41 protein-coding genes and 1 tRNA gene (2 of these 42 only partly in view) are annotated in these 57,671 nt (G+C 37.9%); 28 read left to right on the forward strand and 14 right to left on the reverse strand.

Annotated elements, in window-relative coordinates; genetic code table 11:
- The 3 genes from HCX49_RS12285 to HCX49_RS12295 all read right to left on the reverse strand — a co-directional run.
- Window positions 1–352, reverse strand: the 5' portion of a protein-coding gene (locus HCX49_RS12285; protein ID WP_168127215.1) for an AraC family transcriptional regulator. It extends 575 nt beyond the left edge of the window; only the first 352 of its 927 coding nucleotides appear in the window; the start codon lies at window positions 350–352; its stop codon lies beyond the left edge, outside the window.
- A 315-nt stretch (window positions 353–667) separates the two neighbouring features.
- Window positions 668–749, reverse strand: a tRNA-Leu gene (locus HCX49_RS12290).
- A gap of 772 nt (window positions 750–1,521) precedes the next feature.
- Window positions 1,522–2,088, reverse strand: a complete 567-nt coding sequence (locus HCX49_RS12295; RefSeq protein ID WP_168127216.1) for a hypothetical protein — start codon at window positions 2,086–2,088, stop codon at window positions 1,522–1,524.
- Window positions 2,089–2,359: 271 nt separating this feature from the next.
- Here HCX49_RS12295 and HCX49_RS12300 point away from each other — a divergent pair, with 271 nt between their 5' ends.
- From HCX49_RS12300 to HCX49_RS12340, 9 genes are all read left to right on the forward strand, one after another.
- On the forward strand, window positions 2,360–2,959 hold the full coding sequence (locus HCX49_RS12300) for an RNA polymerase sigma factor (protein ID WP_168127217.1): 600 nt from the start codon (window positions 2,360–2,362) through the stop codon (window positions 2,957–2,959).
- 111 nt (window positions 2,960–3,070) lie between these two features.
- Entirely contained in the window at window positions 3,071–4,096 is a 1,026-nt protein-coding gene (locus HCX49_RS12305; protein WP_168127218.1) for a FecR family protein, read from the forward strand.
- A 96-nt stretch (window positions 4,097–4,192) separates the two neighbouring features.
- Window positions 4,193–7,468 carry a SusC/RagA family TonB-linked outer membrane protein gene (locus HCX49_RS12310; protein WP_237682788.1) on the forward strand — a complete coding sequence of 1,092 codons (3,276 nt, stop codon included), beginning with the start codon at window positions 4,193–4,195 and terminating at the stop codon, window positions 7,466–7,468.
- Window positions 7,469–7,477: 9 nt separating this feature from the next.
- The gene (locus tag HCX49_RS12315; protein ID WP_168127219.1) at window positions 7,478–9,277 is read left to right on the forward strand and encodes a RagB/SusD family nutrient uptake outer membrane protein; all 1,800 of its coding nucleotides are present in this window, start codon (window positions 7,478–7,480) and stop codon (window positions 9,275–9,277) included.
- Window positions 9,271–10,110 carry a metallophosphoesterase family protein gene (locus HCX49_RS12320; protein ID WP_168127220.1) on the forward strand — a complete coding sequence of 280 codons (840 nt, stop codon included), beginning with the start codon at window positions 9,271–9,273 and terminating at the stop codon, window positions 10,108–10,110. The genes HCX49_RS12315 and HCX49_RS12320 overlap by 7 nt, the downstream gene beginning before the upstream one ends.
- Before the next feature lie 610 nt (window positions 10,111–10,720).
- Window positions 10,721–12,388: a peptidase domain-containing ABC transporter gene (locus HCX49_RS12325; protein WP_206368440.1), complete on the forward strand. Its 1,668-nt coding sequence runs from the start codon at window positions 10,721–10,723 to the stop codon at window positions 12,386–12,388.
- Between the two features lie 15 nt (window positions 12,389–12,403).
- Window positions 12,404–13,720 carry an HlyD family secretion protein gene (locus HCX49_RS12330; RefSeq protein WP_168127221.1) on the forward strand — a complete coding sequence of 439 codons (1,317 nt, stop codon included), beginning with the start codon at window positions 12,404–12,406 and terminating at the stop codon, window positions 13,718–13,720.
- A complete protein-coding gene (locus tag HCX49_RS12335; RefSeq protein ID WP_168127222.1) occupies window positions 13,683–15,125 on the forward strand; it encodes a TolC family protein in 1,443 nt (480 codons plus the stop codon). Before HCX49_RS12330 ends, HCX49_RS12335 begins: the two co-directional genes overlap by 38 nt.
- A 116-nt stretch (window positions 15,126–15,241) precedes the next feature.
- Window positions 15,242–15,982 carry an SDR family NAD(P)-dependent oxidoreductase gene (locus HCX49_RS12340; protein ID WP_132770696.1) on the forward strand — a complete coding sequence of 247 codons (741 nt, stop codon included), beginning with the start codon at window positions 15,242–15,244 and terminating at the stop codon, window positions 15,980–15,982.
- Between the two features lie 126 nt (window positions 15,983–16,108).
- On the opposite strand, the gene HCX49_RS12345 is transcribed toward HCX49_RS12340, so the two are convergent.
- A complete protein-coding gene (locus HCX49_RS12345; protein ID WP_132770695.1) occupies window positions 16,109–16,303 on the reverse strand; it encodes a hypothetical protein in 195 nt (64 codons plus the stop codon).
- 429 nt (window positions 16,304–16,732) lie between these two features.
- Between HCX49_RS12345 and HCX49_RS12350 the strand changes: the two genes are divergently transcribed.
- On the forward strand, window positions 16,733–18,976 hold the full coding sequence (locus HCX49_RS12350) for a GH92 family glycosyl hydrolase (protein WP_168127223.1): 2,244 nt from the start codon (window positions 16,733–16,735) through the stop codon (window positions 18,974–18,976).
- Between the two features lie 130 nt (window positions 18,977–19,106).
- On the opposite strand, the gene HCX49_RS12355 is transcribed toward HCX49_RS12350, so the two are convergent.
- Window positions 19,107–20,855, reverse strand: coding sequence for a fimbrillin family protein (locus tag HCX49_RS12355; protein ID WP_168127224.1), 1,749 nt, complete (start codon window positions 20,853–20,855; stop codon window positions 19,107–19,109).
- A 28-nt stretch (window positions 20,856–20,883) separates the two neighbouring features.
- Entirely contained in the window at window positions 20,884–21,078 is a 195-nt protein-coding gene (locus HCX49_RS12360; RefSeq protein ID WP_132770689.1) for a hypothetical protein, read from the reverse strand.
- 586 nt (window positions 21,079–21,664) lie between these two features.
- Here HCX49_RS12360 and HCX49_RS12365 point away from each other — a divergent pair.
- From HCX49_RS12365 to HCX49_RS25825, 6 genes are all read left to right on the forward strand, one after another.
- On the forward strand, window positions 21,665–23,224 hold the full coding sequence (locus HCX49_RS12365) for a fimbrillin family protein (protein ID WP_168127225.1): 1,560 nt from the start codon (window positions 21,665–21,667) through the stop codon (window positions 23,222–23,224).
- Between the two features lie 39 nt (window positions 23,225–23,263).
- On the forward strand, window positions 23,264–23,419 hold the full coding sequence (locus HCX49_RS12370; RefSeq protein ID WP_168127226.1) for a hypothetical protein: 156 nt from the start codon (window positions 23,264–23,266) through the stop codon (window positions 23,417–23,419).
- Window positions 23,420–24,008: 589 nt separating this feature from the next.
- The gene (locus HCX49_RS12375) at window positions 24,009–24,359 is read left to right on the forward strand and encodes a helix-turn-helix transcriptional regulator (RefSeq protein WP_168127227.1); all 351 of its coding nucleotides are present in this window, start codon (window positions 24,009–24,011) and stop codon (window positions 24,357–24,359) included.
- Between the two features lie 422 nt (window positions 24,360–24,781).
- On the forward strand, window positions 24,782–24,937 hold the full coding sequence (locus tag HCX49_RS12380; RefSeq protein ID WP_168127228.1) for a hypothetical protein: 156 nt from the start codon (window positions 24,782–24,784) through the stop codon (window positions 24,935–24,937).
- Window positions 24,938–25,089: 152 nt separating this feature from the next.
- Window positions 25,090–26,562, forward strand: a complete 1,473-nt coding sequence (locus HCX49_RS12385) for a tetratricopeptide repeat protein (protein WP_168127229.1) — start codon at window positions 25,090–25,092, stop codon at window positions 26,560–26,562.
- Window positions 26,563–26,609: 47 nt separating this feature from the next.
- Window positions 26,610–26,738, forward strand: coding sequence for a glycoside hydrolase domain-containing protein (locus tag HCX49_RS25825; RefSeq protein WP_410528504.1), 129 nt, complete (start codon window positions 26,610–26,612; stop codon window positions 26,736–26,738).
- An 84-nt stretch (window positions 26,739–26,822) separates the two neighbouring features.
- On the opposite strand, the gene HCX49_RS12395 is transcribed toward HCX49_RS25825, so the two are convergent.
- The 6 genes from HCX49_RS12395 to HCX49_RS12420 form a co-directional block, all read right to left on the reverse strand.
- Complete coding sequence (locus HCX49_RS12395; protein ID WP_168127230.1) at window positions 26,823–27,191, reverse strand: nuclear transport factor 2 family protein; 369 nt, start codon at window positions 27,189–27,191, stop codon at window positions 26,823–26,825.
- Between the two features lie 128 nt (window positions 27,192–27,319).
- Window positions 27,320–27,799 (reverse strand): hypothetical protein, encoded by a 480-nt coding sequence (locus tag HCX49_RS12400; protein WP_168127231.1) that lies wholly within the window; start codon window positions 27,797–27,799, stop codon window positions 27,320–27,322.
- 705 nt (window positions 27,800–28,504) lie between these two features.
- Window positions 28,505–29,206, reverse strand: coding sequence for a hypothetical protein (locus HCX49_RS12405; RefSeq protein ID WP_168127232.1), 702 nt, complete (start codon window positions 29,204–29,206; stop codon window positions 28,505–28,507).
- Window positions 29,207–29,216: 10 nt separating this feature from the next.
- On the reverse strand, window positions 29,217–31,016 hold the full coding sequence (locus HCX49_RS12410) for a hypothetical protein (protein ID WP_168127233.1): 1,800 nt from the start codon (window positions 31,014–31,016) through the stop codon (window positions 29,217–29,219).
- A gap of 367 nt (window positions 31,017–31,383) precedes the next feature.
- A complete protein-coding gene (locus tag HCX49_RS12415; protein WP_168127234.1) occupies window positions 31,384–31,857 on the reverse strand; it encodes a cupin domain-containing protein in 474 nt (157 codons plus the stop codon).
- Window positions 31,850–32,842 carry a zinc-binding alcohol dehydrogenase family protein gene (locus tag HCX49_RS12420; RefSeq protein WP_168127235.1) on the reverse strand — a complete coding sequence of 331 codons (993 nt, stop codon included), beginning with the start codon at window positions 32,840–32,842 and terminating at the stop codon, window positions 31,850–31,852. Before HCX49_RS12420 ends, HCX49_RS12415 begins: the two co-directional genes overlap by 8 nt.
- 91 nt (window positions 32,843–32,933) lie before the next feature.
- Here HCX49_RS12420 and HCX49_RS12425 point away from each other — a divergent pair, with 91 nt between their 5' ends.
- A complete protein-coding gene (locus tag HCX49_RS12425; protein WP_168127236.1) occupies window positions 32,934–33,308 on the forward strand; it encodes a winged helix-turn-helix transcriptional regulator in 375 nt (124 codons plus the stop codon).
- Between the two features lie 76 nt (window positions 33,309–33,384).
- Here the strand turns inward: HCX49_RS12425 and HCX49_RS12430 are convergent, their stop codons facing one another.
- Window positions 33,385–35,586 carry an alpha-galactosidase gene (locus tag HCX49_RS12430; RefSeq protein WP_206368442.1) on the reverse strand — a complete coding sequence of 734 codons (2,202 nt, stop codon included), beginning with the start codon at window positions 35,584–35,586 and terminating at the stop codon, window positions 33,385–33,387.
- Between the two features lie 369 nt (window positions 35,587–35,955).
- Between HCX49_RS12430 and HCX49_RS12435 the strand changes: the two genes are divergently transcribed.
- The 3 genes from HCX49_RS12435 to HCX49_RS12445 are packed head-to-tail and all read left to right on the forward strand — an operon-like array spanning window position 35,956 to window position 37,427.
- Window positions 35,956–36,174, forward strand: coding sequence for a type II toxin-antitoxin system Y4mF family antitoxin (locus tag HCX49_RS12435; RefSeq protein WP_132770669.1), 219 nt, complete (start codon window positions 35,956–35,958; stop codon window positions 36,172–36,174).
- Window positions 36,155–36,490, forward strand: coding sequence for a HipA N-terminal domain-containing protein (locus HCX49_RS12440; RefSeq protein WP_132770668.1), 336 nt, complete (start codon window positions 36,155–36,157; stop codon window positions 36,488–36,490). The genes HCX49_RS12435 and HCX49_RS12440 overlap by 20 nt, the downstream gene beginning before the upstream one ends.
- Window positions 36,483–37,427, forward strand: coding sequence for a HipA domain-containing protein (locus HCX49_RS12445; protein ID WP_165905912.1), 945 nt, complete (start codon window positions 36,483–36,485; stop codon window positions 37,425–37,427). Before HCX49_RS12440 ends, HCX49_RS12445 begins: the two co-directional genes overlap by 8 nt.
- Window positions 37,428–37,775: 348 nt before the next feature.
- On the opposite strand, the gene HCX49_RS12450 is transcribed toward HCX49_RS12445, so the two are convergent.
- Window positions 37,776–39,095: a serine hydrolase domain-containing protein gene (locus tag HCX49_RS12450; protein WP_168127237.1), complete on the reverse strand. Its 1,320-nt coding sequence runs from the start codon at window positions 39,093–39,095 to the stop codon at window positions 37,776–37,778.
- A gap of 308 nt (window positions 39,096–39,403) precedes the next feature.
- On the opposite strand from HCX49_RS12450, the gene HCX49_RS12455 reads away from it, so the two are divergent.
- The 8 genes from HCX49_RS12455 to HCX49_RS12490 all read left to right on the forward strand — a co-directional run.
- Window positions 39,404–40,264 carry an HD domain-containing protein gene (locus HCX49_RS12455; protein WP_168127238.1) on the forward strand — a complete coding sequence of 287 codons (861 nt, stop codon included), beginning with the start codon at window positions 39,404–39,406 and terminating at the stop codon, window positions 40,262–40,264.
- A gap of 287 nt (window positions 40,265–40,551) precedes the next feature.
- Complete coding sequence (locus HCX49_RS12460) at window positions 40,552–43,644, forward strand: SusC/RagA family TonB-linked outer membrane protein (protein ID WP_168127239.1); 3,093 nt, start codon at window positions 40,552–40,554, stop codon at window positions 43,642–43,644.
- 9 nt (window positions 43,645–43,653) lie between these two features.
- On the forward strand, window positions 43,654–45,027 hold the full coding sequence (locus HCX49_RS12465; protein WP_168127240.1) for a RagB/SusD family nutrient uptake outer membrane protein: 1,374 nt from the start codon (window positions 43,654–43,656) through the stop codon (window positions 45,025–45,027).
- 4 nt (window positions 45,028–45,031) lie between these two features.
- Window positions 45,032–45,610 (forward strand): fasciclin domain-containing protein, encoded by a 579-nt coding sequence (locus HCX49_RS12470; protein ID WP_237682789.1) that lies wholly within the window; start codon window positions 45,032–45,034, stop codon window positions 45,608–45,610.
- A 284-nt stretch (window positions 45,611–45,894) separates the two neighbouring features.
- Window positions 45,895–49,896, forward strand: coding sequence for a two-component regulator propeller domain-containing protein (locus tag HCX49_RS12475; RefSeq protein ID WP_168127241.1), 4,002 nt, complete (start codon window positions 45,895–45,897; stop codon window positions 49,894–49,896).
- 173 nt (window positions 49,897–50,069) lie between these two features.
- The gene (locus tag HCX49_RS12480; RefSeq protein ID WP_237682790.1) at window positions 50,070–52,934 is read left to right on the forward strand and encodes a TIM-barrel domain-containing protein; all 2,865 of its coding nucleotides are present in this window, start codon (window positions 50,070–50,072) and stop codon (window positions 52,932–52,934) included.
- A gap of 28 nt (window positions 52,935–52,962) precedes the next feature.
- On the forward strand, window positions 52,963–56,100 hold the full coding sequence (locus tag HCX49_RS12485; protein ID WP_168127242.1) for a SusC/RagA family TonB-linked outer membrane protein: 3,138 nt from the start codon (window positions 52,963–52,965) through the stop codon (window positions 56,098–56,100).
- Window positions 56,101–56,112: 12 nt separating this feature from the next.
- A protein-coding gene (locus HCX49_RS12490) for a RagB/SusD family nutrient uptake outer membrane protein (protein ID WP_168127243.1) crosses the window boundary here: on the forward strand, window positions 56,113–57,671 show its 5' portion. The gene runs 70 nt beyond the window's last position; 1,559 of the gene's 1,629 nt are visible here — the first part of the coding sequence; it begins with the start codon at window positions 56,113–56,115; its stop codon lies off the right edge, out of view.

Below are 57,671 nucleotides of genomic sequence, written 5' to 3' on the forward strand. Positions count from 1 at the left end.
CCTTTAAGATCGGCTGTTCATCCAGATAACGTTTTTTAAACAAGACGTAATATCCGTCAGAATCATCAGAAAGATTCTTCCAGGAGATAATTCCATTCGGATGCAGAAAGATAATTGTCGGCTTATCGATGTAATATGTGTGTGTACCGATAGTAAGAATACCTGTTCCTTTAGAAATATATAATATTTTATAAAAGTCCCTGCGATGTGGAGACAGATAATTTTTACAAGGATCCTCTTTTCGGCTCACCACACGGATATTCCAATTCTCAAAATAAGCATGGCTTACCGGTAAGAAATCCGCTGAGTTTCGTAGCAAATCTACCTTTTCGATATCCGAAGTTTTCAACATAATGAGCTATTAAATATTTTATAGAATACAAATGTACCGCTTGTCTTTTTCAAAATATTATGATTTACTTTCTGTTTTTTATGAAAATCAAAGGTCACATCAAAACAAGATCCTGATAAGTGAAAATCAATATAGATGCGCCATAGCTAATTTAAATAATATTTAAGATAGTTGCTCTATTTCATTATCGGGAAGATCAGTATGTACTCCCATTTCTTCAAAATGTTGGGGTCAATAAAAGCTGGAGGATTTGATGTTTTAGATTGGAGTATAAAAAAAATCCTTCTGAACTATTCAGTTCAGAAGGATATCAAGTGCGGAAGAAGGGACTCGAACCCCCACGCCTTGCGGCGCCAGATCCTAAGTCTGGTGCGGCTACCAATTACGCCACTTCCGCATTAGGATTTCTTTGATGTCGCAAATATAAAAACGAAACCTATACTTTGCAAGTATTCTGCTCTTATTCGTTATGGCCGATACAGATGATGCTGTTTATGAGCAGAATATTTTTTTTAGCAAATTAATTTTTTTGTTGTTTACAATTCTATTTTAGCTTGATGATAATAAACATCAAGCTTTGAAAATATGATTTTATTTTGAAGCTTTTGCTCCCCAAAGCACCCAAATTAATCGAAAACTAGATTCATTTAATGTTCTGTATCCATATTGTTTTTTTTATAAAGCTGTTTGATATATAAAACAGCTACTATTAGCGGGTTAAGAATCTTGGTAAATGGGTTTAAATATCCTAATTTTTATTTTAATATATTCATTTATAGGTTTTTGTAAAAGTGTGATAGCGATGTGAAATATCTTTTTTCTTTGATTATTTATTTAATGTTAATCTTTACCACAGAAATAATTGAGATATGTTTATGCTTTGCTGATGGTGACAATAGGACCATCGATTGGTAGTGCATATTACTTTTTTGATTATTAAATGAAATTTCAATTGTATGTTCATAATGGTACAGTTGAATTCACCTCAACAGGGATTAACGTGATCCTTGTTGAGTTCATTTTCTTTAAATATTATTGAACATCGATATTTGTGGTCACAAAATATCCTTCTAGCATGTAATTAATAAAAGGCGTCGATCAAATATTATTACTGTATCTTTTGCATGAATTGCATAAAATCAAAAGAGTTTTAAAGTAAGGATGATGCTTTACTTAGCATTATCCCAAGGTTTAAAATCTGATGAGATCGGTTTTGTCAGATCAAATTCGACTGAAAAAACCCGTTCCGAACCTATTCGCCTGAGGTTGTAAGAAAACTTAGTTTCATTAATTGTTACCCACCAGACATTAAAAGCAGCGTAGTCGATTAGTTCTTCGGTTGCTGCATCAGCAGGAAATAGCTGCATCTCAGCTGTTCCTTCGTTGGTTGCGGTCCCACCATAAAAAGTGATATTGTCTGGATTTCCATCTGGCTTTCTATGATCATGTTTTAGCTCTACAAGATTATTATTCAAGGAGAAGATCCAGGTACGTGATTTGTCGTCCCCTACAAAGAAGGGAACCTTGACTTCACTGTCACTATAGCGCATTACCTGCATCAACAAACGTTTGCCGGTAAACCCGTCACCTTCCTTTCCGCCAGCAATAATAGTTCCTTCATAATAATTACCTAAATGTGTTTTAAAAGCTTGTATAAAAGCTTTTGAATTTGATTCCTGAGCATTCGATACGCTGATAACGAAATACGCAATGACGAAGAATAGGGATTTTTTCATATATATTAATGACGGTAATTACAATCTTATTATAAGGCTTTACTGCTGATTGCTGTATGAGAGATTCACAGTTTCATTCATAACAGTAATTTATTTTGAATCCTATAAAAGTACAAAAAATAGCTTGATATTGGCAGTATATTTAACACTTAGAAAATATCGATGAGCGATTTTGAGGTTCATAAATTTTTCACCTATCCTTAATACTCAATTTATATTAAAGCGAGATATTTGCTACAGATGAAACACCTTTGATCTAAAGAGTATACCTGTGAAAACAATAGACGAAATTCTATTAAAACGCCTTGTTGATGCTGATTACAGTGCTTTTAACGAGATTTATGACCATTATTGGAACCTGCTTCTTCGTATTGCCATTAAGAAAATAGGAGATGTTGATTTGAGCATGGATATCGTGCAAGATCTTTTTGTGGACCTTTGGCAAAGACGGCACACCATTACCATTCATACCGGATTACGGGCATACCTCATTTCGGCCTTATATCATAAACTCTTTCAGCATTTTAGAAAGCAAGGGATCCATGAAAAACATATTGACCAATATAAGTTATTAATACACGACGGTTTGCAAGAAATATTCACTGTGAATGGCTACGAAGAAAACTATACCCATGTTTTAGTTGCCATCGAACAGTCTATAGAAGATATGCCAGATCGCATGCGCGTCGTCTTTAATTTGAAATATCAGCGTAGTCTCAGTAATCTTGAAATCGCAGAACAATTAGGGATATCACTTCAGACAGTTAAAAATCAATTAAGCAAAGCATTGACACTTGTGCGCACACACATGCAACAGCAACAGTTAAATCCGATGGTCTATTTGTCGGTTTCATTATTATTGTTCTTCTAATCGGGTTTGTTGTACCGTTGTAGATCTGTCTTTTTATTTAAAATAAACTTAACATAAACTTCATGCATTTTGCATGGTACGATCTCTTGGTTATCGCAACTATTAGGATGTATGCAAGATAGAAAAAGAGAACTGGAAGAGTTGATCAATAAATATTCGGAGGGACGGCTTACTGATCTAGAGCGTGGACACTTAATGAAGTGGATGCGCGAATTGGATCTTTCGAACAAAGAGCAGATTGATATGAATCAGTCCTATCGTAAAATGAAAGAACAGATAGATTCCCGTTTACTCCTGCCGGAGGTAGACGTCCAAAAGGCTGGTCATTCCTGGCAACTTTTGGGACAGGTGGCAGCAGTCTTGCTTTGTTGTCTTTCTTTGGGATGGTATCTAGTAGACCGAGATCGTATTCATGAACCGCAGAAAGTTGCATACAGCACAATCATGCCATCTTTGATAAAGCCAATCAAGAAGGTCTTTACGGTGTCTAAGGACAGTTTAGTGGTATTGGAAGATGGTACTCGCGTTCATCTTTTGGCCAATTCGACGATGACTTGGACGCAACCCTTTCCGGATGACTGCCGTGCAATTCAATTGCAGGGAAAAGCATTTTTTGAAGTGGCTCACGATCATGAACGTCCATTTACTGTTCTAGCAAGCAATATTCTAACAACAGCGCTAGGAACCTCTTTCTGGGTTGTGCAGGACAATAAAAGTGCAAAACCCAAAATACGCCTGGTGACTGGACGGGTTTCCATCAAAGAGAAAACAGCAGATGGCGCAGTACGCTTACTTGCATTTTTGACTCCTGGGCAGTCGTGGAAAGAAACGGTAGCACCGGCTAGACAGCGCGATCGTCATCCGGAAGTAGAGGAGCAAATAGTGGAAGCAGCAGTCATCGACACGCTGACTTTTCATCATAAACCTTTAGAAGAAGTCTTGCCTGCCTTAGCATCATTATACCATACAACGATTCGCTTTTCTTCAAAAGAAGTTTCAGGGCTTTCATTTTATGGTACTTATACAAAAGATGATGATATCGCACAGATCTTACAGACAATCTGCTTTGCCAATGATTTAGAGATGACGTTTAATGCTGCAACCAATACCTATGCGATTACAAAAGTAAGCCAGTAAAAAAATAAAAAATAACCAGCAGCACCCTACGAAAAAGAGGGAGCCTGGACATATTATGCACAATTATTAATGAAAAATATGCGAATATCTTTAACTATGAAAATGCCTTCCAGCAGGGCTTTATTACTGCTATTAGCGATTGCTTTTGGCGAAAGGGGCTTTGCCCAGGAGCGTGGAGAACTTGTTGTTATCGTGCAGGACGCGAAGGCAAAAGGTCTGGCCAATGCTACCGTAACTGTAAAGAATAAAGTGAATAATTTGAAGCGATCCGGCCAAGCTGATCAGCAAGGAAAAGCGGTGTTCAATAATCTGCCCGTAGACAGCAATTATTGTATTTTAGTAACTTATACCGGATTACAACCGAAAGAAGATTGCCAATACATCGTCACTTCGGGCAAGCGCTCAAGTGTTGTTTTTCAATTGACAGATACTGCTTCAAATAACATGGATGAAGTTGTCGTCATCGGTTATGGTACCCAGAAAAAAACCAATCTTTCCGGTGCTGTAGATCATATCAGTGGAGAAGTACTGGAAAGCCGTCCGATTTCAAATGCCGCACAGGGACTTCAGGGTATAGCACCAAATTTAAACATACAGTTTAATTCAGGAGCACCTGGTGCTGTGCCCAATATTAACATTCGCGGTATCACGTCCATCAATGGTGGAGATCCACTTATTTTAGTAGACAACGTACCTGTTTCGGCGGCTGAACTGATTCGTATTGCCCCACAGGACATCGAATCATTTACCGTGATTAAGGATGCTTCTGCTGCGGCAATATATGGCGCGCGGGCATCTTTTGGTGTTCTAATCATCACCACTAAAACGGGTAAGGGTGATGTTAAAGTAAGTTATTCAAATAATTTTACTTGGAATACGCCAACTGTTATGCCTGATAAAATAACGGATCCATATGTATTTTCCAGATTATTGGAAACCTCTACTGATAATACCCCTTGGGATAATGTGAATTACTCCGATCAATTTTACCAATATGCAAGAGAGCGCTCTGACAATCCTTCTATTCCCGGAGTGCGGATCAATCCATCAGATGCCAAAGCTTGGGAATATATGGGCAATCGGGACTGGACACGTTACTTCCTTTCAGATTGGAATTCAACCCATTCACACGACCTGTCCATCTCAGGATCCAATGAAAAAGTACAGTATTACATCAGCGGAAGTTACAATCGCCAAAATTCACCCGTTAAACTTACAGAAGATTATTTTGACCGGTACAATCTGCGATCAAAAGTAAACTATCGACTTTCAGATTTTATATCATTCGGCAATAATACCGTGATTGGTAGTACGCGACGACTTGAACCTTCACAAATGAATTTGGCCGATATCTATAATATTTTTCCAACAAGCTACGATAAGAACCCTGATGGCACATGGGCTAATGCTGCAGCCGGAAATATCGCCGCACGGATGGTCGATGGCGGTAAAAGTGATCAAAAACGTTTGGATGTTCAGTCTACTTTTAATACAGAACTTCGTTTTTTTGGCAACAAGTTTAAACTGAATGCAGATTACACTTTTCAGCGCAATTCACTGAATAGAAATTGGTATACGACACAATATCAGATCGGATATGGACCTGACGATGTCCGCAAAGAAGGAACTACTGGTGCTTTCCGCGAAGCTGGATTCTCCTACTATAACGTCTATAATATATATGGTACCTATATGCAGTCATTTAATAAGCATCAGGTAAATGCTGTGGTCGGATTTAATCAGGAAGACTATCGGTACGAGCTTATTAATGCCGAACGTTCGGGATTGATTTCAGAATCATTCCCTACGATCCAATTTGCTACAGGAACCATGAGAATGGGGGAGGCTATTGATACCTATGCATTGCGCGGTGCATTCTATCGGTTAAACTACACCTACGACGATAAGTACATCGTAGAATTCAACGGCCGATATGATGGATCTTCTCGTTTTCCAAAAAGTAAGCGTTTTGGTTTCTTCCCTTCCGGTTCTGTTGCCTGGCGATTAGACCGTGAAAATTTCATGTCATCACTATCAGGTATTGATTTATTAAAGGTGAGAGCGTCATACGGACAACTTGGTAATCAGTCTGTATCCAACTATGGTTATCTTCCTTCGATGGAGAAAAAGGATTCAGATTACTTACTTGGCAGCGAGCGAGGTATCTATATTCAAGTTCCATCTTTGGTTTCGCCCAATTATACCTGGGAGAAAGTCAATACGGTCAATGTCGGTGTAGATGTTGCTGTTCTTAAAAATAAATTTTCTGCCAGTTTTGATTATTATTCAAGAAGTACGCTAGGTATGTTGACCTTAGGTAAGGATCTTCCCAATATATTGGGTGCTGCCGAGCCGCGTGAAAATGCCGCCGATCTCAGGACTAATGGATGGGAGTTGACGCTTAATTTTCAGGAACGTTTCGAAGTGGCTAATGCTCCATTGCACTTTAACGCCAAATTATTGTTGTCAGATTCACAGTCCAAGATCACCCGCTTTGACAATCCCAATAAAAGTATTTTGCAATATTATGATGGGATGCAGTTAGGTGAAATCTGGGGATTGGAAAATAACGGTCTTTTCAAAGATCAGGCAGAGATCGCTAAATTGGATCAAACCTCCATTATTCCTTGGGGTGCATTATCCATCGTACCGGGCTGGCCGACCTATGTTGATCAGGATAATAATGGTAAGATTGAGAAGGGATATACACTTGGCGACACAAAAGATCTTAAAATCATCGGAAACTCCACGCCCCGTTATCAATTTGGGGTAGACCTATCAGCAGATTGGAAAGGTCTTGACCTACGCGCATTTTTCCAAGGAATTGGCAAACGCGATTATTATCCATTGGATTATCTGTATTGGGGTACTTATCAGCAGCCTTACGGAAATTTTTATGGACACTTGCTTGATTTTTACCGCCCTGAAAGTGATTCGGAGATCGATCGCGCAAAACATTCTCAAGCATACCTAAATTTGGGGCTTGCAGATCAAAACCTCGATGCCGCTTATCCGATATTGCAGTCATGGCTGGCCGACCGTAATTTAGGGACACGTATCGATCAGGCACAGGGACTAGCGATTCCACAAACAAATTATTTACTGAATGCCGCTTATTTGCGACTCAAGAATTTAACGATCGGTTATACTTTACCTAAATCGCTTACTTCAAGAGCCAAGATCCGTCAGCTTCGGGTATATGTGAGTGGTGAAAACATCATCGAATGGTCTGCTGTAAAACGCTATTTTGATCCTGAAACCCTTAATGAAAATACCTATACCAATCCTACTGCGGGTTCAGATCGTGTCGGCAATGGACTTACTTATCCTTTTCAACGCAGTTTTTCTGCAGGTGTCCAATTAACTTTTTAATCGAATATCATGATAAATAAATATATAAAATTAGCTTTTGTGTTTTCGGGGCTTTCACTTTTAGGAGGCTGTAATGATCAATATCTGGATCGTGTTCCAGAAACGGCAATCAATAATGAAAACTTTTTTAATACCGCCACCGATCTGGAACTGTACATTACAGGCTTGTATAATTTTTCTGGATTAGGCATTTATCAGGCAGACGCTACCAGTGACAATGCAAGTACGACCGGGAACGTGGAAATTAAAACCCTTATGGCTGGAAATGCATCTGCAGCAACTATTTCAGGAGGCTGGAACTGGGACCAACTTCGTAAGGTGAACTTCTTTCTGCAGCATATGCAGAAAGCACAAATCAGTGCGAGTGAGAAGGCACATTATGAAGGTCTGGGCAGATATTTCCGTGCCAGATTTTATGTCGAAAAAGTACAACGGTTTTCTGATGTACCTTGGGTGGATAAAGCATTGGAAGTGGGCGATACAGAGTATCTGTTTGCTAAACGCGATCCTCGCGCTACTGTTGTCGAAAAAATTATGGAAGACTTTGAGTTTGCCGCAAAAAATGTTGAACCCAGAATTAAATTGGGGACAGTCAATAAGTGGGTTGTACTGCAGGAGTATAGTCGTTTTGCGCTCTATGAAGGCACTTACCGTAAGTATCACCAGGAGTTGGATTTAAAAGTTTCTGCAAATGATTTTTTGACCAAAGCACAGCAATTAAGTGAGCAAATTATGCGGGAAGGAGGTTTTAGTATTCATCAAACAGGCAAACCCAATCAGGATTATGGATCCTTATTTTTTAGTGAAAATCTAGAAAACAATAAAGAGGTTGTATTTGGTCGTTTTTATGCCAACAATGTGCTCAACGCCGATTCATGGCCGGGTATGTTCGGTAATTATGAATATTATCCCTTGCGGGATCTGGTACAGTCCTATCTGATGAAAGATGGTTCCTTCTATTCGGCTCAAGTAGGATATGATAAGAATTCATTTGTGAAGGAGTTTGAAAACAGAGATCCCCGTTTGTCACAAACCTATGCCTATCCGGGATGGGAGTTGATCTATTCCCACACCTACGCACAGGGAGCGGGATTGTATGTCCAACAACTGGCGAAAAACTTTTCTGGCTATCATCAAATTAAAGGTTTTCAAAATACGCTGAGTCTAGAGGCTCGTAATAACTTAGATATTCCCTTGTACCGATATGCGGAGGTTCTCTTGAATTTTGCCGAAGCAAAGGCTGAACTGGGTTTGCTGACACAAGCCGATTTAGATCGAAGTGTCAATCTATTGCGTACAAGAGCGGGTATGCCCGCTATGACACTTGGCGAACGTATAGATCCAGTCTTGGCATCACGCTATGCCAATGTTGAAAGTAATCAACGGAATCTTGTATTGGAGATCAGAAGAGAGCGCCGTGTCGAACTTGCATTTGAAGGATTCCGATTTACAGATCTCATGCGTTGGAATGTGGGTGAATTATTAAAAAATAAGCGTGAAGGTGTCTATTTCTCTGGATTAGGAAAGCATGATATGACCGGTGATGGTATTCCCGATGTCGTACTGCTTGCATCTTCATCTTCAATTCCCGAAGTCAAAGAAAAAAATAGCCTGGGACGAGAATTACAATACTACCGTGTTGGACGTTTTGGTCAGGATGTGGGGGTGTTTTTATCCGATGGCAATAGTGGTACTGTAGAGACGGTTGAAAATACAGGAACTTTTGAAACCCCAAAATTTTATTATCGTCCTATACCACAGGGAGAGATACTTTTAAATGATAACCTTAAACAAATATTCGGATGGTAAAGCATAATCCAATAATACGATTAACAGTAAGTTGTCTATTCTTGATGCTCTTTGGCATAAAGACCGTACAGGCACAAGATTTTAAATTTGCATTTCTGACCGATATGCACACGCATAGTGACTCTACATTGGGACAGGTAGCACAACGGCTTAAATTATTGTCGCCACAGGTGGAATTTATTATGAGTGGTGGAGATAATGTCGATATCGACAATTTAAAAAACACTGATCTACCGCTGGGAGAAAAACGATTCAAGTTGCTTAAAGATGTGTTTGAACATACAAAAAAGCCTTATCATATGGCTATCGGAAACCACGATAGATTACCGCGTGATCTAAGAAACGGTAAAAATGATTTTGAACTTTTCGAAAGAACTTTTGGTCAGACGTATTACACCTTTGATCATAAAGGATGGAAGTTCATTGTGCTCAATAGTGTAGAAGTACAGGATAATCAATACATCATTGGAGAGCAACAGTTTGCTTGGTTACAGGGTATTATTAACAGTACAGCGAAAGAACAGCCCATAGTTATTGTGTCCCATGTTCCTTTTTTATCCGTTTATTATCCTGTCCTGGAAGGACGTTATACCGCTGCCGATACGTTTACAAATCAAAAGCAGGTATTTGATCTTTTCAAAGAGCATAATCTGAAATTAGTACTTCAAGGGCATATGCATTTATATGAAGAGATTAAAGTGAAAGGTGTACAATTTATAACAGCAGGTGCAGTTTCTGGTAATTGGTGGCAAGGTAGTTTTGAAGGTACATTCCCAGGTCATCTTGAAGTTGACGTAAAGGGACAAAATTTTAGTTGGAAATACATCAAATAGACCAAATATTTCAGTAAAGTACTGTCGTAACTATCCCCCGGGAAATATTAAATTTTCTGGGGGATTTTTATTTTACTTCTCGCAAGGGTGGACTAGGTACGTTGCTTTTTATGCGTGATTTCTATCCATAATTTCTATTTTTTTTAACAGAAAAATAGTCTTTTCAGATGTCGATCACTGTTTTTAATACATCAAATCCAATTTGTATGATTTGATTTTATTTTTGAAGTATCAGCTATATTCATCTTTTAATGGTTCTTTTATCAGAAACATTTTTTTCCTTTATGCTGATTGCATTTGAAACTTAAAAAGTAAAGATATGAACCTTAAAAGTGTATGTTAGCTCTCTGTTAAAGGCTTAGGTATTCAGTTTGTTAAGGTGTTGTAGTGGCTTTTGGGTAGATTTTGCACAAAATGGTAGATCGTATATCTAAAAGGTATTGCCTTGTATAAAAATGCAGTATGCCTGTGCATTTTATTTGTATTTTTTACTAAGTTTGAGATAAGGAAACTGTTGATTACAGGATTATTTATACCACATTTTATTGGAGAATAAGCAAAATATCGGCCCTCTAAATATATTAAATATACTGTCCAAAAATAAATTATAATGGCAAATCAAGAAGATTATACTGCAAGTACTAGAATGTGGTTTAAGCAGATAACCAAGGAAAAGAAAGATGTTGCGTCCATTTATATATATGCCATTCTAAGTGGTCTTGTGCAATTGAGTATTCCACTGGGTATTCAGGCAATCGTTAGTTTTGTTTTGGGTGCCACTATGGTGACATCGCTCTATCTGCTCATCGGTTTTGTGGTGCTGGGTACATTCTTATACGGGGTTTTCCGAGTTAAGGTCATGCAGATTATTGAGAAGATTCAGCAAAAGATTTTCGTCGAATATTCCATCGCTTTTGCCAAGAAACTTCCAAAAATAGACCTCGCCGCCACTAAAAAATATTATCTTCCCGAACTTGTTAACCGTTTTTTTGATATTCTAAACTTACAGAAAAGTATTTCTAAAATTCTGCTCGAAATTCCAACCGCCTTGATTCAGATATTTTTTGGTATCATCCTGCTGTCTTTTTATCATGTCTGGTTTTTAGTATTCGGAGCAGTTGTGATCATTATTGTGGGATGTATTTTTTATTTTACAATGGATTCGGGTATCCAGTCCAGTGTTGAAGAAAGTAATAAAAAATATGAGGTGGCTTCATGGCTCGAAGACATTGCCAGCGCTATAAAAACATTCAAGATTAATTCAAAATCAGATATGCATTTAACGGGTACAGATGAACGGGTCGTTCAATACCTTGATCACCGCACTTCGCATTTCAAGGTTTTGTTGTTTCAGTACAAATCCATTATTGGTTTTAATGTGACCATTACGCTGGTTATGCTGGGAATTGGAACTTATTTGCTGATCAATCAAAAACTCAATATCGGTGCATTTGTTGCAACAGAAATTGTGGTTATCATGATTATGTCGGCGGTTGAAAAGCTGATTAAAAGTCTCGAAAGTTATTACGATATGATTGCTTCAGTACTTAAACTCCATAAGGTGACGGGTCTTCGTGAAGAATCCAATGGCGAGATTGTATTGGAGAGTACAGCAAGAGGAATGGAAGTTGTTTTTAAAGATGTCAGCTTAAATTTTGCCGACAGCCGTCCGGTTTTTATCCATTTGAATTTTACTATTCCGGCCAATAGCCTTACCATGATTTCGGGACAGGTCGGTGCCGGGAAATCCATGCTCTTAAATATGATAGCCGGTTTTTATGAACCCTCTGGAGGAACAGTCCTTTTTGATAAAATACCGATCAAAAATATTGATAAAATTGCCTTACGCAATCGCATCGGCCTGTACATGGAAGATATGACGATTATCAAAGGCACACTGCACGAAAACCTCGTGCTTGGCCGTGAAAACATCAGTACAGAAGATATACTCCGACTTGCTGAATCCATTGGTATTGAACAGCTTTCCGATCAATTTAGCAACGGGTTTTATACCTTGTTGAGTGAGACAGATACCGAGATTTCTTTTAGTTCAAGAAAGATGATCTTAATTCTGAGAGCACTTCTTGGAAATAATCGTCTACTACTATTGGAGGATCCTCTTGACGGGATGGATGAGGTATTTCGTAAAAAACTGACACAATATCTGGATGAAATCAAGCAACATACAACTGTGATCTTAGTGTCTAAAGAAAAAGAAGTAATGGAGATTGCAGATCAGCATCTCTACCTGCAAAACCGTACTATTGAAATTAAGTAAAGATACCCCGAACAGATGAAACTCAAATCATTCGATAAAATATACCATATCCATAAGCAGTCTACAGTTAAAAACTGGTTCATCTTCATTGGGATCCTGTGCTTTGTGACACTTTTTTTACCGTGGACGCAGAATATCAAGGTGAAAGGTACTGTGACCACGTTGTATCAGGATCAGCGCCCGCAGCAGCTTAATTCGCCTATCCCAGGTAAAATCTTGAAATGGTATGTCAAGAACGGCGATTTTGTAAAAAAGGGCGATACCATACTGCAGCTGGCTGAAGTGAAAGATGATTATATGGATCCGCAGCTACTGGAGCGTACCGAGCAGCAGGTCAGCGCCAAGAAAGGGGTACGTGATTATTACGAAGCCAAAGTGGGGACCACTGCAGATCAAATCAAAGCTCTTGGTGCTGGGCGAGAACTCAAGCTGGCACAATTGAAAGTGAAAATCAGTCAGTTAAATAATAAGTTACAGGCGGAGCAGGCAGAACTTTTGGCTATTACCAACGAGTTAAAGTTGAGCGAAGATCAATTTAACCGACAGAAAAAAATGTACGATGACGGACTGGTATCGCTTACCCAATTGCAGCAAAGAAATGTTTCCTTCCAAAATGTCTTGGCGAAAAAAACAGCTATAGACAATAAGTTGGCACAGACGAATCAGGAGATTTTAACGGTACAGATCGAAGAGCGCGCAACGATCCAGGATTATACTGAAAAGCTAAGCAAGACAGAAGGTGACAGATTCTCGAGTTTGGGGCAGATTGAGGGAAGTACCGGCGAAATAGCAAAACTTGAAAATCAGGTTGCCAATTATAGAGCGAGACGGGGATTATACTTTGTTCAGGCTTCTCAGGACGGGCAGATTGTACAGCTTAATAAGGGGGGGATCGGAGAAATCCTGAAAGAAACAGAAAGCATCGGTACGATCGTGCCCAGCAAGGTTGATTACGCTGTCGAAATTTTTGTGAGACCTGTAGATTTACCCTTACTCAAAGTTGGACAGCGGGTGATGTGTGTGTTTGATGGTTTTCCTGCCATTGTATTTTCAGGCTGGCCAACCACGAGCTACGGAACCTTTGCCGGTAAAGTAATCGCGGTAGAAAATAACATCAATACCAGCGGACTTTTTAGGGCTTTGGTCATTGAAGATAAAGGACAAAAACCGTGGCCTCCACAGATTAAAGTTGGGGCTGGCGTACAAGGTATTGCGATTTTGAACGATGTGCCGATCTGGTATGAGCTGTGGCGTAATATAAATGGCTTCCCTCCAGATTATTATATAGTCAAAAATGAAAATAAAGCAACGAACGATGCAGCGGCAAAATAGTTATATCATCCTTATTCTGATCTGTTGCTTCTGCCAATCTTCTTTTGGACAGGATACATTAAGGTTATCACGTAACGAGTTCTTGGCAATCGTCAAAAATTATCATCCGATGGCTTTTAAATACCGCCTAGAAAACCGCATTGCCTCTGCCGGTATACAGCAGGCTAAAGGTAATTTTGACCCTGTTCTTGATGCTAAAACGGGAGAAAAAACCATTGATGGCACACAGTATTATCAGCAACGTAATATCGGTCTCGGTATCCCAACTTGGTATGGTATTGAATTAAATGGTAGTTACAGCTATTTAGATGGAGAAAAACTCAACAATAGCGATACAAAGGGAGGTTTATATCAAGTTGGCGTAACAGTCCCTCTAGCTAAAAATCTGCTGTATGATAAAAGACGTGCTTTATTGGAGCAGGCACAGATTGCGCAACGTATGACGGAAGCAGAACAAACCGTGTTGACCAACGAGCTGATGCTGGAAGCGGAAAACAGCTATTGGGAATGGGTAAAACAATATGAGCTCTATCGGCTGCAACGGGAAATAGTTAACATCAATAAAGAGCGGTTGGCATTTGTGATCAAAACATTTCATTATGGTGAACAAGCCGCAATTGATACGACCGAAGCACTTTCCCAGCTGCAGAATTATGAGCTGGAGCAACAAGATGCTTATCTTCAATTTGTCAGTGCAACACAAAAGCTTTCGATCTATTTATGGGAGGAAGATCTTAAGCCCTATCCCGTAACAGAAGGTCTTGTTCCTTCAGAAAGACTGCAGAACAATACTGACGATACGCAATACACCGATCTATTGGCGCAGGTGGATGCGCATACGCTAAATGGCCATGCTTCTGTACGTTATTATGATGAAAAAGGCAAAATATTAGAAAGCGAACGTCGCCTCAAATTGCAGAGCTTATTGCCTAAGATTGATTTTAGCTATAATTTTTATAATAAAGAAGGGTATACACACCAGTTTTTTCCACTTTTTGATAATAACTTCCAATATGGTTTAAAACTTGAAATACCGATTTTTTTAAGACAGGCAAGAGCTGATTATAAAATGGCAAAATTGAAGATCGATCAGAACAGTTTGGATCTAGCTTATAAAAGTCAGGAATTGGTAACCAAGATAACCGGCTACAAAAATGAAATCTACAACTATTGGAGTCAGATCGGTATCGCCACCAAAAACATGGATAATTATAAACGATTATTGATGGCCGAGCAATCCAAATATGCTAATGGCGAAAGTTCGTTATTTCTAATCAACAGCCGAGAAAATAAGCTTATTGATGCCCAAGAAAAGATCTTAGAATTAAAACTCAAATTTCTCAAAAGTTATAATAAACTGAAATGGACAAATGCTAATTTTGATTCGTCGGTAGCACTGCGCTAGTCAACATCATAGGTGTTTTGTGAAATGAATGGAGACCATTCTTTAATACCGCACGTTTTGGATTTTATCATTCCTTTCGTCACACTAGCTTTGTGTTAACCAAAAAATAAAACACGATGCAAATTTTTAAAGATAAGGTGATCCTAATTACAGGAGCCAATAGGGGAATAGGCCAATCACTTGTAAAGGTTCTACTTAATAATGGGGTAGGGAAAATATATACAACCTGCAGGGATTTAAAGAAAATGCCATCATTTAATGACGATCGGATAGTACCGTTAGAACTAGACATTACAGATGACCAACAAGTTGCATGGGTAGCAACCGTAGCTCAGGATACTGAAATTCTTATCAACAATGCCGGAACAGTAAACTCTGGAAATATCTTAGAAGGAGATCTCCTGGGAATGGATAATGATTTACAGGTTAATTATTTTGGAACAATAAAAATGATGCGGGCATTTGCACCAATTCTGATTCGAAATAAACCCTCCATTATGATCAATATTGTTTCTATTGCCGCTTACTCCCCTTTGCCATCTATTGCAGGATATGCGGCTTCAAAAGCAGCTCTTTTTTCTGCTACACAATCTGTACGAATTGAATTGGCTAAAAAAGATGTATCCGTCTATGCGGTCAATCCCGGAGCAATTGACACGGATATGAACAAAGGTAGTGATTGGGATATGCCCGATCCAGACAGTACTGGTATCCAAATACTGCAAGGTGTAGCTGACGGTAAACTCGATAGTATACCTGACGAAATGGGGCAGGGCATGTATAATGCCTGGAGAGAAGATCCTGCTAAACTGTCGAAGCTATTTGCCGACCTTTATTATGCGGAGAATGCGAAATAAACTTATCTTTTATCAAATCTTATTTTAATGTAAGCACAAGCTATACGGATATTCTTTACAATTGAATAATCGTATAGCTTGCAGTGACTTGATGGGATTTATTTCGTTAATGAAGTATTACGAATACTAATATCGATCGTGACCGAATAAAATAGTTTCGGCTGATAATGACGCTCTGTGCTTGAGCCAGCCATCCAGGTATCTTGTATCATGGACATTGTTACTTCTGTCCTTTGTCCATTTCATACCCCCCTGCACGCCTTTCATCTGTTCTTTGGAAAGCATGGTCGATTTTTCTTTTAACAATTCTAAATTTTTCATACTGATAAAGTTTTATTTACGAAATTAAGATAAGGACAATTTACTGCTGTAATCGCTATAAATGTATATTCGGGGATTTTGGATTAATATTCGTTTGATCTTGGAACAAGATCAAACGAGCACTATGTGATTTTGCTAAAACGTTTTAAATATATAACAAGAAATTAAATTTAATTTTATTGATCGCTCCATTTATCTTATATTGGGCTCTTGTTTTTCTTGATTAAAACAGTTGTTTGGTTAATTAAACAGTAGTGAGATCATAGAATGTAGCGATCGGTTGTTAGAAATTGGTGTAGAAAAGATAACAAAAGAGGAAGTCGAGGAAGTTTAAACTAACTGATCAAACTCCCGTAAAATAGCCATGATGATCTCCTTTTAGGGGTGATAAATAGTTGTAAATAAAATTTAAAAAAAGCGATATATACAATGAAATATGTGAATTATATGGTTTGTGCAAGTCTATTCGTTGTTTTAGGCTGTGCTTCCAAAAAAGATACCCAGCGTGATTCTTATGCAAAATCTGTTAATCCTTTTATAGGGACAGATTTTACAGGGAATACCTACCCCGGAGCGCAGGCTCCATTTGGTATGATCCAATTAAGTCCTGACAATGGTTTACCAGGCTGGGACCGCATATCGGGATATTTTTATCCGGATAGCACCATCGCAGGTTTTAGTCATACACACCTAAGTGGAACAGGAGCAGGAGATCTGTATGATATCTCTTTTATGCCAGTTACCCTTCCGTATAAAGAAGCTGAAGCCCCATTGGGCATTCACTCCAAGTTTACGCACCAAGACGAACAGGCACATGCCGGTTATTACCAAGTAAAATTAACTGACTATGATATCAACGTTGAATTGACAGCAACCCCTCGTTGCGGTATTCAGCGTTATACTTTCCCGGAAGCAGATGCTGCTGTATTATTAGACCTGAAGAAAGCAATGAACTGGGATGCGACAGTTGATTCCCATATTGAAGTCGTCGATTCGGTTACGATACGCGGTTATCGATTTTCTGAAGGCTGGGCAAGAGGGCAACGCGTCTATTTCGAAACTCGATTTTCAAAACCCTTTACTGCCGTACACTTAGATAGTACTGCCATCTTATCCGTTACAGATACCCTTACAAAAGCTACTAAACGAACTGGAACAGCATTTAAAGCCCGTTTTGATTTTAAAACAGCTAAAGGAGATCAAGTCACATTGAGTACAGCACTTTCCGGAGTGAGTATGGAAGGAGCATCAAACAATTTAAAAGCAGAAGCGCCAAAAGATGATTTTGACTATTATCTCGCGCAGGCTGAAAAAAATTGGAATGATGAACTTGGCAAGATCGCTATCCAGACAGCAGATAAAGATACCAAGGTGAAATTCTATACCGCATTATACCATAGTATGTTAGCTCCTACCATATTTGGAGATGTAGACGGATCTTACTTTGGTGCTGATCGGAAAATACATAAGGCCGAAAATTGGACCAATTATAGTACTTTTTCATTGTGGGATACCTATAGAGCATCACATCCATTATTTACCATCACTGATCCAGATCGTGTAAATGATATGATTAAGTCCTTTATTGCCTTTTACGAGCAACATGGTCGTTTACCGGTATGGAATATATATGGAAGCGAAACCGATATGATGATCGGGCACCATGCTATACCTGTTATCGCCGATGCCTATTTAAAAGGGATTGGTGACTTTGACGTCAATAAAGCGCTTGAAGCTTGTGTCGCTTCAGCAAACACCGATGCATACAGAGGAGTTGGACTGTATAAAAAACTTGGCTATGTTCCTTATGACGTTGCTGATAAATACAATGCAGAGAACTGGTCCTTATCGCGCACATTGGAGTATGCTTTCGATGATCATTGTATAGCCGTAATGGCAAGCAAGATGGGGAAAAAGGATATTGCTGCTACATTTTTGGCGAGATCAAAAAACTATAAGAATGTCTATAATCCAGCAACTTCGTTTATGCAGCCACGTCATAGTAATGGTCAATTTATAAGCCCATTTGATCCTGAAGATTATAGTGAACATATCTGTGAAAGTAATGCATGGCAATATTTTTGGTCGGTACAGCATGATATTCCCGGGTTGATCAATTTAGTTGGTGGGGAAGAACGCTTTGGACAAAAGCTCGATAGTATGTTTACTTTACATCCTTCAGATACGACCAAACTGCCTATTTTTAGCACCGGTATGATTGGGCAGTATGCACATGGCAATGAACCGAGCCATCATGCTTTATATCTATTCAATGCTGCCGGACAGCCTTGGAAAACTCAGCAATATGCTGCTGAGGTAATGGAAAAACTGTATCTAAATACTCCTTCTGGTTTGAGTGGCAATGAAGATTGTGGACAGATGTCTGCATGGTATGTCTTCAGTGCATTAGGTTTTTATCCGGTAGATCCTGTCAGTGGCCATTATGAGATCGGTACACCGCTTTTTGACCATAGTGAAATTATGCTTGCTAACGGTAAGAAATTTACAGTCAAAGCCAATCACGTCAGTAAAGAGAATATCTATATCCAATCTGTTTCAATAGATGGAAAACCACTTGAAACCAGTTATATCACGCATCAGCAATTGATGTCGGGTGCGACGTTGGTATTCGAAATGGGGAACAAACCAGGGCCAGTATGGTATAAGAAATAACTTATAGGAATTGAAGAGCCCGGCATGGATCAACCATGCCGGGCTTTTTAATTCCTATTGATTTCAATAGGTTGTTTTTGAATAGGTAGGAATAATGCGAAAACTATGAAATAAATTTATAATTTGTCTATTATTTGTCCTGGATACAGCGTACGGGATAGCCCGCACGTTTAAAATAATTCTGAGTATCCCAAGCACCACCTTCGAATCCTCGGCCATGTATTGCTCTATCATTACCGCCAACTTCAGTATTTAACCAATAAATAGCGGTTGCTTGTCTAACACGCTGTGATCCGTTAGTTGTTTCTCTATGACCAGCCGCTGGAAAGCTTAATTTAATATCACTGCTCTTTTTACTGGTCATAATATGTGCTGCAGTAAAGTCCGATAATCCAGCAGAAGTTCCTGTATTAGGAATCCAGTTTCCAATGGAAGTATGGCGAGTATAATTTCCTAAACGGGTATATTCGACAGGACTAGGCACTCGATCACCCGTACCACATGGGTCTAATGCCGCTTTGACTGGAACAGTTGCTGTACCATTATTCCAGGAACCATCAGGAGCAGATGTTGTATTCCATCCAACAATAGCGCCATCACCACTATAAGCGTTTGCCACTGGCAGTTGACGGCCCCATTGATAATAATTACCATATAGTGCCTGTACTGACGGATTGGCATCTGGATTATTTGTTGCTGGATTTACATTTGCTACACCCAGGTTATAGCGATCCCAACGGTATCCACCGATCACGGCATAACGCGCATCAGCAGCAGTTACGCTTCTTGTTTCATTAAGCGCATTCACATAACGGTCACTGTTAAAACGCAATTTCATGGTGTACGAATAACCTGGTTTTAAACCAAGGCCTGCATTTGAAAAATTAAAGTTTACAGCTTGAGCATTGACATCATGACCTATTTTGACTTGACCGCTTGGTATCATTAATGCAATTGAAAAAGTGTTTGACTGATTCTGGTTTACGATAAAAGTCCGGGCCGTTGCATTAAGATTTGCAATAGGAGGTATATTCGTCATATCTGTTGCGGCTACTGTTGCGCCAGTACTTAGGTCAACAGTGGCATCAGTGAAAGGCGAAACCCATTCCGCTTGAACCGGAACTTCTGAAAGATAACCTCCTTTTAGATAGTTTGCCGTACCAAATGTGCCAGTAGCATCGCTATTATCGACCAGAAGAGTGACACGGGTAAACAAATGCTTCAATGGTGTCGTCAATGGCGTTGGCGTATTGTTTCCGAGGATGGTGACATCTTTTTCGATGGCATACATCAAGTCCGCTCCATTCTCCTCGTAGTTTGTAAAACTGAAATAAACCTGACCTGCAGTATAGAGGTTTGTTGTTGGAGCAGCAACAGGAGGGGTGGTCGTAGAGCCCAATGAATAGATCACAAAGGTATATTTATTGCCTGCGATCAATTTATCTCCAAAAAATACCAGGCTTGCATCTGATGCATCGCCAACTGCTTGGTCAATATAGGTACCGTCTGTTTCATAGACTACTACCCGATACGTTACCGCACCTCTCAATGACAACAAAGAAGTGGCGGCCTTTTTATTGGTAGATGCTTTAAGTCCGTTGTTCGTTGCCGTATTTTCTGTAAGCTCTGCTGTAATCGTAAAAGGCCCCGACTGCACTTCTTGCGTGATCACTAACGGTTCAGTCGCGCTAGCCTTTGCCGTTGCTTTGGCCACAGCTAAATTATCTCCACCGAATTGGGCTTCCGTTAAAGCCAGTTTTATACCACCTTTATTCGCTTCAAGCGTATTTTCACCTTTCTCCTTACTACAGGAAACGGCAACTGCTAGAAGAACGATCAAGGCTAGTTTTATCTTTATAATCTGATACATTGTTTTCATAATTGTTATAAATAATTTTTGATTGGTATTAGTTCCACCATTCACCGCCATTCGGATCCTGGGTTTCCGTTCCGCCATTGTTCCAGTCAGTTTCGTTAACTCCAGTTCCACCTCCAGGTTGACCTGATCCAGCCGACCCTGCAGCTACACCATGTTCCATTTCTACCTGTAACTGTTCGATTACGGGTTTCACGTAAATGTTTTTTTCAGTTCTCTTTTTCATGTTTAATATTTTATTTGGTTTATATTTTAAGATCTGCCACATCAGATACGGCGCCCAGCATGGCATCAAAGCAGTTATATCACCTTGATAAATATCCTGTATTAGCTCAGGTTTCAATTGCGTGTATTTTTATGGCGATCTAAAAGTTAATTTCTCTTCATTTAAATAATTAATGATATCGGTAATTTTCCGCTATCTGCTTATATGGTCTTAATACATCAAAACTCGTTGTATTCTGTACTTCAAAGGTAATACGGATAAAGAAAAATATAGCATAATGCACATATCACATTAATATCACATCCCTATCTCAGTTATTTAACTAATTGAAATACAGGTTATTGTGTTGATTTGATAAAACTATTAAGAAAAATACTGTCCCTAATTTCCATAGTTTATCTTGTACTTTATCTTTTACATCTTTTTATGATAATACTTTTCTTTAATATGGTTTGTATTTTGTTAATAGTCATATTAATGTGTGATATCTTTGTGATATAAGCTTGTTGTTTCCTTTTGAGAAATTATTACAACATTTGCAACGAATTAATTAAAATGTTTATTAATCATCAAAAAAATTAGAAAAATGATTTTAAAATCACAGACAAAAATAAGCTGGAAGGCATTGGTTCTATCAGCTTTGGTGTGTGGATCGTTGTATTCCTGTAAGGAAAGCAAAGACAGTGTAGCGGCCAGTGGTAAAGCTAGCGTCAGCATTCATTTACTTGGCGTAGAAAACCCGGTTGTTACAAGTAAGAAAGCAAGCAATGGGGGAAGCATTGGGAATACAGCCCAAACTCAGGTAATTCCGTTGACAAGCTCAAGTTCTTTTGAAGCAACGTTGACAAGCAAGTCCTCCGAGGCTAGTAACCTGTTGCGGTCCTCGTCGGGAAACCGTGCCGCAGTTTCCGAAGAGAGAACACCCTTAGCAGCTAATGTCAAGTACAAGATCGTGGTGTATAATGCAGATGGGGATTATGTAACAGAAAAGATCTACACAAATTCTGTTGACAATAATAGTGAAATCACATTGGATGCTGAAAAGACCTATACTTTTGTAGCCTATTCAATCAATAGTACGGCAACAGTTCCAGGGGTGACTGCACAGAACGAACTCGCTAATGCCAGCCTGGATAACATCAGTGCAGATCTGATGTACTTTAAGAAAGATTTAACAGTTCATTCAGGTGAGAATAATCTTGATGTAGTACTGAAACATCAGTATAGTGAGGTAACAACCAATTTAAGTATGGCAACTGAAATGACTGGAGCAATAACAAGCTTGGTTACGCCAACGATAGACCCTACGCATCCGAGTGCAAGTTTAAAATTAGCAGATGGAACGATATCCTATAATGGCAGTACTACAACCACTGCTGTACAATTTCCAGCTTTGGGAGCGGGCTTACGGACTGTATCGAGTATCCCTACACTGTTAATTCACCCTGGCGCTAACAATGGAGTATTTAGTTTTGGATCAATAACTATTGATGGAGAGACAAGATCTAATGTAGGCGTTGCTGGGTTACAGATTATACCAGGTCAACGTTATAACTTAAACCTAAACTTCAAAACTTGTACAGAGTCAGTGACAGGAGGTGCGGATCTAAACTGGGATTATCCTGCTTCTGGATCAGGTGCCAATGTCAATGGTACATTTGTTCCTAACGGAAACTTAGTTACACAGACATTGACAGCACCAGGTGCTGATTATGGATTTGTGTTTGATATTCTTCAGTTAGACAATTCCTTTAATATGGAGGTTAATGGTATCAAGCTGTCCACACAAGAAATTCAATTTGAATCTGGTATTGCCATTGCGCAAAAAAATGTGAGATATGTAGATGGAAGTGTTTATGGCGGAAACAATGTGGAAGGCGGTACAATCCAACAAATTTATGATATGGTAGGTACAGTAGCGCAGCCGCTTATTAGAGTTGTTATTAGTCGTACCGGTGAGGTTACTATGTATGGTAGCAAGACCTCAGGAGGTGCACTATATCCACTTGAACTGACACAAGGTTCATTTAATACGGTGCCATGGAGTACCACTTCCAACACTGTAAAAATCACACAGGTAGTACAGGGTAAGACGATGATGGTTGGGTCAGGTAGTGGCAGAAAGAAAACTGCTTGTACCCTGTAGGTAGAATCACAAAATGTTAACTTTTTTTAAAATCATATTATGAATACTAATGAGCCCAAGAGAATCTATTTAAGTCCACGAATCGAATTGATGACAGTGGAAATGGAACAAGGTATTGCAGCTGCATCTGTTAGCTCCGACGTGCAACAATCATGGGATAATGCTGATGATGATAATCGTACCATCGACTGGTAATTTATCCGAACTAATTATTGTTTAATTCATCTTAATTGCTCGACAGGTTTTAATAATTCCTGTCGAGCTTTTTTATGAGATAGACTAAAGATTTTAAACTGGGTACAGGAACAAATTCAGTTCAAATAGACTTCGAAAAGTCCTTAATCAGGGAAAATAAAGTTCTTCTTTCATAAGAAGGACTTTCTTTTTTAGGGGGGGGGGCGGACGTTTCCTGAATTCTTATATATAAGTTATTCGTGTTTTTGTGATGTTAAATAGCTTTTTATCAGCTTTTTATAAAGTGTGATATGAATGTGAAAGGCGGTTTTTTTTGATTCATTCTTTTAATGTAAATATTTGTCAAACAGAATAAGGTAAGACATTCAGTCCAGGAATTGCGGGCTATAATGAATTATCGCTCGAACCTAATTTGTGTGAAGGTCCGTGCTAATATAGTTGGATTTAGTCTATGGGTATCAATTTCGAGCTGTCGATTTTAATTGCTATTTCCTCTAAAAAATAAGCAAAATTGGCAACTACTGGTTGAAGGAATTTATCTCCAAGGACGGTAATATGGAAATGAAAATTTACTAAATAATGATATATAATGGAAAGGAATAACTTCAATAATTTAATTGCTTTAGCGAAAAATAATAGCGCTGAATTTTTGACGCTGTTCAGCGAAATCTATCCCGATTTTGTTGTCTCGTTAAAGACAATAAATCCGAAAATCCGTAGTAGTGAATTAGAATTTTGTGCCCTGACCTTTTTGAATTTCTCGACCAAAAATATCGCTCAATATACTTTTGTTACGATACGTGCCGTACAGGTACGTAAAAATAGATTGCGCAAAAAGTTAAATATCGCTTCCGATATTGATTTTAATTGTTGGATGCGCGAGCAGATCCAGCGAACTCCAATGACTGAACAAGAGCAAATAGCTATTGAGACTGTTTAGCAATGTGGTAAGTATTAGACTTTCCTACTTCAACTTTGAATTGTTCAGTAATATTTAAAGAAAATTTTAAGAGAAGATTATTTGTTTGCTAGAACAGTATTTCAACCTCTACATTGAAATTTAGTGGTAGACATAAAAGGAGAAAGTGTTAATATAATTTGAAAACAAAAAGTTTTTCACTATTTCTATTTTATTTTGATCCATTTCAAGTTAATAAATGATGCTTAGTTTTTATGTGATATCTATGTGATAGGTCATTTTTCATCAATTGTATTTCAAAATCCTAATCTTTGTTCCAAATAATTAATTTGATTTTGCTATTGCTTAAGGCTGTGCAAATCGAAGGTTTAATAAATGATCAATCTAAAACAATAAGCTGTCAGAAAGATTTACGCCTAATAAAAGCTAACAAATAAATAGTCATGGAAACAAAAGATCAAAAGAAAAAGGAAAGTTATATTCCTCCGATTTTGAGTATTACAATCGTAGAAATGGAGCTGGGAGTTGCTGCTGGTTCTGCACAGGTTTCCCAGGGAGGATCGCCATTGGAGGATGATTATCTGAAGTTAGAGGAGTAGACAATTCGGGATGAAAAATGTATTATGGAGATATTTTTATATCTGTTTAGTGATTTAAAATTCTTAGATTAGCAAACTCAATTTTTTAAGGCTGACGGGAGCTTTAAACTGTTGTGATTCATAACTATCTATAACAATTGATGACCTACCTAATGAGAAAAAAACTTCTTTTTTTTATTTTATTATTATTTACGGTTAAAGCAATCGCTGGCGATGACAAGAAGCAAGAGGTTGATTCGATTTTGAGTAAAGCAAAAGAACTGAATGCCGCGGCTAAAACGTCGTTGCAGTGGGAATCTGCTATGAAAGCCCTGGATTTGGCTAATGAGAATAAATACGATGAAGGAATAGCGAAAGCACATTTTTGGGTTGCAGATGCACTTTTGAATATCGGGCTATATAAAGAAGCATTTAAGCATCTTGAGGGGGTGCAGACAACAAACTATTTTAAGGACGAGATTGAAATGCAAGCTGAAATCCATCGGCTGAAGGGTAAGGGATATTTAAAGCTTAAGTTATTCCAGCAAGGTATCCAAGAGTTTCATTTACAGTTAGCAGATGCTAAGGCGCTAAAGGGCGATTCTCAGAAAAAATCTTATCTCAAGGCTTTTGGAAATTTAACTACGGTTTTTGACGTATTGGCCAAACCTGATTCCGTGTTTAGATATATTCAACTTCGATTGGACTGTTTGCAGGGGCTTGATGAAAAGGAAAATGTATTACTTTATATAGGGGTATACGATGATTTAGGAGATTTTTATACAAAAAAAGGGGATTTTGCGAAAGCAGAGCTTAATCTCAAAAAGTCGCTTGCATTAATTGAGAAATATAATGCACCGGTATTTTATAATACCTATACATTCTTAGGCAATTTAGAACAAGGGAAAGGTAATTATAAGAAGGCGTTAACCCTTTTTGAAGTGGGCCTGGCAAATATGGAAAAAGTCGGACTCTGGGATGCGGTTGCTCGAAAATGTAAATTTTTAGCCTATTACTGTCGATATTACAAGTTGAGTGGAAAGTGGACAGCGGATGAATATGACATGGCTTATACGTGGGGTAAAGATTCACTCGACAATAAAAATAAAGAGGTAATGGATGCTGTAATGAGTCAGCTCGTGAAAGCGAAAGAAAAGGAATCTGCCGCAAAGGTGTCAAAATCAGTTACCATTTCAATAATTGCTTTGGTAGTGCTCATTATCGCGGTGACTTTTTTTGTACGGCGCTCTAGGCATAATCGTAAGATTTTGGGACAGAAAGAAGACGCTTTACAAGAGACAGAAACAATCAACAAGGAACTGACAGAGCAGATCGGAGAAAATAAATTCAATAATCTGAATGAACTAGCCAAAAGTAATAATCCGGAGTTTCTGACTTTATTTACTGAATTGTATCCGGAGTTTATACAGGCGTTGAAATCACTTGATTCAAATCTTAGAAGCACCGAGCTAGAGTTTTGCGCGATGGCCTTTCTTAACTTTTCAACAAAAAATATTGCAGAATATACGTTTGTGACAGTTAGAGCAGTACAGGTTCGGAAGAACAGATTGCGTAAAAAATTTGAAATCCCTTCGGATGCGGATTTTAATAGCTGGATGCGCGGACTTGCGGAAAAGGTATATTAAGAACGCAGGTCAGTCGATCAGGCATCTTATCAACCATTTATATTTCTATCCAATCTGTTTCAATAGATGGAAAACCACTTGAAACCAGTTATATCACGCATCGGCAATTGATGTCGGGTGCGACGTTGGTATTCGAAATGGGGAACAAACCAGGAGCAGTATGGTATAAGAAATAAGCTGTTGCAGAAGCACTGTTTTAATTTAAAAGCCTTGCAAAAAGTTAATAGCTTTTTGCAAGGCTTTTAAATGGTACAGCTCCTTTAAACATGAACAATCCTTCCACTTCCTCCAACTACTTTTATTCCAGTAGGGAATGTTTTCCAGAAACGGATGTAATGAAACTTGCTTTCAAAGTCTTCACCACTGTAATTTCCTTTTAATTCCATGGTCAACGAAATAACTGCTGTATCATCTATGATGTTTAGATGTTCAACGTGAGGAATAAGCTTATGAATCTTTAAATTACCATCACGGTAACTCTGTAAATCCATTTCCTTTGTGATGACGTCTCCACTTGGAAGCACAAAAAGCAGATCATCGTGCAACAGTTCTTCAAGTACGTTTATATTACTTTCCTTGATCGCTTCATAAAGCCTATTTTCCTGATCTAAAATTTCTGTTTCTGTCATTGGTTATATTTTTAGCTTCCAACTTAAATGATTTATTTTTAGTCCACTACTAATTTAATAAACTTTTAAAGAATAATTATCCTCCTCCTGCTACATATATGGATAATTGCTGTGTGCCGAAATTACTATTAAATGGTAGATTCATAATTTGAAAGTGGCAACTGCGAAAAAGATATTAGTCCAGGCCCTTCTAAAGCATTGTATAACCTTTGAATATCGCCTTCTTTTGCGATTTGGTGAATTAATAGTGTGTTGTTTTCCATGGAAACACAGCGTACATTATAGCGATGTAAAATTTCCCAGATGTTTTCATTTGTGTCGAATGATATTTTAAATAATGCAGCATTTAAAACAGAACCAAAAGTGATGGTAGCATCCAGTACATCGGCTATTTTTTTAAGATTGATTATGGTATTATCGATTAACACTCCTGGCATAGCTACCTCAATCGTTATCAATACTATTTCCGGAATATCTGTACGGGATTGTGAAATGGTCTCAATTTCTAATCCTAATTGATACATTGTTGAAATGATTTCTGGTAGTAAATCACGTTGATTTTTGCAATTCAAGGTGAACAATTTAGAGGTCATATTTTTCTTTTTCATAACATGGAATCAAAAAAAAAGCTTCCCAAATTTTTTGGGAAGCTTTTTATAATATTATTTATTTTTAAATATCTTACAAAGTATTAACCTCCCATTTTGAACAAAAAATGACGATGACCACGACTGTAGCGTTAATCAAGATGTTAATATTAATCTGTCCTAGATTGTTCATTATGAAAGTGTTTTCTTTTGTGTTTTTACAAAGAAAAGAAAATATTTTTATTATCCAATTTTTATTAATGCATAATTGTTTTTTTTGATGAGGCAAGTCCATAGCACATATGAACCAATGGATTAAGTTTTTTTGTTTGTGGGTGTAATCTAATAGTTGCAGTTTCTTAGAAATTATAACTAACGGTTTTGCTTTAGTAAATCATTATTATAATGATGAAAGTCATGTTTAATATATCAAACGATATGTTTTGCATATTGTTTATCTTGACTTGATACTTTTGTGAGTAAAAGCATATAAAATGAAGATTCTAGCAGGATGTTATGTATTTAATGATATAAATAAATTAGTAAGTTTTCTTAATGGTAAACGATAATTCTGAAGATTGAATAAATAAAAAAAGCCGATCTACTTACGCAAAACGGCTTTTTTTATTTATTTAAACTCTTGGCGCATTTAAAAAAGATATCATTTACTGTAAGCAAGTAATGTAATATTTAATAGCATACATTGAGATGATAAAACGCAATATATTAATTTATGAATTTATAACTCAAGCCTAATCCAACACGAAGCCCAGTCCAATCAATTTTACTATCTCTCATCTCACTGCTTTTACCAGGGATTTCAGCATTATAACCAACACCAAGGTTAGCACCCAAAGATTTTATGAAATTCCACTGCACACCAACATAAGGTGTAATGGAAAAACCCGTTGATTTGGATTCAATAATATGTTTTTTATCAATTTCCTTTCGACCTGATTGCGTTTCATAATATCCATCTGAAGTAATATTATTGAATGTTACTGCAGGAGAAATCTCCGCAAAAAGGGATAGATTATTCTCATGTCCTTGATTGGTTTGGAAGAAATAATTTCGATATAAAGCTCCGATACGATAAGCATTTGCATTCAAATTATAAGCAATCGCGCCGGAATAATCCGAATAAGCCAATCGACCTCCTGTTGATAAATAAGTGACATTGATCCCGTAGTCACTATTTTTGACGGAATATGTCACTTCTCCATAATTGGTATAATGATTTGGAAAATTGTCGGTAACTGAAATAGGCACGGGATAATCTAATTTAATTCCGCTTTGAATGACATTCAAGAATGAACTCATTTCGGACATTTTATAATTACCAATGCCAAATCTATAGCCAAACCCAATTTGTGCCATTGAGGTTATAGTCATCAGTAACAATGCAATACTTAATATTAGTTTTTTCATGATTTTTAGGCTATTGGCCGATATTGACATAATTGTTGTTAAGAATAATGTTGTTGTTTAAAAGTCTCGCTTCGTAAGGCTGGAAGTAAAGGCCTGTTGTCAGGCTAAAAACAATACTGCTATATTTACTATCCATAACATTGATAAGCGAATTAGAAGAGAAATTCTCATCTTTAAATAATATTTTTCCAGAGAATTTATCAAAACATATAAATTCTCCAGCCACCTTTTTAATTACTTTTAAACTTGGTAATTCACAAATTGAGAAATAATTATCAATGGATTGGATAACAATCTGGTTTTGAATTGTTGGGTGAAATGCTATAACATTTAGCGTACGACTACGTGTTTTCTCGGCTATTAAAGTATATTGATCATTTTCATATTTATATATTTTGTACCATCCATCAGGACCACTTACAGAACTTGCAGTATATTTACCGTCATCAGATATACTAGGAAAGAACTGTCTACCATCAGTTTCTGTTTTTTCACTCAACAACTTACCAGTGTTTAAATCATATATTTTGAACTGAGACAAATTATCGTTACCAACAAGGAATTTATCATCATTGGTCAAATAATAAACTGGTAAATTATCAATTGCATCAGTTCTGATTTTTTTGCTGAGAGTAAAATCTGAATATACCTCGACTTTTGATTTAATATTATAAACATCACTACTTAAGTGAACTGCAACTTTGCCAGTCGCTGGGGAAACTTTAAAAGAACTGATATAATAAGGATATTGGACAATATCTGGATTTTTACTTTTCAAGACAAGATCATCAATTCCATAATTTCGAATTCCAAAACCATTTTTGTAGGCTCGCATAGAAAGGATTAAGTTGTTTTTAACGTCTCCTTCAACCAAGATAAAATGAGAATTATCTACTTCAGGGTCACCATATTTTTGCTCTTTAAAATAGTTGATAATCTTAGGATATTTAGCATAATCCCATGTGTCAGCTTTTTCTGGTAAGATATACAATTCATAATACTGTTCTTCTTGAAAAGGGAATGCTGGTCTATATACTTCAGCATTATTTTTACCTAATGGTATGGTTAGTACATTTCCCTTCCATACGAGAACGTATTTGTTTTCAATGCCATCAGGATGGGTCCATTGTATATCCAAACTTAGGTTTTTTAAGGTCTTTGTCTTGAAATAGTTGCTTGTGAAAACTTTATATTGTACAGAATAAAAATCTTCTTTTGGTGGAACTTTGTTACCCTTATATTTTGTAATTATTTTATATGTTTTAGCTCCGTAGGAATAATCATCATCGATAAAACTAGTTTTGCTAGGATCTGTAATTTGATCAATGAGGATCTGATCTAAATTATTGAAATTATATACTTCATAACTTTCAATTTCAGCTCCTTCAAGATTTGGCTTGTTCCAATAGATTTCTAATTTCTTAGAAGAATTAATCCGTTGGTTAATGTTCAAATTTATCTGGGGATTTACATATTTTATTGGATATATAAATTCAAAACTTGATTTCTCTTCACCTAAAACTTCAGCTAAACTTCCATTTCCTGAAGAAAGATTTACTTTTACTTTCAGTACATCAGAATCGTTTCCTGTAAGATCTGAGGGATCTAAATGCAATACTTCCTTTTCGCCAACAATCAGTTTATTATTAAGATAAAATTCTTGTTTAGTAACAGCTCCAGGAGCGGCATTGATCGTATACATAAGATCGGTTGCACCATAGATGTAAATAGTTTCACCATTAGGCACGTCCGCGACATTCATGGTGACCTTTACATTCTTGTCAGGTTGTTTAATTTCATGAAAATTCAAGTCTTCACTTTCATATTTACAGGAAATAAGACATAATAAATTAAAACATATGTATAATTTAAAAATACATAGTAAGTTCTTGCGACGCATATAGATTAATTGATGGTTTTTATTTGTCGCCAAAAATAACTAAAATTATTTAATACCTTAAGTCTCTTTTTAATAAAATTTCATTTAGTGATTATAAAAACACTTTAGCTTTAGAATTTTTCTGATCGATCGATTTCTGATTGGATTCAAGAATAGGTTATAAATTGTCAGGTTTCTGACTTTTATTACATATTATGAATGCCTTCAAATTTGGAACCTGAAATTTCCGCAAGAAATAATGTATTGAAAGTCTCATCATTAAGAAGAACAGAACTAATTATTCTTGTACTGCGTCAATTAAAATAGCGAGTTGTATACATGGATGATCAGAGCGGTTGCTCCAAGCGTGGTTCGTTCCTTTCTGAATGACAATGTCTCCTGCTTTTAAAAGCGTTTCACCTTCTTCCATGATCAGGTAAAGTTCTCCCGAAAGGATGATGATGTAATCCAATGTGGAGGTCTGATGCATCATCGGATGGGGCTGTCCAATTTTTACATCTAGACCAAGCTCTTTGTCAGGAGGGATAGAGACATAACGAAAATACGTTCCGTTTTTTGGCGTTTCAGGGAAACCCTTATTGGGGATCTGCATTTCATAATCCAGGCTGGCAGGCATCTGTTGCGTATTCCAAACATCTGATATCACCAAATTAGGAAAATGTTCTACAGCATTTGCTACAATTTTATCTTCAAGGATCACAGACTTTCCGTTTTGGATTCCGGTGACGATTCTTCTTGGTATTTTATTCATGGATCATTATTAATTTATTTCCGTTCGTTTGATTGTATTTAAGCATACGATGAGCTTCCAGCACTGTTTCAGTGGAAAGCTTGCCTACAATTTTATAACTTGGCGGACTTATGGTTCCGTCTTGGATCATTTCCGCAATACGCTGGAGATTATCTTTGTAGTATGCGTAATTTTTGGTCATGCTGTGTGCATAATTGGAGATATTCAATATGCTACTTCCTTTATTAAAGAGCATTTCACGAGATTTCGCGGTGGTCATAAAGGTAACATCAACATAAGTTCCATTAATTTTTAGCAATTCCGCTGTAATTTCGGCAATCTCGTTTCCAACCAGATCGATTCCGATATCAAAGGTTAGATTGTTGTTTGCTTTAAGCAGATTATCTCTTAGATTAGGCAGTTTATAATTGACGATCTGATTTTCCTTTAGTCCCATATTCAAGAGCAGTTTAGTATTTTCCTCACTACCTACCGTAGCCATGATATTCTTAATTTTATGCGCCACTAATATCTTGACAAGAAAAGATCCGACTCCACCCGAGGCTCCCGTGATCAGGATTGTATCTTTCGGGCTGATTTGGAGCCGATTAAAAATTTGTAGTGCTGTCAGCGCTGCCGATGGTATTGCTGCCGTTTCTTCAAAAGAGATTTTTCGGGGTTTTACAGCAACAATAGCTTCAGGAACGGCAATAAATGCTGCATAAGTACCATTGCTACCCATTGCTCCACTAGCACAGAATACCTCATCACCGATTTGTAGATCAAGTACTTGAGCACCCTTATCCACTACGATTCCTGCCAGTTCTCGTCCCAATATCGGTGAACTGATCAGTTTTCTTTCATGTTCATTTTGCAGCATCTGGTAATCGATAGGATTAAAACCGCTCGCTTTTATTTGGATCAAAACTTCATGGTCTTTCGGTATTGGTTTAGGAATAGATCCATCTTCCAGCTGACCCTGTTTATTGAGCATAACTACTTTCATGACGTGTTTATTTTATACAAAGGTATAGGCAGAATAGTTTATATTTGCCACTAGTTAACTGTTGGTAACTAGTAACATGAAGGTAACTATTATGGCAAATATTATAGAGAATGGTGTAGAAAGACCGGCGACATGTACAGAAGAGCTTTTTGCCATGCGCGACAGTCTCGATGTATTGGGAGGTAAGTGGAAACTGATGATTTTACGTTATCTGACCAACAGAACGGATCAACAAATTCATTTTAAGAAATTGCAAAGAGGGATAGAGGGAATTTCAGCTAAAATGCTGAGTAAAGAACTCCGAGAGCTTGAAATCAATTTACTGATTACAAGAACCATTCAAGATACCAAACCCATTACGGTCATTTATGCTGTAACAGAATACGGGAAATCAGTATTTCCGGTGACCGAGACGCTGGTAAACTGGGGTTTGATCCATAGAGATAAAATTAAAAATTCGTTGTAATAAAATATCCTATTCCCTTTCCCCGTCGAATGGAAAAGGAAATAGGATATTTAAAGTTGTTAAGTGATCGATCTACTTATGGAGTAGCTGTCAACAGGATGACAACGCTTGTTCTGTTATTTTCTAAAACAGGATTTAATCCAATATTCATTAAGAAGTCTCCTGATAGGATCAGGTTTTCAGCGATCGTGTTATCGTCTTTATTCAGGTTTATTTCTTGGACTTTGTACGATTTATTCGGATCTAAACCTTGCCATTTGATCGGTTTAGTGATTTTAAAAACATGGTTATAAAAGGTGAGGTAATTGAACATCACTGCTTTACTTTTATCGCTGTTTATGTAGGCAAGACTAGCATAATTATTTTCTCTAGGATTAGAAAAGCGATAAAGATTACCATGCCACACGATATCTTTGATATTATCGTATGTTTTGACGGCTTTTTGTGCGAAGCTTAGTTCTTCCGGACGCAATTCTTCTAAATTTAGATCAAAACCCATTTTTCCCATCATGGCTACATCAATTTTAAATTTAAGATCTTGTTTGCCAAAAGTGGTGACATGGTTTGCACTTCCTATTGCGGGAAAGAACAGGGAGTTTTCATACTGCATAAAGATCCGATCGTAAGGATCGGTGTTGTCACTTGGCCAATATTCACTAAAGTAATTTAATGCACCATAATCGATACGCCCACCACCACCAGAACAAAGCATCATGGGAAGTTTCGGGTATTTGGCTCGGAATCGTTCCAGTACCTTGTATAAGCCCAACGTGTAGTCAACATAGAAATTATTTTGGTCACTTTGGAAACTCGAGTATGCATTGTATATCACAGCATTACAGTCCCATTTGATATAAGCTAAAGAAGGATTTTTCTGTAATAATTGATCAAGAGTGTTGAAGACAAAATCTTGTACTTCGGGATTGGATAAGTCCAGCACGAGCTGATTTCTAAAATAATATTCAGGTCTGTTTGTCTGCTTCACCACCCAGTTTGGTTTCTTTTCATAAAGTTCACTTTTGGGACTTATCATCTCAGGTTCTACCCAGATACCAAATTTCACACCCACTTTATCGGCTTCTTTTGTGATTGAGGCAATTCCATTGGGTAGTTTTTTCTTATTCTCAGTCCAGTCTCCTAATGCAGATGTGTCCGCATTTCGGGGATATTTATTTCCAAACCAACCATCATCTAACAGGAAAAGATCAACACCTAATTTTTTGGTGTTTTCAAGCAGATGAAAGATCTTCTTTTCATCAAAATCAAAATAGGTACTTTCCCAGTTGTTGAGCAAGGTGAGGCGTTCTCCGTTTCCATCAACCAGGCGGTTATTTTTTGCCCATCTATGAAAATTACGAGATCCTTCACCTACACCTTTCGTCGACAGCGTATAGGTGAATTTTGGGGTAGTGAAAGCTGTTTTAGGTTTTAAAGCATAATGCGATGCATAATTATTAATGCCTGCAATAATTCTTAAATTATCCTGCGGATCTTTTTCAAAATCAATTCTGAAGTTGCCGCTCCAATCCAACCCACCTAGTAATACTGTTCCCTGTGTTTCATTCCATGTCTTATCCATACCAATGGCAAAGTAAGAACTCATCAACAAGTTGGTCCGGGTACCCAGTTTACTGTCCAGTGTTTTGATACCATGGGTAAGTCTTTCTGTTTCTGGTTGCATCTCGGCTATCCAGTCACCGTGATAGCTACGTAAGTAAAAATCGTCTGATTTCAGGTTAAGATTAGCCGAAGCAAATTTGGTTAGTTTTACATTTTTTTTCTCTTCATGCCGAATAACCGTCCATTGTTCAAAAATGTTGTCCTGATAATTTGCCTGATAATGTAATTCGACATAGAAAGGGTACAGTTCATCTTTCATAAAAATGGTGACATGCTGTTTGCCAGCAATACTGATATCATTTTTATGGTCGATATATTTAAGATCTAAAGATTGATTACCGTCGGCATGCTCGACGCTTATAGCAGGTTCAAGTAAGTTTCGGGTGCCCGAGGCCGCATAAGCAGATTGATACATGCTGGTATAATCATGAGCTTGTTTATATTGCCTGGTTACTTGTGTATATTCATCGGCTTTTGACAGCTTATTTCCAAGGTAGACCATATTGACATCTTTGTTTTCTTCTACATTCAGAACCAGTGCGATGCCAGCAGTTTCGAGGATGATATTTTTTGTTGTCTTGAGTTGCAATTGCGTTTGTTGTGCACTACTATCAATAAAAATAGGGAGCAACAAAAATAGTAGCATAAATTTTGTCATATTGTTGGTTTAGGGTTCTGAAGTAATTAGCACTATTTAATTAAAGCCTAATGTATTCCATATCGTATTGATCGGATGCATCGGTGTGGACTATAATAAATAGTAACGTTTCAACTAAGATAGTGATTGCTAGATTGTTCTCAAAATGATCAATAATTATAATCAGAACTGCAGATTGTTTATTTTATTTTTTTATGGTTTGTAGGGTTGAGGCTTATGAATTTACCCAAGATATCAATGCCTGGGCAAAAGCGACATAATAAGTGGGTTATATGCTTTTACATATAATATATCATTATTTCATATTTTTATATGCTTATGCATATAATTTGATATTTTTTCTTATTTTTATATGTAAAAGCATATAAAATGAATATAATAGCAGAATTTGTAAAATCCAAAAGAAAGCAACTCGGACTCACACAAGAGGATCTTGCTGAAAGTGCTGGAGTAGCTTTAACAGTTGTCCGTAAGATTGAGCAAGGTAAAGATAATTTAAGTCTAACAAAAGTAAATCAGGTGTTAATGCTTTTTGGACATTTTTTAGGACCAGTTAATGCTAAAGATTATGAGACAGGGAATCATTAAATATAATAATATAATTGCAGGAACACTTACGGAAACAGAAGAAGGGACATATGTTTTTCAATATAATGAAGGATATATTAAAGAATTTCCTGATCAATTTATAACATTTCAAATGCCTGTAAGGAAATACCCGTATAATAGCGTGTCCATGTTTCCATTTTTTGACGGCTTGATACCTGAGGGCTGGTTATTAGATATTGCAAGTGCAAGTTGGAAATTAAATCAAAATGATAGAATGGGATTATTATTGGCTTGTTGTCAAAATAGTATTGGCGCAGTATCCGTACACCCTATAGAATTAAACGAAGATGAATAAATGTCTGTATTGCTATAAGGAATTAGGTGAAAGGGAAATTGACTATCATCCTAAATGCTCTAAATTGTTTTATGGAGCAGAGGAACCTCCCGTTCTACCATATCGTTTGGATGAAATGGAACTTTTGGCAAGAGAATCTGTACAACATTCAATCACAGTACCAGGTGTACAACCCAAACTTTCTCTGGGCTGGATAAAAAATTTGTTAACTGATGGTCAACGAGGACGATTAACGATTTTAGACGCCTTGGAAGGTAATTATATTTTAAAGCCACAAAATGCTTTGTATAGCCAAATGCCAGAAAATGAACATTTATCCATGAAATTAGCAGAGTTATTTAATATAAAAACAGTTCCATATGCTATGATCAGACTAATCACTGGAGAGCTCTGTTATATTACCAAGCGTATCGATCGCAATGTAGATGGTTCAAAAAATCATATGATAGACTTTTTACAGATATTGGAGTTGGAAAACAAGTATAAAGGTAGTATGGAATTGTTGGGTAATATGATAGGAAAATTGTCAAACCATACTTTGTTAGATAAACGTCGATTTTTTGAACTAACTGTTTTCAACTTTATCATTGGAAATAACGATATGCATCTAAAGAACTTTTCTATGCTAAACGATTCTTCTTTGGGCTGGGTGTTTTCTCCAGCTTACGATTTGCTTAATGTCAAGATCATTTTTCCTAAAGATAAGGAAGATACAGCTTTATTATTAGGCGGGAAAAAGATGAATTTTAGTAAAGGATATTTTAATCGATTGGCTGAAGTTTTGGGTTTAAATGATAAGCAAGTTAAAACGGTTTACAAAAGAATACTAGAATGGAATCCAAAAGCATTACAGCTCATTGATATTTCTTTTTTAAACGATGATAATAAATCTGCATTCAAAACGTTAGTCGAGGAAAGAGCAAGTTTATTTTTATAGTTTTTTTCTTTTCTACATTTCATATTCAAATAGGACTTGGAAATCATGGATTAGAAGTGTTATAGGGATTTTCTGATTCCGTTTCCTGAGATAGGGACATCACATAAGACGCTAAAAGTTGCGTTCGCAAAAAAAAGTATGAGTATAATTGTGTAAGTTATAGAGGTGCTAAAACTGATTTTATAATTAAAATTAAAGAAGGGGCTAAAATTTTTATTTAAATAATAAAAATTACAAAAGTATTGGAGGACAAGTCATTGGTTAATATAAAATGCTTGCAAATCGTATATTTACAAGCATTTTATATTGTAATCGGCTTAGAATGTCTTACCTTGACCTACTGATTTATTATTCCAGATTGAACAGAAATTCTCCACCACCTTGTTTCAATTTCATTGTTTTTTCTTCCGGTCTAAATTCTAAAACAATCCCTGCCTGTTCAAATTTGAATTTATCTTTTTCTGTTGCTTCAAGAGGAAATGCCGACTGTCCTGTTGCTTGAGCCATCAGCGTTTTTTTGTCTTTTGTAATCGTAATTTTCAAGGGGATTTGTTTGGACGCATAAATACCTAAATACTTATCCAGATCTTCTGAAGATACTTCATGGCTGGAAAAATTTGGAATATCATATGGTTTATTATAAACTGCACTTAATAACGCAATAGCAATATTGTTATTATTGAAATTAGTTCCGTTTGAAGTTAAAGCAAAATCAATATTTTCGTCATCAAAATGAGAAAAGACAGAACTAAAACCATCAATTCCTCCGGTGTGTCCATATCCAATTTTATCATAAAAAGGAATTTGAAATAAGCCTACCCCATATTGATCTTTGATGCTTTTCATGATTTCAAGATTTTCAGGATTCAACAATTTGCCATTAAACAGTGCATTGCTGAAATCGACCAAATCGCTTGGTGTAGAAACAACTCCTCCAGCTCCCAGAGGTATAGAAATATCTGTTTCAGGTTGAAGAATCCATTTCTCATTAAAGGTATATGATTTGCATTCTTCTTTCGCTGGATTAATTTTTCCTCCCATATAGGTGTTCTTCAAATCAAGAGGTTTTGTTATAAATTCTTTTAACAGATCTGTGTAACTTTTTTTGAAACTTTTTTCAAGCATGTAAGTTAGCAGTACAAAATTTGAATTGCTGTATTGCGCTTTGCTGTCAGGTTCAAAATCACTGCCCGCTTTTGCAATAATTGCTACCATTTCTTTTTCGGTCTTAGGCTGTGTATTCCAGGTCAGGTAATCCTTGTCATCCGTAAAATTATGTATTCCACTTCTGTGGCTTAATAAATGTTCTACGGTTATTTTTTTAGCATTTTTAATCGTCGGAAAAAAGCTTTCGATGGTTTGATCTAGTTTTAGTTTTTTCATTTCTACAGCTTTCAAAACCAAAACAGAAGTAAATGTTTTTGAAATGGAGCCAATTCTATACTTAGAATTTGTAGTTGCTTTCTTATTTTTTTCAAGATCAGAAAAGCCGACCGATTTGGAATATATAAGTGTACCATTTTTTGATATAGCCACACTTCCCATAAACTTGTTATTTTGCTCCAGTGATGCAAAATACGAGTCTAGTTTTTGTGAATCGAAATTTTGCGCATAGCTACCAGTCGAGATCAAAAGAAGTACGAAGTAACTTGAAATTTTTTTAAGCATAATAATTTGTCTTATGGTTTTTAATTTGATGGATAAAGAGCCTGTCGTAATTTACAGCTTCTTAGACTTTAAAGATAATTGTTTTAGTTTATATTTTAATACTTTACGAGTTTGATTTTCTTTGAATAATATCCATGCGATCATTAGAATTGTGCTTAAAAAAATGGAGCCCAACAGTGTAAATAAGTTTTTATAGTAAATCATACTGGTTCAATTGCACTGTAAATGATTTTTTTAATAGAATTCCTGTACAAAGAAGGGCGTTTTCATTTTTACCTCTATCATTACCTTAAATACTTTATATTTGAATGATGATAGTAAGTGATATTTTTTACGGCAATTTCGAACTTGAAGATATTCTTAGCGAGCTAATAAACTCGGAGCCTGTTCAACGGTTAAAAAATATTCATCAGGGAGGTGCCATTTTTTTGGTTTCTCCATATGTTGATCACAGCAGATATGAACATTCTATCGGCGTTATGCTTCTCGTGAGGAAACTTGGAGGGAGTTTGGAAGAACAGGTTGCTGCTCTTTTGCACGATGTCTCCCATACGGCATTTTCACATGTTATCGATTATGTTCTGCAGCATAAAGGCGAAGATTATCATGAGCAAATTTTTGAAGAGGTAATAGCAACGTCCACTATCCCCTCTATTCTCAATAAATATGGATTCAGTACTTCTTTACTGGAAGATCCAAAGCATACTTTGCTTGAGATGCCGCTACCTGCGCTTTGTGCAGATCGAATAGATTATACCATTAGGGATTTATATCATTTCGGCCTAATCGATATTGTGGAGGCACATGATTTTATAAGCGAACTTGGTGTTCAGGATGGTAAGATTGGTGTTCAGAGTGAAAAAGTAGCTTCATGGATTACCAGTAAATATCTTCAGCTCAATAATGCATATTTCAGAAAACCGGAACATATATTCGCCAATACCAAGCTTGCAGAATTGATTGCTTTAGGACTGGAAAAAGGTATTCTTGTTTTATCCGATCTCTGGAAAGATGATCCTGCAGTTTTATCCATAATAAAGACCGATCCTGATCTCAATGCAGAACTTGAAAAAATAATAAATCTGCAAGGTTTCGAAAGTTTTTCAGAATCTCGATCTGGAGAGGTTTTCAAAGAGAGAATACTAAAGCCTATGGTCATAGGTACTTAATAAAGGAAATCTTTTTTACCATCACTAAATTTCTCATTAATCTTATATAATAATTTATATCTGCCAATTCCCCTCATAAATCGGTCAGAATAAGTGTGTGCTTCAGGAGCAGGAAACCTATATTTATAACAATAATGTTACAAAATGTATTACTTCATATACTATAGGTTTTTTTTCGTCGTTAATTATTTGATAATGCTTAAGTTTTAATGTAAATGTTTTCATTAAAATACTTTTTATTAATCGTTATCGACAATTTTTAGATGATCTAAACTTAAAACCTTTGTATGAAATTTAGTGCTACCCAATGTAAACTATGGTTGTCGTATTATGCACCATCCTTGTTTTTTTTGCATGTCCTATTCATTATTCCTTGCGCTTCGGCAGCGCAGCAAAAAACGATCCTTGGTAAAGTGATCGATGCGGTGACAAAGACACCTTTACTCGGGGTTACGATAAAGCTTGACGATAAAAATGGTACGACCGTAACGACAGATAAACAGGGTGGTTTTGTATTAGACAATGGGGCAATAGGACAATCGCTTACTTTTTCATTTTTGGGATATTCCAGTCAGACGATAAAAATAGATACGCGTACAAGCTATACAATAGCTTTAGCACCTGTTTCCAATGTGATCGAAGAAACGGTTGTGGTGGGATACGGCCGTCAGAAAAAACGAAATCTAACAGGAGCTATTGTTTCTGTGGGTGCTGCTGAAATTGAGAAAACAACGTTGCAGGATCCGATTTCCATTTTACAGGGACGGGCAGCCGGCGTGCAGGTATCGTCCAATTCGGGAGCACCTGGGGGAGAGATGAGTATCCGTGTCCGGGGAAGTTCTTCGCTGAACTCGGGTAATAATCCGCTTTTTGTTGTGGATGGTATTCCGCTGGAATCCAATTCTATTTCTTCTTTAAATGGTACAGAAAATTCAGGTCTAAATCCAATGGCGGATATCAATCCAAGCGATATCGCCTCTATTGAAATCCTAAAAGATGCAGCCTCAACAGCAATTTATGGTTCCCGCGCTGCCAATGGAGTTGTGATGATTACGACCAAACGTGGTGCAGCTGGTAAGCCGGAAGTGATATTGAATGCAAATGCAGGAGTGAGTTCCTTGACGCGAAAACTAAGTGTTCTTAATGCCAGACAATACCGAGAAGCAGTGTTGGACTCTTATCGTGGGATGACAATCCCAGAAGACCCTTTCTATACGATTATCGATTCCCTCAACCCCATGAACAATGGTGATGTAGACTGGCAGGATGAATTGATGCGTACAGCAAAACAATATAAGTTGGATCTTTCTGTAAGAGGAGGTAATGAAGGAACAAAATACGCCTGGAGTTCGTCCTATTTGGATCAAGATGGAGTTATATTGAATTCGAATTATAAACGGTTCACCTCCCGACTGAATGTTGACTTTACAATTTCAGATCGTGTGCGGATAGGGCAGAGCATTTCCTACACAAACGCGGTCAACAACCGAACGAATGCTGCTGGATCAGGGAATTTGAGTATTATCAGGAGTTTATTGATAAGGCCGCCAAATATGTCGATGTACTTGCCTGATGGATCACTGAACGGCTATATGATTGGACAGCGCAACCCTGTCGGTATGGCTTTGTTTTCAACCAATCTCAATAAGAGCAATCGCATTATTGGAAGCCAATATCTAGAAATTGATATCTATAAAGATCTTAAATTCCGGAGCAATGTCAATCTGGATTATATTGCAATGAAGGAAGATGAATTTATGCCATCGATACTGGACTATCGCGAAGGATACAATAGCGGTGCTGTGCGATCTTCCGGAAATCTTACTTGGGGAAATGAGAGCTACTTTACTTACACCAAAAATGTAGCGGATAAGCACAATATTGGGGCTGTGTTTGGAGTGAGCTTTCAGAAATGGCGTTATGACAGAACAGGTCTCAATGGAGAATATTTTCCAAGCGATGACATACGTACCCTAAATGGTGCATCTGTCATTTCAAACCAGGGTGTAAATGTCGCTTCCGAACATGCTATGCTTTCTTATTTCGGCCGGGTTACATACGATTATGAGAGCAAATATTTATTAGAATTCAATCTTCGTTCTGACGGTTCTTCTCGCTTTGGCCGTGATCGGCGGTTTGGGTTCTTTCCCTCTGCATCCGCAGGATGGCGTTTCGTGGAAGAAGAAGGTATCAAAAATTTGGGCTGGCTCAGCGACGGTAAGCTCCGTTTTAGCCTCGGAAGTACTGGAAATGAAGCCATCGGTGATTACACATCAAGAGGAGAGTTTACCTTAGGAACAAACTATTTGGATTTTTCGGGTGCTGCGCCGACAGTGATGCCCAATCCGAGCCTCACTTGGGAGACTACCCACCAATATAATCTGGGTTTAGAGCTTGGATTTTTTAAAAATAGAATCCTATTTTCAACAGATGCGTACTTGAAGAAAACAAAGGATCTGCTGTATAATGTGCCTACCCCCGGAACTTCTGGCTTTGAATATATTACGCAAAACATAGGTTCGATTGAGAATCGGGGCTTGGAATTTAGCCTACAGACCCGCAATCTAGAAGGAGCCTTTCGTTGGAGCACGAATGTAAACATTAGCTTGAATAGGAATAAAGTGACCTCTTTACCTAAGAATTTATTGACCAATGGGCATATCCAAAACGGTAATTTCCATATACTAAAAGAGGGTTTACCTATTGGCGTATTTTATGGTTGGAGTTTTCTTGGCGTCTATGCGCGTGATGAAGACAATACAAACAAGCTAACAAACGGAGCCAACGGAGCTGTCTTTGTAGGTGGAGACCCCATTTGGAAGGATGTCAACAATGACAAAATTATCGATCAGAATGACCGGGAGATAATCGGATATGCAGAGCCTAAGTATTTCGGCGGAATCTCCAACGATTTTAGCTATAAGAACTTTCATCTGAATGTGTTTTTTCAATACGCTGTCGGTAATCAGATTTACAACGAATTGAATCATCAACGAAACTCAATTGTCCGTTACAACAATTTATCTACCGATGCCCTTGATCGGTGGCGGGAGCAGGGGGATCAAACAGATTTTCCCCGATTGATTCGGGACGATCCAAAACAGTCCGATAGCAGAGTCCAAAGTAGATGGGTTGAAGATGGTTCGTATCTCAAATTAAAGAACGTCAATTTAAGATATTCTTTTGATTCAGCTTTGAGCAAACGGATCGGCCTGCGCAAGCTGGATGCATTTGTTACTGCTACGAATCTGGTCACTTGGACCAAATATACTGGCTTTGACCCCGATGTCAATTCCTATTCCGGCCTTCGTGTAGGGTTGGATGAAGGTTCTTACCCACAGAGCCGCACATTTACGTTTGGTTTAATCTTTGGACTTTAATAAATAACGATGAAAAAATTGTATAAATACATATTTTGGTCTATTCTTTTTCTATCTGTTACCAGCTGTTCTAATTCATTGCTGGATAAGGAACCTATTAGCAATTTTTCTGGAGAAGGGTATTATAAAAAGCCCAGTGATGCCCAAGCTGGAGTCAATGGAATCTATAATGGTCTACAAACTCTTTTCCGTCAAAATTATGCCCACTGGGGCGAGGGCCGGGCTGATAATGTGGTGACCCGTCATGCCGGTGATCCTGGAGCGCTGCAACAAAATACGCTAACGCCAATTATCAATTCAGCACGGTGGGATAATTTTTATACCGTTATATCCCGCGCGAATTACGCAATCAAATATATTCCCCAAGCATTTGGAGATGAGGATAGCGAACTAAAAAAACAATTACTCGGGCAGGCACATGCGTTGAGGGCACTCGCTTATTTTTACTTAGTTCGGATCTGGGGGGAGGTACCTTTAGTCATCGAACCGTATGAGGGTTTGGGTCAAGATCTGTTTGTCAAAAAGAACACGGAGGCTGAAGTATTGGCTAAGGTAGAGGAAGATTTGATGCTCGCGACGGAGAATTGTGCTACAAATTATTCAGGTGCCGGGAACCGCGTGCTGATCACCAAAGGAGCTGCTTATGCATTTCTGACGCAACTGTATATGTGGCAAAAGAAATATGCGCAGGCCATAGAAATGTCCGAAAAGGTGCTCGCAGATCCGCAATATACCTTGGTGTCGATCGAGGATTGGAATAACATTTTTGTAAAAGGGAGCAGTGCTGAAAGTATTTTTGAAGTCGGCTACAATGAAGTACAGACCAATAACCTCCGTATATGGTACGCCATGGGATCAGATAGTGACTATGTACCCAGTACATCTTTTATTGCGTCTATCGAACCGGGGGATCTCCGCAAACCACGGATTTACGATGTGTCCCAAGTACAGCCACGTAAGATCTGGAAATTTTTTGGACAGGGATTTAATGACGAGAGTCCAGAACCTTCGGCAGGAAATATGGTACTTACCAGAGTGGCTGATATCCTCTTACTGAAGGCCGAAGCACATGCAAATTTAAACCAGCCCGTTGAAGCATTGGACTTACTGAACCGTATCCGCATTCGTGCAGGACTCGTTGCTTTGGATCAAAATAAAGCTAACATCCAATTTGGAAACTTACTAACCGGTATTTTGCACGAAAGATCTATAGAGCTTTCTTTTGAAGGACATCGGTGGTTTGATCTTGTACGGACTGGTACTGCAATTTCAACCATGAAACCGATCAACGGTCTCTCGGACAATCGAAATCTCCTGTGGCCAATACACGAAGGCGAACTATTAAAAAATCCAAATTTGAAACAAAATGAATTTTATAGATAATCATATGAAGAAGATCAAATATATCGTTACTTTTTTTCTGTTTAGTTTTGCAGTGGTGGTTACTTTTTTTAGTTGCGAAGTACAGGACAGCTTTGAATACGATTATGCAGAAGACAATAGCAAATTAAATATGTCTGCATGGGCCTATATCCAAAAAAATGATTCTTTGTCTTCCCTAAAAGAAGCAATTACGCTAGCTAAGGATGAAGCATTATACGAACGTACAGAGAAATCGACCTTTATTCTGCCCACGAATCGTGCGTTTAAGGCATATTTAGAAGAAAATAATTACGACGCTATAGGTACAGTACCGGTATCCATACTGAAAGATATGTTGCGTTATCATATTGTAAAAGCAGTAGTGAATTTTAATGATCCTGCATTGTCTCCAAAGAACAAGCCCATTGCATATCAGACTGAAAAAGGTGAGATCATGTATTTATCCCATACCGGTACGTATGTGGGGCTCATCAATGAAGGAACCAATAAGCAATGGCAAATCCGTACGTCAAATCTTGTTCCGGACAATGGTGTCATCCATATTGTTGATCAGGTTGTTTTCTATTCCGAGAAGGTAAAATAGGTATATTGTTCCTGCATTTCCACAACAGTTAAAATGCAGGAACGTAATTTTCTTTGAGAAAGTACCGGATGTTCAAGACCTGATCCAATTACTTCTTATTTTTAAAGCCTGATTAAATAGTTTTTTTGTTCTTTCCCGTTCTGCTGGCTCAGTATCAGTTCCCCTCATCGCTTGTTAAAGATCCATATAATTTGTCTACACAAATGTCGAAACTTCAATCGGTTATTCTTATTTGAATAATATTTTTGTTAATATTGGTATTACAGTACTAATTATAAATTTTGATGCTCCGTAGTACCTTACTTTCGATCAGTATACTTCTTTTTTCATGGATTACTAGTTTTTGTTTCGGTCAAGAGCAAGGGACAGTCTATTCTTTCAAGAACATCACTTCCGATCAAGGATTGGTACATAACCATATCAATTGCAGCCTGCGAGATCAATATAATTACATGTGGTTTGGAACGGAATCTGGACTTAGTCGATTTGATGGACTTCAATTTACAAATTTCCGTTATTCATCAAACAAAGGCTTGGGATTGAGCAGTAATCGTATATCGGCATTATTTGAAGGACCAGGGGAGCAAATTTGGATCCGTACCCATTCGAAAATGAATGTGTACGATCAAAAAAAAGGAGTAATCATTCAAAATATAGATTCCATTCTTCAGACATGGAATTTACCGATCGGAGATCCTCAAATTATCCGCCATTTTGAAGATGATGAATATGCTGTTTTGTACAGCGATAATTCATTCATGCTAACACATACGATTTCAAAAAAAACGAGAAAATTTTCACCACTTAAGAATCAAAAAATAGTCGATGTTGTAAATTATTCGAAGGAATCTTTTTGGATAATCTATGAAAACGGTTTGACACAGCTCGTACAAAAAAAGACATGGAAGATTCTTAAACAATTTTCTTTACCTGCCAGCAAACAGCGCGTTACGTATGGTCTATTTATAGATCGCGAAGGCGATCTGTGGATTTATTCAAAAGATGTTCCAATCGGCGTATTTTGGGTCAGAGCTGGATCGGATGAGATCAGTCACATCAAAGAACAACTTTCGAATGTATTTGTAGGCAGTATCGTTCAAGATGAACAAGGTCTCATTTGGTTAGCTACTGATCATGGTGGAATCAATGTCTTTAATAAAAAGACGCAATCAATTATTGTGATCAATCACGAGGCGTATAATTTAAGAAGTTTACCCTATAATAGTATTACATCCCTGTATAAAGATCCGAAAGGTATTATCTGGGTTGGGACATATAAGGGCGGTACCAGTTATTATCATCCAAACTTACTGCTTTTTCCGGTATACCAAAATTATGCAGGTTACGCCAAAACATTGCCATTTGATGATGTCAACAGGTTTATTCAAGATCAAAATCATAACTTATGGATCGGTACAAATGGTGGCGGTCTCTTGCATTATAACTTTCAAGATAAAGTATATAAACAATATCTACACAATCCAAATGATGCAACTTCTTTACCCAGTAACGTTGTCGTAAGTCTGTATCTGGATCAAAAAAATATACTTTGGGTAGGTACGTACCACGGGGGATTGAGTCGGTTCGATGGTAAAAGTTTCAAAACATACAACAAAGGCGCTGATCGATTACCAGACGATAGCGTCTGGGAAATATTTGAAGACTCAAGAGGGCGTTTCTGGGTTGGAACACTATCTGCTGGTTTATATTTGTTTAATAAGGATACGGAAACGTTTTCCACCTATCGCTCGCGTGAGGGAAAGACAATTTCCAGTACCTATGTATCTGTTTTATTTGAAGATTCAAAAAATAATATCTGGGTTGGAACTGCTACAGGCATCGAATTGATTTGGTCAAATGGAGAAATCCATCAATTTAATGAAAAAGAAGGAAAGTTGCGTCTTTCCAATGATTTGATATATGATATTAAGGAAGATGAACTAGGTCGCATTTGGGTGGCCACTCAAGAGGGAATAAATATCATTGAGGATGAAACGATCCAATACCTCAATACGAGCGACGGTTTGATTGACAATGCGGTATTGACATTAATTAAAGATAATAAGGGCAATATGTGGGCTTCTACAGCAAAGGGACTGTCTGAAATTGTTCCCAATCAAAATGCTAAACAATTTGTCATTCGTAACTTCACCAAAGAACAGGGACTACAAAGCAATGTCTTTAATGAAAATTCAGCTTTAAAGATGGATAACGGACAGCTTATATTTGGAGGCCCCAATGGTTATAATATTATTGATCCAAATCAAATTTTGGGATCAAAAGAAAATATAACACCTGTTCTATCCAATATCTATCTCTTTAATCGTAAAATCAATGTTGGTGAACGTGTAAACGGCAAGGTTATTTATGATGAGGCACTGACCAATGTGAAGAAATTAGAACTGCCATATGATCAAAATGCGATCTCCTTGGAACTATCCTCATTTAATTATTTGCAGCAGGATAATCGGATTTACCAGTATCAGTTGGATGGACTCAGCGAGGAATGGTTTGATTTTGAAACCGGAACAATGAAGGCCAATTTTACGAATCTTGATTCCAAAACATACCGATTTTACATCCGACATTCAGTCGATAATGAAAGCTGGTCTGAAAAAACATTATTATTAACCCTCGTGATTGAGCCTCCTTTTTGGAGGAGCAATTGGGCATTATTGCTCTATATCCTGATTTCTATTTCCTGTATTTACCTGTGGCAAGCGTGGGTAAAACTGCGGACAAAGACACGAAATCAATTGATAATGGTCAAAGAACAGGCGCTGCAAGCAAAAGAACTCGAAGAGTTGAAGACACGCTTTTTTACTAACGTAAGCCACGAGTTCAGAACGCCGATCAGTTTAATTTTAACCCCATCAGAGCAGCTTCTAAAAGAAGAAACAGATCAACATAAAAAAGAGAATTTAAGACTGATCAATAAAAATGCATCTCGTCTATTGATTTTGGTCAATCAATTGCTGGATTTTCGAAAACTGGAAAAAAACCAGCTTAGCCGTATGGACGAATATGGCGATTTAATTCTTTTTACTAAAGAACAGATTGAGCCCTTTTTCCAATTGGCCGAAGTCAATTCGCTCTGCATCGAGGTAATATATAACCGCGATCATTATCTCGGTAATTTTGACAAAGGAAAATTGGAAAGTATCCTATTCAACCTATTGTCCAATGCCATTAAGTTCAGTAGATCGGGAGGTACAATACATATCACGAGCACAATTAAGGAACAAAACGATGACCTCGATATATGGCGATTAGAGATTAAAGACCAAAGTCCCGGGATACCGGAAGAATATCAAAATCGGATATTTGACCGTTATTTTCAATATGATATCAACAATGGCCGTTTAAATCAAGGTACAGGTATTGGATTAGCCATTGTGAAAGAATATGTCGAGTTTCTCAATGGAAATATTTCCGTTCAGAGCAAAGTCGGAGAAGGATCATGTTTTGTGGTTGAAATACCGATTGAAGCGATTTCGGAAACATCAGTACGCCAAGTGAAACAAATCAACAAGAGAAATCAGATTTTGCTGATTGAAGATCATGTCGAGTTTTTAGAATATTTGAAAAGAAATTTAAACGATGAATACTTAGTTGATGGTGTCTGTACCGTAAAGGAAGCAAAAGACCATCTGACCAAAAAGGAGTATGATTTAGTGATTGCCGATATTCAGCTTGCTGGTGAAAGCGGTATCGATTTTTGTATGTATCTAAAATCATCAGAACGTTACCGACATATTCCTGTCATTATGGTAACCGCTGTGCTGGATCAAAAAATACAGCTGCAGGCACTTCGTGCAGGGGCTTCAGATTATATTCTAAAACCATTTAATTTTGAATTGCTGAAATCTAAAATCGCCAGTGTCCTGGATCAAAAATCATCCCTGGTCAAAAAATACAAAAAGCATATCGCAATCGAACTCAACCAGCCAGAGGTTGAGTCTGCCGACGAGAAGTTCATTCGCGAATTCATTCTTGAAGTCGAGCGAGATTTGTCAGACTCGACGTTGTCTGTCGAAATATTAGCAGGAAACATGCACATGACCCGGGTAGGACTTTATAAAAAGATATTAGCCATTACCGGATATTCACCAACAGAATACATCAGGCATATCCGTCTAACAAGAGCCATGCACCTGATACAACATTCCAGTTTATCGCTTTCAGAAATTGCATATGAAGTTGGTTTTAGTAATCCCAAACAATTTACGAAATACTTTAAAGCTACTTTTGGATTTTTACCATCCTATTATCGTAAAAGCCTGTAAATTAAATTCTTGTGATTTATAGATGATCTCTGCAGATCTCACCAGTTAACATTAGATACCCTAATTGTTAACATAACACCCCCTCCTGGAAATAACTACTGCGCTATATTTGATCCTACCAATTCAAACGGTAAAAGGGAAATAACCAAAATTAAACCAGTAATTATTTATATATGCAAAACCTAAAGTTTGCTCTGAGCGGTATTATGCTTTTTGCACTTGTCCATAGTGGAAATGCGCAAGTGAATAAATCCAATTTTATAAAAACCCAATCAGGTGTAAAGGTCAGTTTCAAGGGATCTGAAAGTGCAATTGATCAAGATGTTTATCTGGATGTGATCACGGATAAAATCATCCGCGTCACTGCACTTCCTTATGGAGATCCATTTCCATCACAAGCAAGTTTGGTGGTTGTAGACTCTTTGCAACGTCAGCTCAAATCCTTTCATGTACAACCAACAGATTCGACGATCAACTTAACAACATCGGATCTTATCGCTAAAGTTTCTTTGGTGAGCGGGAAAGTCGAATTTTTTGATTCATCAGGTAAGAGAATTTTTAGTGAATCAAAAAGAAATGCCGATGCATTCATTCCCGACAGCTATAATGGAGATCCTTTTTATCGATTAAATCAAGATTTTATTGTAGACACCGCTGAGGGTATATTTGGACTAGGTCAGCATCAAAATGCGATTATGAACTACAATCGCGGTAAACAGGTGACTCTGTTGCAATATAATACCGAAATTGGAATTCCTTTTTTAGTTTCGACAAACAATTATGGGCTTTTATGGCACAACTATTCCATCACCAAAGCTGGAGATACACGTGCTTTTCTGCCCCTAAATGCGTTTAAATTAACTTCTAAAGAGGGCGAGCAAGGTTGGTTGACAGCAACCTATGTGAATAAGCATAAAGATGACGAAGTTTTCCTGTCACGTCCCGAATCAATTATCGAATATAGTTACCTAACTGATCAGCATAAGTTTCCCAAAGATGTCAAACTCGTAGACAGTAAAGTTATCTACGAAGGCCGTATATCTTCTCCCTATTCAGGAAAACATGTGCTCCATTTTAAATACTCGGGTTACATGAAAGTGTGGATTGATGGACAATTGGTCGCTGATCGGTGGAGACAATCCTGGAATGCAGGAACCTTTGAAATTGAACAGCAATTTAAACGAGAAGAGGATCATGATATTCGTATAGAATGGTTGCCAGATGGTGGAGAATCTTACTTTACTTTTAATTGGCAAAGCCCTATTCCAGAGCAGCGTAAAAATATGTTTTCTTTTAACTCTGAAGCCGGTGATGCGATTGATTATTACTTTGTACATGGTCAATCGATGGATGAAGTCGTTTCTGGATATCGCCACGTGTCAGGAAAAGCACCCATTATGCCACTATGGAGTTTTGGTTATTGGCAAAGTCGCGAACGGTATAAAACGCAAGCGGAGATTGAAAGTGTCGCAACAGAATTTCGAAACCGAAAAATTCCCATTGACAATATCGTACAAGATTGGTCATACTGGTCAGAGCACGACTGGGGAAGCCAGCAGTTTGATAAGACGCGATTCCCTGATCCAGCAGGGATGATCAAAAGATTACATGATCAAAATTATAAGTTGATGATTTCGGCATGGCCCAAGATCAATGAACAATCTACCGTCTACAAACAGTTCAGCGACAATAAATGGATTTACACCAGAAATATTTATGATGGACGGAAAGACTGGATTGGAAAAGGATATACATCGACTTTTTATGATCCCTTCAATAAAGGAGCACGCGATGGATTTTGGCAATTATTAGATAAAAATCTTTTTCAAATTGGCGTCGATGCCTGGTGGATGGATGCCAGTGAACCTGATATACATTCAAATATCGATCTGAACGAACGCAAATCTGTCTTTCAGCCAAATATCGGATCATCAGTCCGCTATTACAATGCATTTCCACTTCAAAATGCGAAAGGAATCTATGAGGGACAGCGCGAAACAGATCCCAATAAACGTGTATTTATTTTAACACGTTCCTATTTTGCGGGCCAGCAACGCTATGCGGCAGCAGCGTGGAGTGGCGATATAGCTTCAAGATGGCATGATATGAAGGATCAGATTGCTGCTGGAATCAATTTTTCAATGTCAGGTACGCCTTACTGGACGATGGATGCCGGTGGCTTTTTAGTAGAGAATAGGTTTCATAAGCCCAATCCTGCAGATCAGGAAGAATGGCGCGAAATGAATGCTAGATGGTATCAGTATGGAACTTTCCTGCCTATATTCCGCGCTCATGGTCAATTTCCATTTCGCGAACCTTTTAATATAGCGCCAGAAGATCATCCAGCATATAAAAGCATGGTTTATTACATCAATCTGCGCTATAAACTTCTGGCTTACAATTACAGTATAGCCGCAAAGACATTTTTTGAAGACTACTCGATGATTCGTGGACTGGCAATGGACTTTCCCAAAGATCAGAAGGGGTTTAATATTAATGACCAGTACCTGTGGGGACCATCCTTATTGATCAGTCCAGTTACAGAAATGGGAGCGACCTCGAGAGTCATTCATTTACCCGAAGGCAGAGATTGGTACAATTTCTATACGGGCAAAATGAGTCAGGGAGGACAAGATATCACAGCAGAAGCTGCTTATGAGCGTATGCCGGTATTTGTAAAAGCAGGATCAATATTGCCAGTAGGCAGAACCATTCAGTTTACAACTGAGCAAAAACAAGATCTGATCAACCTGTATGTTTACGATGGTGCCGATGGTGAATTTACGCTATATGAAGATGAAGGAATCAATTATAATTACGAGAAAGGACAATATAGCCGTATCGACATGACCTATGACAACAGCACAAAAACACTCGTGTTAGCAGACCGTGCTGGTTCGTTTGCTGGTATGCTAAAGGACCGAAAATTCAATATCATTTTTGTTGATCCTGCTCACGGCGCCGGTATTGATATACAGGCCAAAAAATCAAAGATGATTTCTTATTCCGGAAAAACACTACAGGTTAAACTAAAATAAATACAACCGATTTTAAATTTTAAATTATATGATAAGTAAGCAATTGTTTAAAAAGGGAATTGCCGTCGTCGTCATGACGGGCATGACCTCAGTTGTCTGTGCACAATCCTTTTCGGGATCAGTAGTTTCTGCTGATTCCAACTTGCCAATCGGGGGCGCAAGTATTAAAGTGAAAAATCAGGCAACCTCAACAAGTAGTAATGAATCTGGGAAATTTTCCATACCTGCAGCAAAAGGAACGATCTTGATCATTTCCTATGTCGGTTATAAAACAGAAGAAATTGCGGCCTCAGGTACAGATCTGGTTATTCGTCTACAACCATTGGTATCCGATCTGGATGAGGTGGTCGTCATTGGTTATGGCGTACAAAAAAAGAAATTAAATACAGGAGCAAATCTTAAAGTAGAAGGCGAGGATCTGCAAAAACGTAATCAGCTCAATCCGCTACAGGCACTTCAAGGACAGGCACCGGGTGTATCCATCACATCGACCTCAGGGCAACCGGGAGCAGACATGAAAGTTGTCGTTCGCGGTTTAGGTACAATAGGCAACTCCGGACCATTATATGTGATAGATGGTGTGCCGGGAGGAGATATTTCGGTGTTAAATGCGGCAGATATTCAGTCGATCGATGTATTAAAAGATGCCGCATCTGCAGCCATTTACGGGTCTCAGGCTGCAAATGGGGTTGTTTTAGTGACTACAAAAATGGGGGCTGCCGGTAAAAGTATCTTGTCATTTGATGGCTTTACCGGAATTCAGAATGTAGCCCGCAAAGCAAAACTATTGAATGCCGACCAATATAAAGTCATCATGAATGAACAGTCGCTTAATTCTGGGGCATCCGTTATCAATTTTGATGGTATGGAAGGTTTAGCCAATACCAGTTGGCTGGATCACATGTTTAAAGACAATGCCCGGATGGATAACTATAATATTGGATTAACCGGTGGATCGGAAAAGTCAACCTACGCAATGTCCTTAAATTATGTTGCTCAAGAAGGGATTGTTGGGGGCAAGGATGTTTCCAACTACGAACGCTATGGCTTCCGCAGTAATTCGGAACATAAATTATTGAATAACTTTCTAAAAATAGGACAGCATCTCAATTTCAACTACATAAAAAATAGAGGTGTAAGTGTTGGAGATCAGTACAGCAATACGCTACGTGGTGCATTTAGCACATCGCCATTGTCTCCAGTCTATTCGGACAATGGTCTTTTTGGAAGTCCATTTAACGATACTTCCAATTCGCCTTGGTACAATGGAGACGGTAATCCCTATGGTAGCATGATGACCAATTCCAATAATAGCAATGATGGTCAGAAATTGCTGGCCGATGTATTTGCTGAAATTGAACCAATCAAGGGATTAAAAGTCAGGTCGCTGTTGGGATTCAATTATTATGCATCCGAATACAGAAGCTTTACGCCCATGTACCGCTTTTCAATTTACACCTATAACGAAGATCATACGACAACTTCTCAGAACATGAGCAAAGGTCATACGCTGACCTGGACTAATACAGCATCCTATGATTTTAGTATCAATAGCGATCACCGGTTTTCAGCTATGGTGGGTATGGAATCATTGCGTTATCAAGGAACATATCTATCTGCTTCCAATTGGAATCTATTATCGCAGTTCAATGATTTTTCGCATGCTTATTTGGATAATACCACAGGTCAGGCACACTTAGATGAGAAGGGTAATGTCGTAGAAACCCGCACAGTTGCTGGTAAACCGGAGAATATTACACGTAGGGTATCTTATTTTGGACGTATGGGTTATAATTACAAAGAGAAGTATCTTTTAAATGCAACCCTAAGAGCCGATGCCTCATCCAAATTCTCCAAAGACAACCGTTGGGGTTATTTTCCTTCGGTATCTGCCGGATGGGTGATCTCTTCTGAAGATTTTTTTCAAGACAACTTAAGTGCGATAAACTTTTTTAAACTTCGAGCATCATGGGGTCAGGTAGGTAATCAAGATATTGATGATTTTCAATATGCTTCGCCGATAAGTACTTCAACGGGTATCACTTCTGGCAACCCCGGAGCGCATTATGTATTTGGAACAAGCAATAACAATATCGCTGGAGCTTATCCAAGCCGGTTATCTAATCCATACCTGACATGGGAAACTTCCGAGCAGACCAATATTGGTATAGACGCCAAATTTAGCAATAACCGTTTGGACATTGTTACCGATTTCTATATAAAAACAACTAAAGACTGGTTGGTTACGGCGCCCGTACTGGCCACAACAGGTACAAGGCCACCTTTTATCAATGGTGGAGATGTCAAGAATACAGGGGTTGAACTTGCGGTCAATTGGTCTGACCGCGTCAATGAACTGAAATATAACTTTGGTGTCAATGGTGCTTATAACAAAAATAAAGTTGGTCAGATTCCGACTGAAGACGGTATTATTCATGGTCGAACAGCTATGCTTTATGACAACTCCGAAGAGTTTTATCGTGCCGAAAATGGTCAGCCGATTGGATATTTTTGGGGATATAAAACCGATGGTTTATTTCAAAATCAAGCCGAAATTGATGCATGGAGAGATACCGGAAAGGGTGTTCTACAGGCAGACGTACGACCTGGTGATGTCAAGTATGTAGACCAAAATGGCGATGGTGTTATAAACGCAACCGATAAAGTAAATCTAGGTGTAGGTATGCCAAGTTTTACCTATGGATTTAATCTAGGCCTGGATTATAAAGGGATCGATTTTTCAATTCAAGCCTATGGATCGGTAGGAAACAAGATCGTACAGTCCTATCGCAACCATGCGAACAAACAAGGAAACTACACCACACGGATCTTGGACAGATGGACTGGTGAAGGCACTTCCAATACCATACCGAGGGTTACTGAAACAAATGTAAACTGGCAATTCTCTGATCTCTACCTGCAAGATGGCGATTTTCTGCGCATCAGTAACATTACATTGGGTTATGATCTATCCAAAGTTCTCCGCTGGAAATTCACCAATCAGATCCGATTCTACGTACAGGGTCAAAATCTATTCACGTTCACCAAATACGACGGGATGGATCCCGAAATCGGTTACGGTACGGATGGTTGGGTTTCAGGTATAGACTTAGGTTATTATCCACGTCCCAAAAGTGTCTTGTTCGGTCTAAACGTTAAATTTTAAACACTAAAAATCATGAATAAATCTCATTTCATATACAGTTCTTTTTTAATGTCGGCCTTACTGTTCAACTCTTGTTCATCCAGTTTTCTCGATGTCGAGCCGATGACAAGTGTTTTAGAAAGTAATTTCTATAAAACAGTAGCCGATGCAGATATGGCCTTAGTGGGTTGTTACGATGGTTATCAGCGTACTGTATCCAATGGTAGCCAGTCCTTTTATTTAACAGCTGAGGTTGCCGCAGACCAGTGTTTTGGTGGTACAGGTACCACAGATGGGCGAGCATTTCAAGCGATCGATCGATTTGATATTTCAGAATCCTCTTCAGATAATAATATTTTTGATGGTACCTGGTCAGATTATTATGCCGGTATTTTTAGAGCGAATACCCTTTTGGGTAAATTGGACGGGACAGACTTTGCTAATCAAACCGCTGCTAGAGCAAGGATTGAAGGGGAAACAAAATTTTTACGCGCCTTGATGTACTTTGATCTGGTGCGTTTATTTGAAAAAGTCCCTTTGCTAACGAGTGCTACTAATGAAAATATACCCCAAGCAGATCCTAAGGATGTATACAAACTGATCGTCGAAGATCTTAAGTTTGCAGCAACTCATATTCCTGCAGATGCCTATCCAAAATCGGCAGCAGGAACCAATGATGGTCGGGCAACGCCTTTAGCGGCAAAAGCATTACTGGCACGTGTCTATTTATTTTATACCGGATACTATGGTACTGAAGATATAGGTGTCACTAAAGCCGAAGCACTCGCCGGATTAGAAGAGGTGATAAGCAGTGGGCAATTTGCGTTAGTACAAAATTTCAGTGCGCTATGGCCGGCAGCGAGTTATATTCCTAACAAAACCAACAACTCGTTAGATATATCCAAGTACGTCGGAAAAGGGAATTCAGAAGTGGTGTTTGCGCAAAAGTTCAATAATACCTCCAACTATAATGGTTATGTTGATGGCAATCGCTGGGTCGTTTTCTTAGGGCTCAGAGGTAAAAGCTGGTCTCCTTATGGTCAAGGATGGGGCGCCTGTACCGTTAGTAAAAACTTCTTTAATAAATTTAGTAATAATGATACGCGAAAACAAGCTTCTATCATAGACATCGATGGCGAGGGCATTACTGATTTTGATCTGAGAGATCAACGTGAATATACCGGATATACCGTAAAGAAATATGCACCAACCGCTTTACCGGACGGAACGACCAATACGGGGGGAGAGAAAGATATGCAGCTTTCTCAAGATCAAGATTATTTTGTGATCCGTTATGCCGATGTATTACTGATGGCGGCAGAGCTGGGTTCGGGCAATGCTCAAAAATACTTTGATGATGTGCGAAAAAGAGCTTACAAAAGCAACTTCACAGCTGCCGCTGTATCCAAGGCTGCTATTTTGAGAGAAAGAGAATTTGAGTTTGCCTTCGAGGGAATTCGTTATTGGGACGTTTTAAGACAGGGATTAAATAATGCTGCGGGCATACTGGAAACTTCCGAAGATGTGCTCAGCGGTTCTGTTCCTGAAAAAGTAACCGTTAAAAAAGAGAACTTCTTAAAGACAAGAGGTTT

Source organism: Sphingobacterium sp. B16(2022) (genome assembly GCF_012030425.1).
Classification (GTDB): domain Bacteria; phylum Bacteroidota; class Bacteroidia; order Sphingobacteriales; family Sphingobacteriaceae; genus Sphingobacterium; species Sphingobacterium anhuiense.

What these genes read in the sequence shown, in the direction of transcription:
- HCX49_RS12440 (WP_132770668.1), top strand. Translation starts at nt 36,155, where the DNA reads ATGAGACAGGGAATCATTAAATATAATAATATAATTGCAGGAACACTT.
- HCX49_RS12425 (WP_168127236.1), top strand. Translation starts at nt 32,934, where the DNA reads ATGGCAAATATTATAGAGAATGGTGTAGAAAGACCGGCGACATGTACA.
- HCX49_RS12345 (WP_132770695.1), bottom strand. Translation starts at nt 16,303, where the DNA reads ATGAAAAATTTAGAATTGTTAAAAGAAAAATCGACCATGCTTTCCAAA.
- HCX49_RS12360 (WP_132770689.1), bottom strand. Translation starts at nt 21,078, where the DNA reads ATGAAAAAGAGAACTGAAAAAAACATTTACGTGAAACCCGTAATCGAA.
- HCX49_RS12370 (WP_168127226.1), top strand. Translation starts at nt 23,264, where the DNA reads ATGAATACTAATGAGCCCAAGAGAATCTATTTAAGTCCACGAATCGAA.
- HCX49_RS12445 (WP_165905912.1), top strand. Translation starts at nt 36,483, where the DNA reads ATGAATAAATGTCTGTATTGCTATAAGGAATTAGGTGAAAGGGAAATT.
- HCX49_RS12330 (WP_168127221.1), top strand. Translation starts at nt 12,404, where the DNA reads ATGAAACTCAAATCATTCGATAAAATATACCATATCCATAAGCAGTCT.
- HCX49_RS12415 (WP_168127234.1), bottom strand. Translation starts at nt 31,857, where the DNA reads ATGAATAAAATACCAAGAAGAATCGTCACCGGAATCCAAAACGGAAAG.
- HCX49_RS12475 (WP_168127241.1), top strand. Translation starts at nt 45,895, where the DNA reads ATGCTCCGTAGTACCTTACTTTCGATCAGTATACTTCTTTTTTCATGG.
- HCX49_RS12480 (WP_237682790.1), top strand. Translation starts at nt 50,070, where the DNA reads ATGCAAAACCTAAAGTTTGCTCTGAGCGGTATTATGCTTTTTGCACTT.
- HCX49_RS12430 (WP_206368442.1), bottom strand. Translation starts at nt 35,586, where the DNA reads ATGACAAAATTTATGCTACTATTTTTGTTGCTCCCTATTTTTATTGAT.
- HCX49_RS12450 (WP_168127237.1), bottom strand. Translation starts at nt 39,095, where the DNA reads ATGCTTAAAAAAATTTCAAGTTACTTCGTACTTCTTTTGATCTCGACT.
- HCX49_RS12320 (WP_168127220.1), top strand. Translation starts at nt 9,271, where the DNA reads ATGGTAAAGCATAATCCAATAATACGATTAACAGTAAGTTGTCTATTC.
- HCX49_RS12485 (WP_168127242.1), top strand. Translation starts at nt 52,963, where the DNA reads ATGATAAGTAAGCAATTGTTTAAAAAGGGAATTGCCGTCGTCGTCATG.
- HCX49_RS12420 (WP_168127235.1), bottom strand. Translation starts at nt 32,842, where the DNA reads ATGAAAGTAGTTATGCTCAATAAACAGGGTCAGCTGGAAGATGGATCT.
- HCX49_RS12325 (WP_206368440.1), top strand. Translation starts at nt 10,721, where the DNA reads ATGGCAAATCAAGAAGATTATACTGCAAGTACTAGAATGTGGTTTAAG.
- HCX49_RS12400 (WP_168127231.1), bottom strand. Translation starts at nt 27,799, where the DNA reads ATGAAAAAGAAAAATATGACCTCTAAATTGTTCACCTTGAATTGCAAA.
- HCX49_RS12455 (WP_168127238.1), top strand. Translation starts at nt 39,404, where the DNA reads ATGATGATAGTAAGTGATATTTTTTACGGCAATTTCGAACTTGAAGAT.
- HCX49_RS12365 (WP_168127225.1), top strand. Translation starts at nt 21,665, where the DNA reads ATGATTTTAAAATCACAGACAAAAATAAGCTGGAAGGCATTGGTTCTA.
- HCX49_RS12435 (WP_132770669.1), top strand. Translation starts at nt 35,956, where the DNA reads ATGAATATAATAGCAGAATTTGTAAAATCCAAAAGAAAGCAACTCGGA.
- HCX49_RS12465 (WP_168127240.1), top strand. Translation starts at nt 43,654, where the DNA reads ATGAAAAAATTGTATAAATACATATTTTGGTCTATTCTTTTTCTATCT.
- HCX49_RS12395 (WP_168127230.1), bottom strand. Translation starts at nt 27,191, where the DNA reads ATGACAGAAACAGAAATTTTAGATCAGGAAAATAGGCTTTATGAAGCG.
- HCX49_RS12340 (WP_132770696.1), top strand. Translation starts at nt 15,242, where the DNA reads ATGCAAATTTTTAAAGATAAGGTGATCCTAATTACAGGAGCCAATAGG.
- HCX49_RS12355 (WP_168127224.1), bottom strand. Translation starts at nt 20,855, where the DNA reads ATGAAAACAATGTATCAGATTATAAAGATAAAACTAGCCTTGATCGTT.
- HCX49_RS12385 (WP_168127229.1), top strand. Translation starts at nt 25,090, where the DNA reads ATGAGAAAAAAACTTCTTTTTTTTATTTTATTATTATTTACGGTTAAA.
- HCX49_RS12310 (WP_237682788.1), top strand. Translation starts at nt 4,193, where the DNA reads ATGAAAATGCCTTCCAGCAGGGCTTTATTACTGCTATTAGCGATTGCT.
- HCX49_RS12315 (WP_168127219.1), top strand. Translation starts at nt 7,478, where the DNA reads ATGATAAATAAATATATAAAATTAGCTTTTGTGTTTTCGGGGCTTTCA.
- HCX49_RS12305 (WP_168127218.1), top strand. Translation starts at nt 3,071, where the DNA reads ATGCAAGATAGAAAAAGAGAACTGGAAGAGTTGATCAATAAATATTCG.
- HCX49_RS12375 (WP_168127227.1), top strand. Translation starts at nt 24,009, where the DNA reads ATGGAAAGGAATAACTTCAATAATTTAATTGCTTTAGCGAAAAATAAT.
- HCX49_RS12350 (WP_168127223.1), top strand. Translation starts at nt 16,733, where the DNA reads ATGAAATATGTGAATTATATGGTTTGTGCAAGTCTATTCGTTGTTTTA.
- HCX49_RS12460 (WP_168127239.1), top strand. Translation starts at nt 40,552, where the DNA reads ATGAAATTTAGTGCTACCCAATGTAAACTATGGTTGTCGTATTATGCA.
- HCX49_RS12405 (WP_168127232.1), bottom strand. Translation starts at nt 29,206, where the DNA reads ATGAAAAAACTAATATTAAGTATTGCATTGTTACTGATGACTATAACC.
- HCX49_RS12470 (WP_237682789.1), top strand. Translation starts at nt 45,032, where the DNA reads ATGAAGAAGATCAAATATATCGTTACTTTTTTTCTGTTTAGTTTTGCA.
- HCX49_RS12380 (WP_168127228.1), top strand. Translation starts at nt 24,782, where the DNA reads ATGGAAACAAAAGATCAAAAGAAAAAGGAAAGTTATATTCCTCCGATT.
- HCX49_RS12335 (WP_168127222.1), top strand. Translation starts at nt 13,683, where the DNA reads ATGAAAATAAAGCAACGAACGATGCAGCGGCAAAATAGTTATATCATC.
- HCX49_RS12295 (WP_168127216.1), bottom strand. Translation starts at nt 2,088, where the DNA reads ATGAAAAAATCCCTATTCTTCGTCATTGCGTATTTCGTTATCAGCGTA.